The organism is Kitasatospora cystarginea (genome assembly GCF_039533515.1).
Classification (GTDB): domain Bacteria; phylum Actinomycetota; class Actinomycetes; order Streptomycetales; family Streptomycetaceae; genus Kitasatospora; species Kitasatospora cystarginea.
In genome coordinates this window covers 56,695-113,789 of record NZ_BAAATR010000021.1, presented here as the reverse complement: position 1 = coordinate 113,789, position 57,095 = coordinate 56,695, and the positions used below count along the sequence as shown (strand labels likewise).

Here is a 57,095-nt window from a genome sequence, read left to right as displayed (position 1 = left end):
CGTCGGCCCGTACGCCGAAGCCCGTGATGAACCAGTCTGCGTACTCCCCCCTGGACAAGTCGACCGCAGCCGACACCGCGATGGCCGAGGCCCCCGCCGAGCTCGCGACCTTCGCCGAGGGCCCCGACGCGCAGACCTGGACGCCGCCCAGCTGGGAGGAGATCGTCGAGGCGCACAGCGCCCGGGTCTACCGGCTGGCCTACCGGCTGACGGGCAATCAGCACGACGCCGAGGACCTGACCCAGGAGGTCTTCGTCCGCGTCTTCCGCTCGCTCTCCACCTACAGCCCCGGCACCTTCGAGGGCTGGCTGCACCGGATCACCACCAACCTGTTCCTGGACATGGTGCGCCGCCGCCAGCGGATCCGCTTCGACGCGCTGGCCGAGGACGCGGCCGAGCGCCTGGCGAGCCGTGAGCCGAGCCCGGCCCAGCACTTCAGTGACACCCACTTCGACGCTGACGTCCAGCACGCCCTGGACACCCTGGCGCCCGAGTTCCGGGCCGCCGTGGTCCTCTGCGACATCGAGGGCCTCTCGTACGAGGAGATCGCGGCCACCCTCGGGGTGAAGCTGGGCACCGTGCGCAGCCGCATCCACCGGGGCCGCTCGCACCTGCGGACGGCGCTGAAGCACCGCGCCCCCGGTTCCGCCCCCGGGCGCGTCCGCCGTGGCGGCACGGCCGAGCCGGTGGCGGTCGGTGTCGAGTCCGGCTCCCTGGGCGGGAGTGAACGGGGGCGCTTGTGAGTGGCGCCGACCGTTCGGGATCCGGCCGTGCCACGGGTGCGGCAGGGGAGCCCGCGAGCCGGCTGCGACGCGGGGCCGGCTGGGCCCAGCGCGGCCGCGGCAGCGAGCCGGAGGGCCATGAGCTGCGGCCCGTCGCGGTCCGTACCGCCGAGCCGGCGGCCGAGGAGCACCACCTGGGCGACCGGCTGACCGCCTTCCTGGACGGCGAGCTCGGCCATGACGCCCGCGAGCGCGTCCAGGCCCATCTGGCGACCTGCGCCGACTGCCTGGCCGAGGCGGACGAGGGCCGCACGGTCAAGCAGCTGCTGACCCGCTCCGGCACCCCGGCACCCTCCATGATGCTGATGTCCCGTCTGCTGGCGGTCGCCGCACTGCCGGACGACGAGCCCGGCGCCGGTCCCGGCGCCGGCGCGGACGACGTCGGGGCGGGGACGATAGGCGGCAGCCGGCTGACCGGCGGTTCGTTCGGGCGTGGGGCCGGGGCCTCGTTCGGCAGCGGGGCACTGGGTGCCGAGTCGCCGCTGCCCGGAGTGGATCCGCGGGCCGGCCGCTCGGGCTTCCTGCGCCGCTCGCCCGCCGGGGCGCTGCCGGTGCCCGCGCCGCTGGCCGCCCTGGTGGAGCCGGTCGCGGTCCGCCCGGTCGGCCACCACCACCCGCAGCCTCCCGCCGCGCCGTTCCGTCTGATCCGCGGGCGCAGATTCGTTTTCGCCGCCGCGGCCGGGGCGTTCTCGGTGGCGGCGGTCACCCTCGGTGGGGTCGGCGAGGTCGGTGCCAACCAGCAGCACGGCGGCAACAGCGTGATCCCGGCCCGGGGCACCGGCGGCCAGCTGGTCCCGATGACGGTCCAGCAGCCGGTGGACTTCCCGGTCCTCCCGGCCGGGGCCCCGTACGGCGCCGGGTCCGTCCCGCAGGCCCCGTACAGCGTCCAGCCGCAACTCGTCCCGTCACCTCACCAGCACGAGTTCCGTTAGCCATCCGGGCCCCGGCGGCACCGCTGCCGGGAGGGTCCGCCGCGGCTAGGCCATCGGCCGGTCTTTGCCACCGCTTCATCCCGCGGTGGGGCACGGACCTGGTCGGTGGCCATTACGCTGTATAGACCGTTGTCCGCAGGGCTCATCGGGTTCGACCACCAGGAGCTGGGAGCTTACGTGTTCCAAGACATAGGCCTACCTGAGGTCCTGACGCTGATCGTCATGGGCCTGGTGATCTTCGGGCCGGACAAGCTCCCCAAGCTGATCCAGGACCTCAGCGGCTTCATCCGCAAGGTGCGGAGCTTCGCGGACAGTGCCAAGGAGGACATCCGCAGCGAGCTGGGCCCCGAGTTCAAGGATTTCGAGTTCGAGGACCTGCACCCCAAGGCATTCGTCCGCAAGCAGCTGCTCGGCGGGAACGAGGACCCGCTGGGCCTCAAGGAGATCCGGGACGGCCTGGACGTCAAGTCCGTGCTGAACGACGAGCCCGCGCCGGCGATGACCGGTACCAAGGCAGACCTGACCAAGAGCGCCGTGCCGGCCGCTGCCGCCGGTGCCCCGCTGAGGGACGGCGAGCGCCCTCCGTTCGACCTCGACGCGACCTGACGTCGCGCCAGTTCGCCCCGCCCGGCAGTGCACAGCTGGGCGGGGCTTCGCCGTTTCCCCGGTTATGGTGTCGGTTGCCTCCGCTGTGCCGTGGCTCACGGTCGGTCCGGTGCCGATTCGCCGGACGGGGGCACCGCCGTACGCCACCATGGAGCGCGCTACGGCACAGAACGGCGCATTCGAGGAGGCCCGGGGATGGACACGACGAGTCATGCTGCGGTAGGGACGGCCGAGGCCGTGGTCGGTGCCCAGGCGGGCCCGGTGGTCCCGGCCGATCCGCTGGAACCGTACCTGGCGGCGGACTTCCCCTGGTACGGGCTGGACGACGGCTGGAGCGGCCGCCGCTGGCTGATGCAGGCCGGCGGCGGGGGGGTGCGGGCCGCCCAGCGCGGTGCCATCGACTACGGCACGCTCGGCCACGGCGAGGAGCCGGCCAGGACGTACGAGGCCCGGGACCTGCGCCGTTTCGCCGTGGTGGTCACCGTGGCCCGCCGGGACGTCCGCCGCAGTGCCGACAACACCGGCATGCTGGAGGCCACCTCGGCCTCCTCCGCCGCTTGGCTGGCCGGCTCCGGCCTGCTCGCCCACAGCTGGCCGGGCCAGCTCGACCGGGCCCTGCGCCAGGACTGGTTGGACCAGCAGTCCGCCCTCGCCTGGGACCTGGCCGACGACCTGGACGGGCCGGGCTGGAGCTCGCTCACCCTCCCGGTGAACGGCCTTTCCCAGCCGTTCCGCTACCGCGAGTCCGAGTACGGCTGGGTCCTGGCCGGCGAGGCGCCGGGCGTCCTCCTCGGTGCCTACGGCCGCGGCGTGAGCGCCTACGGCGTCGGCTTCGCCACCGTCCCCGACCTGACGGCCTACACCCGGCTCTGAGGGGGACGGCCCGTCAGGGACGAGGGACGGCCTGAGCAGCCCCGCGCCCCTGTTGCCGGTCGGTCCTAGAACTTGTTCTTCGGCGTGAGCCCGAGCGAGAGTCCGGAGAGGCCGCGCTTGCGGCCGCCGAGCTTGCCCGCGACGGCGCGCAGGGCCGCGCCGGCGGGGGAGTCGGGCGCGGCGAGGACGACCGGGCGGCCGTCGTCGCCGCCCTCGCGCAGCCGGACGTCGATCGGGATCGATCCGAGCACCGGGACGGTCGCGCCGACGGTGCGGGTGAGGGCGTCGGCGACGGTCTGGCCGCCGCCGGTGCCGAAGACGTCGATCATCTCGTCGCAGTGCGGGCAGGGCATGCCCGACATGTTCTCGATCACGCCGACGATCTTCTGGTGGGTCTGCACCGCGATGGTGCCGGCCCGCTCGGCCACCTCGGCGGCGGCCATCTGCGGGGTGGTGACGATCAGGATCTCCGCGTTCGGGATCAGCTGGGCCACCGAGATGGCGATGTCGCCGGTGCCGGGCGGCAGGTCGAGCAGCAGGACGTCCAGGTCGCCCCACCACACGTCGGCCAGGAACTGCTGGAGCGCGCGGTGCAGCATCGGGCCGCGCCAGACCACCGGGGCGTTGCCCGGGGTGAACATGCCGATCGAGATGACCTTCACGCCGTTCGCCTGGGGCGGCATGATCATGTCCTGGACCTGGGTCGGGCGTCCCTCGACACCCAGCATCCGGGGCACGCTGTGGCCGTAGATGTCGGCGTCCACCACGGCGACCTTCAGCCCGTCGGCGGCCATCGCGGCGGCCAGGTTGACGGTGACCGAGGACTTGCCGACGCCGCCCTTGCCGGAGGCGACCGCGTACACCCGGGTCAGCGTGCCCGGCTTGGCGAACGGGATCTCCCGCTCGGGCGCGCCGCCGCGCAGCAGCTGGGAGAGCTCCTTGCGCTGCTGGTCGCTCATCACGTCGAGCTCGACCTCGACGCCGGTCACGCCGGGCACCTTGGCGACCGCGTCGGTCACCCGGCCGATGATGGTCTCGCGCATCGGGCAGCCGGAGACGGTCAGGTACACCGCGACGCGGACCGCGCCGCCCTCGGCGATCTCGACCGATTTCACCATGCCGATCTCGGTGATCGGGCGGTTGATCTCCGGGTCGTGAACGGTCGCCAGGGCCTTGCGCACGGACTCCTCCGTGACGCCGGGGGCAACCTCAGTCTCGTTGGCCATGCCTTGATGGTACGGCGAACGTCGAAGTAGTTGACGCCCCAGTAGCGTGCTGCCGGTCACAGCAGCTCGGAGGACTCCCGCTGGCCGTCGAAGCGCTGGCCGTCCAGCTCCTTGAGCAGCGACTGGAGCTCGGAGCGGATGAAGTCCCGGGTGGCGACCTCGCCGAGCCCGTGGCGCAGGGCCGCGACCTCGCGCGTCAGGTACTCGGTGTCGGCGATGTTCCGGTCGCTGCGGGCCCGGTCCTGCTCCATGTTGACCCGGTCGCGGTCGTCCTGCCGGTTCTGCGCGAGCAGGATCAGCGGCGCCGCGTAGGAGGCCTGGAGCGAGAGCACCAGGGTCAGGAAGATGAACGGGTACTGGTCGAAGCGGACGTTCGGCGGCAGCAGGGTGTTCCAGGCGACCCAGATGACGATCACCACCGTCATCCAGACGATGAACCGCCCGGTGCCCAGGAAGCGGGCGATCCGCTCGGAGAGCCGGCCGAAGGCCTCCGGGTCGTAGCTGGGCAGGGTGACCAGGCCGGGGCGCCCGGTGCGCGGCTGGTCGAGCCGGCTGCGGGCGGCGGCGCTGCTGCCGGTGCCCTCCGGCCTGGACGAGTGCCGGCCGCCCTCCCTGGCCCGCAGTTCGCGCAGCTGGCGCAGTTCGCGCAAGTCGCCCTGGAGGCGCTGGTTGCGACCCTCGTCCCGTCTGCCCCTGCGGTCAGCGTCCACCGGCGGCCTCCCTCTCGTGCTCGTTCTCCAGGGCCTCGCCGCCGTGCAGTGCCGCCTCGCGCCAGTCGTCCGGCAGCAGGTGGTCCAGTACGTCGTCGACGGTGACCGCGCCCAGCAGGTGGTCGTCCTCGTCCACCACCGGAGCGGCGACCAGGTTGTACGCGGCGAGGTAGCTGGTGACCAGCGGCAGCGGGGTGTCCGGCGGCAGCGGGTCGAGGTCGTCGTCCACGATCGAGCCGACCAGGACGTAGGGCGGCTCGCGCAGCAGCCGCTGGAAGTGCACCGTCCCCAGGTACGTGCCGGTCGGTGTCTCGTTCGGCGGGCGGCAGACGTACACCTGGGCGGCGAGGGCGGGCTTGTGGTCGGAGATCCGGACCCGGGCCAGCGCCTCGGCCACCGTGGCGTCCGGCTCCAGGACGATCGGCTCGGTGGTCATCAGACCGCCGGCGGTGTCCTCCTCGTAGGAGAGCAGGCGGCGGACCGAGGCCGCCTCCTCGGGCTCCATCAGCCCCAGCAGCCGCTCGGCCGCGTCCTCGGGGAGGTCGGAGAGCAGGTCGGCGGCGTCGTCAGGGTCCATCGCCTCCAGGACGTCGGCCGCGCGCTCCTCCTTGAGCTTGCCGATGATCTCGATCTGGTCGTCCTCGGGCAGCTCCTCCAGGACGTCGGCCAGCCGGTCGTCGTCCAGCGCCGCGGCCACCTCGGCACGGCGCTTGGCCGACAGGTGGTGCATCACGTTGGCCAGGTCGGCCGGGCGCAGCTGCTCGAAGGTGGCCAGCAGGTTGGCCGCGCCCTGGCCCTCCTCGGTCAGCGAGAAGCCGGTCACCGCCGACCAGTCCAGGGTGAGCGTCTCGCCCCTGGCCTTGCGCAGTCGGGTGACCTTACCGGTCTGCACGAAGACCTTGCTGATCTCCCACTCGCGCACCCGGGTCTGCACCATCGCGACGTCCAGCACGGTGACCTGCTCGCCGGTCTTGGCCCAGGTCACCGTGCGGTCCAGCAACTCGGCCAGGACCAGGGTCTCGGACGGCCGCTGCTCGAACCGCCGCATGTTGATCACACCGGTGGTCAGCACCTGCCCGGACTCCAGGCTGGTCACCCTGGTCATCGGGAGGAAGATCCGGCGCCGGCCGATCACCTCGACCACCAGGCCGAGCACCCTCGGCGGCCGCCCGCCTATCCGCAGCGAGACCACCACATCCCGCACCCGGCCGACCTGGTCGCCGTTCGGGTCGAAGACCGCGATCCCGGACAGGTGCGAGATGAACACCCGGCTGCCTGGTCCTGCCATGGAGTCCCTCTCTCTGGCCGCTGCGCTCTGCTCGCCGCAAGGGTACCGGTGCCATCCGAACGGAAACCCGCCGACCGACGGGGGGCTTCCGCAGGCCGTGGGGAGGCCCGCCGGGGGGCGCTCGAGGTGCGCGGGGAACCGCGCGACCAACCATGCACCCACGTGCGGATCCAAGCCACTCCTGCACCGTCCGGGGGCGCCGCATGGCCGATCGGACGGCCGCGCCGGCGGCCGGGTACGGGTCCTCGCGCGGTACCGCGCGGCCCCGGCGGGCTCAGCGCTTCCGGCTCCTGAACAGGAGCTTGGGCAGTCCCGCCGGGATCGGCTGACGGGTGATCACCGGCGAGGGCATCGGGGCCGCGGCGTGCGAACCGTCCGGCATCGACCCCGGCTGCTCGGCGAGCGGCCCGGACGGCTCCAGCCGGAGCACCCGGCACTCGCGGGCCCACCGCTCCCCGATGGCCTCGGTGTCGGGCGCGTTCAGCCGCTTGCCCTTGAGTTCCTCGACCGCGCCCGTCCAGCCCTCGCTCCCCGGCGCCAGCTCGCTGACCTGGGCCGTCCAGCCGACCAGCCGTCCCCACTTGTCCTTGCTGCGCACCGTCACCGCTGCGGTCGAACCCGCGGCGAGTCCGTGCAGCGGCTGCTCGGCGCCGTCGCCGACCACCACCACCGCGCCGTCGTGCCACGCGTGCCAGAGCGCCCGGCTGTGCGGCTGCCCCTCGGCACGCACCCAGAGCAGGCCGGACTTCTTCGCGGCCTCCTCCAACAGCGCGCGGTCGAAGAAGGCGTCGGCGGTCGTCGTAGGCTCCATGCCGCACAGCGTACGGCCTGGGTGTCCGCACGGTGTCCCACCGGTCGGAACGGCGGTCACCGGTACCGGGCACAGGGCTTAGGTTTGGATCCGATCCGTCCGCTGACGCCCTCCGGAGGAGAGCCGTGCCCGCCGCCAGGCCCGACACCGAGGTGTCCACCGCCGCCCGGAGGCCGGCCGGTGCCGCTCTCCCTCCGCTGCCCAAGCCGGACCTGGTGCTGCTCGCGATCTCCATCGGTGGGATCTCGCTCTCCGCCCCGCTGATCAGCGCCACCGCCGCCCCCGCACTGGCGATCGCGCTCTGGCGCAACGTCATGTCGGTCGGAGTGCTCGGCCCGTACGCGCTGCTGCGGCACCGCGCCGAGCTGCGCGGCATCGGCCGGCGGCCACTGCTGCTGGCGATGGCGGCGGGCGCGCTGCTCGCGGCGCACTTCGCGCTCTGGATGCCCAGCCTGAGGATGACCTCGGTGGCCTCGTCGACCGCGCTGGTCACCACCACGCCGCTGTGGACGATCCTGCTGATGCGGCTGGCCGGCCACCGGGCGCCGCGGCTGGTCCGGCTCGGTGCGACGGTGGCCTTCGCCGGGGTGCTGGTGCTGACCGGCGTGGACCTGTCGCTCTCCCCCCGGGCCCTGCTCGGCGATGCGCTGGCACTCGGCGCGGGGCTGGCCGCCGCGGGCTACGTGCTGTTGGGCGCCGAGGTCCGGCGGACGGTCAGCACCACTGCGTACACCCTGGTCTGCTACGCCACCACCTCCGCCGTCCTGCTCGGCGTCTGCCTGATGGCCGGCGCCCGGCTCGCCGGTTGGCAGGCCGGGGTGTGGTGGCAGATCGCGCTGCTGATGGTGACCGCGCAGCTGCTCGGGCACTCGCTGAGCAACCGGGTGGTGCGCACCCTGGGTCCGTCGGTCACCTCCACGGCCGTCCTGCTGGAGACCCCGGGCGCGGCCCTGATCGCGGCCCTCTGGCTGGGCCAGTGGCCGCCGGCCGCCGCCTACCCGGCCGTCGCCCTGATCCTGCTCGGCCTGGTCCTGGTCGCCCGCGGCGGCCGCACCGGCTGACGCCGAAGGCGGCCGGGGAGCATCGGAGCCGCCGCTACAGCCAGCCGTTGCGCCTGAAGCCCCGGTACATCCCGATGCAGATCAGCACGATCCCGCCGAGCACCACCGGATACCCGTACTGGCTCTTCAACTCGGGCATGTTCTCGAAGTTCATGCCGTACACACCGGTGATCATGGTGGGCACGGCGAAGATCGCCGCCCAAGCGGTGATCTTGCGCATGTCCTCGTTCTGCGCCACCGAGACCTGCGCCAGGTTGGCCTGGAGCAGCGAGTTGAGCAGCTCGTCGAAGGCGTGCACCTGCTCGATGACCCGGGCCAGGTGGTCGGCGACGTCCCGGAAGTACTTCTGGATGTTCGGGTCCACCAGCCGCTGCACCGGCTCGGAGAGCTGCTGCATCGGCCGCAGCAGCGGCGCCACCGCGCGCTTGAACTCCAGTACCTCGCGCTTGAGCTGGTACAGCCGGCCGACGTCGGCGCCGCGCCCACCCTTGTTGGCGAAGACGTCGTACTCGATCTCGTCCACGTCGTTCTGCAGCCGGTCCGCGACCAGCAGGTAGTTGTCCACCACCTGGTCGGCGATCGCGTGCAGCACGGCCGACGGACCGCGGCCGAGCAGTCCGGAGCCGTCCGGGTCGGTCTCCAGCCGGTGCCGCAGCTCGTGCAGCGAGTTGTGGCCGCCGTGCCGGACGGTGATCACGAAGTCCGGGCCGACGAAGACCATCAGCTCGCCGGTCTCGACCACCTCGCTGGTCGGGGTCAGCTGGTCGTGCTCCACGTAGCGGATGGTCTTGAACACCGCGAACAGCACGTCGTCGTAACGCTCGACCTTGGGGCGCTGGTGCGCGTGCACCGCGTCCTCGACGGCCAGCGGGTGCAGGCCGAAGCGCTGCGCGATGCCCTCGAACTCGGTCGCGGTCGGCTCGTGCAGCCCGATCCAGCTGAACGATCCTGCACCCGTCTCCTTGCCCTGCCGCACCCGTTGCGCGGCCTCGCGCGGGCTGCAGGTCTCGCCGTACCGCTTGCCGTCCCGGTAGACCGCGCAGTCCACCACGGCCGAGACGGCGCGCCCGTCGAGGGCGTCGAACCCGTCGGCCTCGGTCCGGCGGCGGTGTGGACGGACGGCGGCGCGCAGGCTGTTGATCATCGACATGGCAGGCTCCTCGGACGGGAACCGTCGCACGGCGGGCCGGTGGCGGGCGGAGGGCGCGACGGTGGAAGAAACACCAGGTGATTCCGGGCCCACGGCCGGTCCAGCCGCCTTGCTGGGGCGCGATGAGGACCGCGTGGCTCCGGGGAGGATGCTCGCCGGACCGAGGGTGACGCCGCCTCAGTTGCCGGATCGGGAAACGATCAACGGCGGGTGCGGTGAGGGCTGCGCGGCGGCCGGGCAGAGCTGCCGGTACTGCATGGTCGGCTGGTATCCACCGCAACCACCTCCTTCATGCCGCCGCCCCGGGAAGAGGATCCCCGGTGGCCAGCTGCCCACACTAACAGCTGGCGTGTGGACGGGGACGGGGGGTTCGAGCGCCGCTCCACGGCCGGGCGTTAAGGTCTGGCCATGGCGCACGACTTCCCTCTATTCGGCGACCCCACCGACCCCACGGGGAACGACTCCGACGAGCTGACCCGCGAGGCGGTGCTGGCGGCCGTCGAGGCCCGTCTGCTGGCGACTTTCGGGGAATCCAGCGGCCGGGCGGCCGTCACCTTCCTCGGCACGGACCGGATCGAGGTGCTGCGCTTCGGCCCCGACGCGGACGGACTGGTGAGGTACGCCACTCTCGGCATGTCCGCCGCACCGATGTCCGACCCGACCGCCGTGGTCGCCGATCCGGTCCGCGGACCCAGGGTCGAGTTGGTGCTCACCGTCCGCGGGGGGCGCGACGACGTACTCCGCACGCTGGCCACCTTCGCCGCCACCCCGCAGGTCGAGGGCCTGGTCCTGGCCCCGGGTGGTTCGCTCGACCTCGGCTCCCCGCTCTGGGAGGGCGCCCCCTTCACCTCCGTCCTCGCCGCCGAACCCGGCGGCCTGGTCCCGGACCTGGAACTCCCCGACCCCGCCGACCCGGTGCGCTTCCTGCCGCTGCTGCCGATGACCCCCAACGAGGCCGCCTTCAAGCGGGTCCAGGGCGCCGACGCCCTCCAGGAGCGCTGGCTGCGCCACGGCACCGACCTCCGTGATCCGCACCGCCGCGGTGTGCCGCTCGACTGATCCGCCGTCAGGCGGGGGCCGCTCTCCCGGGGCGTGGAGGACCGGGGAGCCGGCCGGGTGGCCCGCGCGCCCGCGCGGGGCTTCAGCCGGTGATCGGCCGGGCCCCCGTCGCCTGGGCCACCAGCGCCTCGTACACCTCGGGGGCGGTGGTGTACTCGCCGAGGCGCACGTCCTTGCGGCTGCCGTGGTAGTCGCTGGAGCCGGTGGTCAGCAGGCCCAGCTCGGCGGCCAGGCCCCGCAGGCGCTCGCGGGTGTGCTCGTCGTGGTCCAGGTGGTCCACCTCCAGCGCGGCCAGTCCGGCCGCGGCCAGATCGGCGATCACCTGCTCGGACACGGTACGTCCGCGCTTGACCGCCCCGGGGTGCGCGAACACCGGCACCCCGCCCGCCGCCCTGACCAGCCGGACCGCCGTCACCGGGTCGGTCTCGTGCTTGCGGACGTCCGCCCGGCCGCCGTTGGCCAGCCAGTCCGGGGTGAAGGCGTCCGACACGGTCGGCACTATGCCCGCCTCGACCAGCGCGCTGGCGATGTGCGGACGTCCCACCGAACCCGCGCCCGCGATCCGCTGCACCTGCTCCCAGGTGATCGGCGCGCCCAGTTCCCGGCAGCGCTCCACGATCGCCCGTCCGCGCCTGAACCGGTCGGTGCGGACCACCTCGCGCTCGGCGGCGAACTCCGGCTCGGCGGGGTCGAACAGATACGCCAGCAGATGCATGCTGATCCCGTCCACCTGGCAGGACAGCTCGGCGCCCGGCACCAGGGTCAGCCCGGTGCCCCGGACGGCCTCGGCGGCCTCCGCGTGCCCGGACACCGTGTCATGGTCGGTCAGCGCGACCACGTCCAGCCCGGCCGCCACCGCCGCGGTGATCAGCTCGGCGGGGGAGTCGGTGCCGTCGGAGGCGTTGCTGTGGGCGTGCAGGTCGATGCGCACGGTCTTCGACACTCCAGGAACAGGGCGGACGGGTGCGCTCCAGGATAGTCAGCGCCGGTTGACGCCCGACGGGCCTTCGGCTCCTGCAGGCTCCTGGCGGCCGCCGGCTCCCGGCCCGCCCGCCTGCCGCAACGCCCGCCTGCCCGGGACGTTCCTATGGATGTCAGCCGAGCAGCCGGGGCGAGAGCGCCCCGCACGGCAGCAGTTCGAGCTCGGCGCCCGCGTCCCGCAGATCGGTGAGCACCAGTTCGTCGTACATCATCAGCGCCGACTGCTCGGGCCAGGCGATCGCCCAGAGCCAGAGCCCGCGCGCCTCGCCGACGAAGACCGCCCGGTCGGCGGGGGCGTCCGGGACGTGGAACATCGGGGTCGGCCGGCCGGCGGCGAGCAGTTTGGCGTCGGCGGGTTTGTAGAGCGACACCGTGTCGCCCGGATCCGGCCCCGGCAGGCCCGCGTACCGGGCACCCAGGCCGACCCCCAGCTCCTCCGCGATCAGCACCAGTTCGCCGAATCCGCCCAGTGGCGCCGGCCCCGAGCAGGCCACCGCGGTGGCCCGGGCCCCCGAGACGTCGTCCCCGGCATGGGCGATGCCGGTGAACAGCCAGCCGACCGGCAGCGGCCAGGGCAGCCAGACGGGTACCTGCGAGCGGGCCACCGCCACGCTCAGCGCCTCCACGCTCGGGGGCAGCACCGGCTGCATCGGATGCACGGCACCGTGCTGGTCGCACTGCCAGGTATCGGAGAAGAGGCCGGGCGCGCGGACCCGACCACCGCACCTCGGGCAGCTTGGCTCGCCCCTCATAGCGGACAACGCTCCTCCCTCCGGAGCGCCGCGTCAAGGACGATCACCCGTACGGAGTGCGTCGCGTTGCTCCCCAGGGGTGGCCGGCGTCGGCGGCTGCCCCGGGAGTGGATGTCCGGTGACGGGCGGCGGCAAACGTCCTGCCGGGAGCGGGCATTGGGATCGGAGCGGAAGCGGGTGGATCGACCGCGCCTCGAACGCACTGACGCCCCGTCGACGACTCGGGCTCAAGCGGCCGGAGTGTGACCGGGCGTCAGTTCGGTATCGGAACGTCGGACGCGGCCTCGGCGGGGGCCTCGATCGGTCCGGCGTGGGTCAGGCCGCCTTGCACGGTCGGATGTACAGGCGTTCGCCGGTGCGGGCGGCTGCCTCCACGAACTCGCGGACGGTGTCCGCGTCGGCGATCAGACGGTCGGTGACGGTGCCCTGGGTGTCGTCCAGTCGGAGGATCTCAAAACGCATGGGCCTCTCCCTTTCCCCGCCCGCTCGGGGCGATTCGGCTCGGTTGTCGTACGGGTGCCGTTTCCGGCGTGTGGACCACGGTGTCGTGGCACTGCTTCCGGGTGATTGCCCGGTCGTGAAGTCCTGGTTTCGGGCGAACTGGCGCCATCGAGGTCAACGGGGCGGCAGGACGCGACTGTTCCCGGACAGAATCAAATATTACCCGACCTAACGAAATTTGTCGCGTGCGTTGTCCAGACCAGGTGGGCACGGGTGGACGGTGCCGGCCGGAGGTGCGGCGTCCGATCAGGCGTCAGCTTCCCGGCGGCGAGGGATCAGTCGGCCCAGAACTCGGCCAGCGCGGCGGCCGTCGCGGCCGGCTGCTCGGCGTTGGGGGAGTGCCCGGCGCCGGCGATCACCACCTGACGGGCGGCCAGCCGCTCCGCCATCCGGGACTGCTCCTCGACCGGCCAGGCGTAGTCCTGCTCTCCCGAGACCACCAGTCGGGGCAGTCCGGTGGCGGCCAGCTCCGCGACCAGGTCCGGGGCGGCGACCAGGTGGCCGCCCATCGAGACCAGCGCCTGCGGGACGTTCGCCAGCCAGCGGCGGTGCAGGAAGTCCGAGATCTCCGGGCGGGGAGCGGGGACGCCCTTGTCCTGATCCATCCGGCGCATGACCTGCCAGATCGACTCCAGGTCCATCGTCCCCAGGGCGTCGATCAGCAGCCTGGTCCTGGCCGCCTCGTCCGGCGCGATCGCGCCGGGACCGGTGGCGAGCAGCGTCAGCGAACGCCACGGCAGCTCCCGCCGCCCGTCCGCCGCCGCGAGCACGGCCTGGCGGGCCACCTGGCCGCCGAAGGAGTGCCCGAGCAGGTGCAGCGGCCCGTCGCCGGCGAGTTCCGCCGAGAGCGCGAGGACGTCGCCGGCCAGCTCGTCGATCCGGTACGCGGCCGGATCGACCGGGCCGCCGGTCTCGTACTGGCCGCGCTGGTCCACCGCGAGCACCCGGTAGCCGGCCGTGGCCAGCGGCTCCAGCAGCGCGATGAAGTCCTCCTTGCTGCCGGTGAACCCGGGCACCAGTAGCGCCGTCCCGCGTACCGCCCCCGTCCGGGGCAGCGCCTCGAGCGCGGCGAAGGCGCCTCGGGCGGTCTCCAGTCGAAGCGCCCGGACGCAGCCGGGAAGCGTCAGGAACGGCGGCGTGCTCATCGGCCCTACTCCTCGGTAGCCACAACTACCCCGAGCTTAGCCACTCACGGAGACTTCCGGAGCGGGCGGGAATCCGCAAGGCGTCCGGGGAACCATCCGGCGCGCCGGGGAGAAAGCCGACGGGCGGGCCGGGTCGCGAGGACCAGGCCCGCCCGTCCGGGGTGGTTCAGCTCTCCGGGGCGGCCTCGGGGGTCACGGCGGAGCGGCGGGTGCGGGTGCGCGTACGGGCGCGGCGCGGGGCCTGCCCGGCCTCCGCCTCGCCGGCCTCGTCCGTCGCGGCGCCGGCCTCCACGGCCTCCACGGCCGCCGCGGCCTCAGTTCCGGCCTCACCGCTCGCCGCGCTGCGCGTGCGCCGACGGCGCCGGCGCGGAGCCTCGGCCGTGCCCTCGCCGGCGGCGGTGTCCGAGAGGACCGCGGCCGGAGCGTCGGTCGGAGCCGCAGCCTCGGTCTCGGCCGGAGCCGCGGCCCCGGCGGCGTTCGGCGCCACCTCGGCGCTCACGCCGCCACGGGTCCGGCGACGCTGCCTGGGCGTACGCGCCGGGCGCTCGGCCGGGGCCTCCTCGGCGGCCGCAGCCGTGCGCCCGCCCCGCGAGCGGCCGGAGCGCGAACCGCGTCCGCCGGTCTCGCCGAGGTCCTCGACCTCCTCCGCGTTCAGGCCCGCCCGGGTCCGCTCGGAGCGCGGCAGGACACCACTGGTCCCCGGGGTGATCTTCAGCAACTCGTACAGGTGGGCCGAGGTGGAGTAGGTCTCCTCCGGCTCGTTGAACGGCAGGTCCAGCGCCTTGTTGATCAGCTGCCAGCGCGGGATGTCGTCCCAGTCGACCAGCGTGACGGCGGTGCCGGAGGCCCCGGCGCGGCCGGTGCGGCCGATCCGGTGCAGGTAGGTCTTCTCGTCCTCGGGGCACTGGTAGTTGATGACGTGGGTGACGCCTTCGACGTCGATGCCGCGGGCGGCGACGTCAGTGCAGACCAGGACGTCGACCTTGCCGTTGCGGAAGGCCCGCAGGGCCTGCTCGCGGGCGCCCTGGCCGAGGTCGCCGTGGACCGCGCCGGCTGCGAAGCCGCGCCTGGTCAGCTGCTCGGAGACGTCGGCGGCGGTCCGCTTGGTGCGGCAGAAGATCATGCACAGACCGCGGCCCTCGGCCTGCAGGATGCGCGAGACCATCTCGACCTTGTCGAGCGAGTGGGCACGGAAGACGTGCTGCTCGATGTTGGCCACGGTGGTGCCGGTGTCGTCCGGCGCGGCGGCCCGGATGTGGGTGGGCTGGCTCATGTACCGGCGGGCGAGGTTGATCACCTGGCCCGGCATGGTGGCCGAGAAGAGCAGGGTCTGCCGCTTGGCCGGCAGCATGGTGATGATCTTCTCGACGTCCGGAAGGAAGCCCAGGTCGAGCATCTCGTCGGCCTCGTCGAGGACCAGCGCGCGGACCTTCGACAGGTCCAGCTTGCGCTGGCCCGCCAGGTCGAGCAGCCGGCCCGGGGTGCCGACCACGATGTCGACGCCCTTCTTGAGCGCCTCCACCTGGGGCTCGTACGCCCGGCCGCCGTACACCGCGAGCACGCGGACGTTGCGGACCTTGCCGGCCGTCTGGAGGTCGTTGGTGACCTGGGTGCACAGCTCGCGGGTCGGCACCACGATCAGTGCCTGCGGGCTGTCGGAGAGCTGCTCCTCGGTGGCGCGGCCGGCGTCGACGTCGGCGTGGACCACGACCCGCTCGATCAGCGGGAGGCCGAAGCCGAGGGTCTTGCCGGTGCCGGTCTTGGCCTGGCCGATGACGTCGTGCCCGGTCAGCGCGACCGGCAGGGTCATCTCCTGGATGGGGAAGGGGTGGACGATGCCGACGGACTCCAGGGCCTCGGCGGTCTCCGGGAGGATCCCCAGCTCCCGGAAGGTGGTCTTGTGTTCAACGGTGGTGGACAGGGTGCTGCCTCTTCCATGTGGTGGGGCCGAGAGCGAGAGGCGGGGCGGGCAGCCGCACGGCTGCTCGCGGGCCTGTCAGGCCCTGCCGCAGCCGCGGGACGCACAACCGCGCCTGCCCCTGCGGCCTGCCGGCTCGCGCGGCCCGGTGGCGGGCGCGTCATCCGGCGGCGTGGGGGAGGGTTCCCGTGAGGAGCCGGGCGCGGGACCTTCGCCGTACGGCGCGGTCCGCAACGGCCCTCGCTCGGCCACTGATGCGGTGCCAAGGCTTGAAGTCCAAGCCAAGGTCGGAGCCGATCGGCTCTCCGACCGGGCATCCGCGTACGTGAGTGCTCGGTGCCGCACGGAGTACGTCTGCGCGGCCTGCCGTGGGTGGCGGACCGCGCGAATACACCAAGCCTCGCCACCAACCATACAGTCCGGCGACCACTCGAACACGTGACGCGGCTAACGCGGCAGCCGCGCTGGTCTGCGGTGTCGGGCGGCGGCGGCCGGCCGGTCTAGGGTGGCGAGCCGTGACTCTGCCCCTGGTGGGCCGGGTGCCGCCGGATCGCCCGACCGACGCGGGCTCTCGGCGGCCGGGCCCGGGCCGCCGCGCTGTGGCAGAGTCCCGACTGTACAACGGGGCATCGAGAAGCGAGGACTGATGGAGACTCAGGAACCCGGGGCCGAGCGCCCGATCGGTTCGATCGGGGACTGGACGGCCTGCGCGGCGGACCCGGGCTACCGGGCGGCCGTGCTCGACCTGCTCGGCGCGCTCGCGTACGGCGAGCTGAGCGCCTTCGAGCGGCTCGCCGAGGACGCCAAGTTCGCCCCCGGCCTCGCCGACAAGGCCGCGCTGGCCAGGATGGCCTCCGCCGAGTTCCAGCACTACCAGCTGCTGCACGACCGCCTGGTGGAGATCGGTGCGGACCCGACCGAGGTGATGAGCCCCTTCGTCGAGCCGCTGGAGTCCTTCCACCGGATGACGGCCCCCTCGGACTGGCTGGAGGGCCTGGTCAAGGCGTACGTCGGCGACTCGATCGCCAGCGACTTCTACCGCGAGGTGGCGGTCCGGCTGGACGACGACACCCGCGAGCTGGTGCTGCGGGTGATGGCGGACACCGGGTACGCGCAGTTCGCCGTGGACCGGGTGCGGCAGGCGATCGAAGCGGACGGCCGGGTCGGCGGGCGGCTGGCGCTCTGGGGCCGGCGACTGATGGGCGAGGCGCTCAGCCAGGCGCAGCGGGTGGTCGCCGAGCGGGACGCGCTCTCCAACCTGCTGGTCGGCGGCGCGCAGGTGCAGGGCTTCGACCTGGTCGAGGTCGGCAAGATGTTCACCCGGATCACCGAGGCCCACACCAGGCGGATGGCCGCCCTGGGGCTCGCCTCCTGAACCGGGGCGGCGCGGCCCCGGGCGGTACGGAGCGGTCTTCACGGAGGCGGGGCCGCGCGGCCCGCTCAGGCGTGGCGGTGGCGGCCGTGTTCGGCGGCGGGCTCGGGGCGCGCCAGCACCGAGACCAGCAGGGCGGAGCCGATCGCCGAGATCGCCAGTGAGAGGGCGGGCAGCCCGGCGTCGAGCGTGAACCGGGAGATCAGCCCGGACAGCAGGGCCGCCACCACTCCGGTGCCGACCGTCAGGCTCCGTGCCGCCGGGAAGTACTCGGGCAGCAGGGTCAGCGCTCCGGCCCCGACGGCCAGTCCGATGAGCACGAAGGCGAACGACTCGACGAGCACGGGCTGCCTCCCGGGGCCGATCAGGGCGCGCGGCACAAGGTGCGCACGGGGTTCCGGTTCGGCATACCCGGTCGCCGCCGACGGTACGCGCACCGGATGAAAACGGCGTTGCCCCGCCCCTCACGAGGAGGAGCGGGGCAACGCCGCGGAGCCCTGCGGCGGTGACCGCCTCAGACGGTGCCGAAACCGACCTTGCGCGTGCTCGGCTCGCCGATCTCGACGTAGGCCAGGCGGTCGGCCGGGACGATGACGCGGCGGCCGTGCTCGTCGGCCAGCGAGAAGACCTTCGAGGTGCCCTCCAGTGCCTTGGCGACCGCGCTCTCGACCTCGTCGGCGGACTGCGAGCTCTCAAGAACGATCTCGCGGGGCGCGTTCTGCACGCCGATCTTGACCTCCACGGCTTCCTTCCCTCCAGGGTTGCAGCCATCCATGCGCGGGCCATTAGAACGTGTGTTCGTGGTGATCGCGCCGTACGGCTTCACCTTAGAGCACCGGCACCGCCGCAGGTCGAAGGTCCGGGGATCGCCCGGGTGCCCGCTCAGCCGGCGGACGCCTCCCTGGTCTGCTCGCCCGGATGCATCGGGAAGCCCTTCAGGCCGCGCCAGGCCAGGCTGGCCACCAGCCGGACGGCCTCGTCACGGGGGATCTCCAGCCCCTGCGAGAGCCAGTAGCGGGCGGTGATCTGGGCCAGGCCGCAGACTCCGGCGGCGAGCAGCTTGGACTCCGCCTCCGGCAGGTCGGTGTCCTCCGCGATCACCTTGCTGACCAGTGTCGCGCTGGCGTCCGAGGCCCGCTCGACCCGCTCGCGCACGGCCGGCTCGTTGGTCAGGTCGGACTCGAAGACCAGCCGGAACGCCCCGGACTCACTGGAGACGTAGTTGAAGTACGCCTCCATGGTCGCGGCGACCCGCTGCTTGTTGTCGGTGGTCGCGGAGAGTGCCTGGCGGGTGGCCTCCACCAGGGCGTCGCAGTGCTTGTCCAGCAGTGCGAGGTAGAGCTCCAGCTTCCCCGGGAAGTGCTGGTACAGCACCGGCTTGCTGACCCCGGCGCGGTCGGCGATGTCGTCCATGGCCGCGGCGTGGTAGCCGTGGGCGACGAACACCTCCTGCGCGGCACCGAGCAGTTGTTCACGGCGGGCGCTTCGCGGCAGGCGGGCACCGCGCGGGCGCTCCTGCGCCTCCTGGATGGCCGTCACGGGCGCTCCTCACTTGACGGTCTGCGGCAGCGCGCCCATCGGGTGGACGGTGTGCCGGGTATAGCTGGCAAGGTCACTGATTCTACTTTTGAGTAATGGGATCTGCCCCTGGTGCAGGCGAGAAAAGCGCAGGAAAGCCTTGGTGGGCGCCCACAACGGGAGCCCACAATACGGCGCCGGGCCGCGCTGTCCAGAGGGCGAGATGGAACTGTTCGGCGGGGGTGGGGGCCTGGTTCCGGATAATCCGATCCCCCTACCATCGTCCTCCATGAGCGCTGAGCAGCAGGTTGGGTCCGAGGTCGCGCCGGTCCGTACCGTCGCGGTTCCCGGGGCGGTCCTCTCGGTGAGCGGGCCCTCGCCCCACAGCGCGGGCCTGCCGCCCGCGCTCTTCGTCCACGGACTGGGCGGCTCCGCCGACAACTGGACCGACCTCATGGCGGCCCTCGCCGACCAGGTCTCCGGTGAGGCCCTGGACCTGCCGGGCTTCGGCCACTCCGGGCCGCCGCAGGACGGCAACCTCTCCGTCTCCGGTCACGTCCGGGCGGTGATCGGCTACCTGGAGGCGTCCGGGCGCGGGCCGGTGCACCTGTTCGGCAACTCGCTGGGCGGCGCGGTGGCCGTCCGGCTGGCGGCACTCCGTCCCGACCTGGTGCGCAGCCTCACCCTGATCTCGCCCGCCCTGCCCGAGCTGCCGCCGCAGCGCACCGCATGGCCGACCGGCCTGCTCGCGGTGCCCGGCGTGCCCGCGCTGCTCCGGCGCACCCCGGCCGGCCGCCGCACCCCCGAGCAGGCCACCGACGGCTTCCTCGACCTGGTCTACGGCGACCCGGTCGCGGTACCGGCCGGGCGGCGGGAGCGCGCGGTGAACGAGTACCGGCGGCGGCTCGGCGTCCCGTACGCGATGCAGGCGATGGTCGGCTCGGCGCGCGGGATCGTCTCCGCCTACACCGAGCGCGGCGACCAGGCGCTGTGGCGGCAGGCCGAGCAGGTGAAGGCGCCGGTGCTGCTGGTGTACGGGCTGAAGGACAAGCTGGTCTCGTACCGGTCGGCGCGGCGGGCCTGCGCGGCCTTCGCCGACGCGCGGCTGCTGGTGCTGCCGGACTCCGGGCACGTGGCGATGATGGAGCACCCGGAGCCGGTGGCGCGGGCGGTCCGGGAGCTGCTCGCGGAGATCTGACCGCGCCGCGCGGAACCCGCGGGGCGCGGGGAGCGACGCGTCCGGCCGGGGCGGCGCGAGCGGGGCACCGCCCGAGGGCAGGTTGCCGGGCCGAAACGTGCTGCGCCGGTGGAGGTCACGTGGGTTCACTCGTTCAGGTGGCAACCGGGCGGGTGACCGAGGAGGGGCCGGGGTCTGGTTCTACCTTCGTGGTGTCGGACCGAACAGGTGTGGGGGAGTAGCAGCCGCCGGTGCCCCGCGGGGCGGCTGTGCGGGCCAACGGTCGAGCGTGCCGGGCCCGTAGCGGGTGCTGCCCTCCCGGAGTGTCGCGCTTCCGCCGAGCGCCGGGCCGCCGGGTACCGGATCCCGCGGCGGGGCGGGCTCGGCGGGTCCAGGTCCGGCCTGCCGCCGGCAGCCGTCCGGCCCCGATCGCCCTGCTCTGGAGGTTGTCGTGCGCGTCGCTCCGCTCACCGAGGGCACCCGCCCGGACACGCGGCGTACCGAGGAGGGTTGGTGCGATCGGCTGTTGGCTGAGGAAACGTACCGGCAGGCCGCCGAGCTCACCCCCGGCAGCGAGTGCGGCCGGCGATGGCAGCAGCGCTGCGGCGCGCACCTCGACCGGATCCGGGTGGTGACGGGCCCGGCGGAGCCGGGCGCACTGGCGGAGGCGGTCTGATGGGCCGCCATGAGGAGCCGTTACCGCCCCCGGCGGCGGAGGTGCGGCCGGGGGCGGCGGCCGGCCGGGAGCACCCGTCGGTTCAGGCCCGGTCGGGGGGCCCGGTGCGGGAGCTGACCGAGCGCCATCGGTCCGTCTGCGAGCAGACGGTCGCCCCGCTGGCCATCGCGGCCGGCTTGGCGGGGGCCGGGCCGGGACCGGGCCCGACAGGCACGGCGGCCGCCTTCCGCGCCCGGACGCGTCCCGTACTGCTGGTCGCGATCGGTCTGCACCCGGCGCTGCCGGCCGTGCTCTCCTTCGCGGCGCTCGCAGTCCTGGCCGCGCTCGATCCGGGACCCGCTGCCGGGGCGGGCCTGCCGGCCGCCGCAGTGGGCCGGGTGTCCGCGCTGCTGCCGCCTTGCGCCTGGGCGGTGCTCGGCCGTCCCGGGGGGTACCGGCCGGCCGCTCCGCCGCTCTGAACCGGCCCCGTCCGTACTCGACCGACTTAACACCCGTAACCTGCCGTGCCCGCGAGGGGCGGCGTCGTGGAAGGACACCCCCGATGAGGGTGCTGCTGCTGGGGGCCGACGGTTTCATCGGCCGCCGGGTCGCCGACCGTCTGATGGCCGACGACGAACTCCAGGTGACCGTGCTCGGCCGCCGCGACTCGGCCGACATCCGCTTCGACCTGACGGCGGGCAGTCCCGGGGCGCTGGCCAGGTTCCTGGACGCGGTGGTCCCGCAGGTGGTGATCAACTGCGCCGGGGCCACCTACGGCTCCTCGCGGACCCTGATCAGGGCGAACACCCTCGCGGTCGCCACCGTGTGCGAGGCGATCCGGCGCAGCCGGGAGCCCGCCAGGCTGGTGCACGTCGGGTCGGCGGCCGAGTACGGTCCGATGCCCTCGGGCGTGCCGATCCCGGAGGGTGCCGAGCCGCGGCCGGTCGGCCCGTACGGGGTGTCCAAGCTCGCGGGGACGGAACTGGTGGTCTCCTCGGGGCTGGACGCGGCGGTGCTGCGGGTCTTCGACGTGGTCGGCCCGGGGTCGCCGACGGCCTCGCTGTTCGGGCGGCTCGCCGAGGGGCTGCGCCGGGCGCTGGAGCAGGACGAGCGGCAGGTGCGGATGCCGGACCTGTCCGGATACCGGGATTTCGTGGATGTCCGGGACGTCGCCAGGGCGATCCAGGCGGCGGCGGTCTCGGCCGCCACCGGCGTGATCAACGTCGGTACCGGCCATGCGGTCCGAGCCCGGGACGCGGCCCAGCTGCTGGTCAGGGCCGCCGGTTTCGATGGCTCCATCAGCGAGGATGCCCGCCAGGTGCTGGTGCCGAGCCAGAGCGCGGCAGACCCCGGCCACCGGGCCGCCGAGCCGTACCGGCCGGTGGAGGCCCGTCCGGTGCTGGAGCCGGTGCAGTGGCGGCAGGCCGATGTGCGGACCGCCAGGGACCGTCTCGGATGGCGGGCACTGGTGCCGCTGGAGGAGTCCCTGGGTGACATCTGGCTGGAGACGGCCTGCCGGGTCTGACCGTGCACAAGGCGTGTCCGGCAACGGTGGTGGCGCCGGACGGTCCTCGGCGGCCAGTCCACCATCCGGCGGTGCCCGTCTCGCCAGTCGGACATGCTGTCTCGGAATAGTGGCCCGGCGTGACACTGTTGGCTTAAGCGGAATCGAAAGCTGTACAGAACTGACGACCATCGGAGTCCACGTGTCGCTGCCACCCCTGGTTGAGCCGGCCGCCGAGCTCACCGTTGACGAGGTCCGCCGGTACTCCCGTCACCTGATCATTCCGGATGTCGGGATGGCGGGGCAGAAGCGGCTGAAGAACGCCAAGGTGCTGTGCGTCGGCGCCGGCGGCCTCGGCTCGCCCGCCCTGATGTACCTGGCCGCGGCCGGTGTCGGCACGCTCGGCATCGTCGAGTTCGACGTCGTCGACGAGTCGAACCTCCAGCGCCAGATCATCCACGGCCAGTCCGACATCGGCCGCTCCAAGGGCGAGTCGGCGCGGGACTCGGTCAAGGAGATCAACCCGTACGTCAACGTGATCCTCCACGACGAGCGTCTCGACAACGACAACGTCATGGAGATCTTCTCCGGCTACGACCTGATCGTGGACGGCACGGACAACTTCGCCACCCGCTACCTGGTGAACGACGCCGCGGTGCTGCTCGGCAAGCCGTACGTCTGGGGCTCCATCTACCGCTTCGACGGCCAGGCCAGCGTCTTCTGGGCCGAGCACGGCCCCTGCTACCGCTGCCTCTACCCGGAGGCCCCGCCGCCGGGCATGGTCCCCTCCTGCGCCGAGGGCGGCGTGCTGGGCGTGCTCTGCGCGTCCATCGGCTCGATCCAGGTCACCGAGGCGATCAAGCTGCTCGCCGGCGTCGGCGACCCGCTGGTCGGCCGCCTGATGATCTACGACGCCCTGGAGATGACCTACCGCCAGGTCAAGGTCCGCAAGGACCCGAACTGCGCCGTCTGCGGTGAGAACCCGACCGTCACCGAGCTGATCGACTACGAGTCCTTCTGCGGTGCCGTCTCGGAGGAGGCCCAGGAGGCCGCGGCCGGTTCGACGATCACCTCCAAGCAGCTCAAGGAGTGGATCGACAGCGGCGAGAACATCGAGATCATCGATGTCCGCGAGATCAACGAGTACGAGATCGTCAACATCCCGGGCGCCAGGCTGATCCCCAAGGGCGAGTTCCTGATGGGCGCCGCGCTGGAGACGCTGCCCCAGGACAAGAAGATCGTCCTGCACTGCAAGACCGGTGTCCGCTCGGCCGAGGTGCTGGCCGTGCTGAAGTCTGCCGGCTTCGCCGACGCGGTCCACCTGGGCGGCGGCGTGATCGGCTGGGTCAGCCAGATCGAGCCGCACAAGCCGACGTACTGAGTCGCCCTCCGTTCCCCAGCGGGGCACGGTCGGCGTGCGGTCCCGGCGCCGCCGCCGGTGCGCAGGGACGACCGGTTGATCAGAGCGCGTTCTTGCGCTGGAGGACGTTGTACGCGATCCAGCCCGGCAGCACCGGCAGCCAGAAGGTCAGCAGGCGGTAGAGGAAGACCGCCGGGGTGGCGACGGTCGGGGAGACGCCGGCCACCGTGAGGGCACCGATCAGCGCGATCTCGACCGGGCCGATGCCGCCCGGGGTCGGGATCGCGGATCCGGCCGCGTTGGCGGTCAGGAAGACCACGGCCACCACCGAGAAGCTCAGCGTCCCGCCGAAGGCCTGGATCGAGGCGTTCAGGCAGGCGGTGAAGCTCAGGGTGAGCAGCAGGATGCCGCCGAAGCCGGTGATCAGCTTGCGCGGCGTCTGCATCAGGTCGAGCATCCGGGGGACCACGCCGAAGAACAGCGAGCGGACCCGGGTCACCACGAACCGCCGCAGCGGCGCCACCGCCGCGACCACCAGCGCCAGCACGGCGGCCGTCAGCACGCCGATGATCACCGCCCGGGAGGCGCCGAGATCGCCGCTGGTCTGGGTGCCGGTGATCAGGCCGAAGCTGAACAGCAGCAGCAGGTGTCCGCCGAGCCCGGCCAGCTGGGAGGCGCCGACACTCGCCACCGCCTGTCCCGAGCGGATACCCGCCTTCTGCAGGTAGCGGGTGTTCAGCGCGATGCCGCCGATCGCGGCCGGCGCCACCAGCTTGACGAAGGACCCGGCCAGTTGTGCGGCCACCGTCCGCCCGAACGGCAGCCGCTCCGGTACGAAGCCGGTCAGGCTCATCGCCGCGGCGCCGTAGCTGGCCGCGGCGGCGGCCAGCGCGACCGCAGCCCAGACCCAGTTCATGTGGGAGAGCTTGAGCTGCGCGGGCTGGATGGTGGTCAGCGCCAGGTACGCGGCGAAGGTCAGCGCGATGACCATGATCAGGGTCTTCGGCTTGAGCCGCTCCAGCTTCGCCGGGGCCATCGGGGCCTCGGGCGCGATCTGCAGGATCTGGCCGCGGATCCGGCTCAGCAGGTCCTCGCCGGCGGCCGCGATGTCCTCCTCGGCCTGCGCTTGCGTCCGCTCGCCCGCCGCGACCTGTTCCAGCGCCAGCGCCTGGGCGGCGGCCTTGCGCTCCTTGGTGAGTCGCTTCAGGTCGACCCTGGTGGAGCGGCTCATCCCGACCGGCTGGAGCAGCGGCAGCGCGGCGGCGACCTTGTCGGCACCCAGCACCCGGTTGGCGACGGCCACCGTGCGCTCCGGGCCGACCCGCAGCGCGAAGGTGGTGACCAACTGGGCGACGTCGATCCGCAGTGCCAGGTCACCGGCGGCGATGTCCCCGCCGGAGAGGTTCACCAGGCAGCCGGTCTTCCCGTCCACCACCAGCATCGACTCGCCGGTGAGCCTGCGGTGGGCGATCCGCCGCTCGTGCAGCGCGCCGACCGACTCCCAGAGCGAGGCCATCACCTGGTCGGTGATCTCCTCGTCCGCCAGCTCGTCCAGGGTCGGCCCCGAGATCTTCTCGTAGACCAGGATCGCGGCGTCCGGCCCGAGCTCGGAGGTGGCCACCAACTGCGGCGAGACCGCGCCGGAGGCGGCTGCCGCGTAGGCGATCAGAGCCTCCTGCTCCAGCGCCTGGCGCAGCGACTGCGGGCTGCGCCGGACGGCCACCGAGCGCAGCCGCAGCCGCCGCCAGGCCCGGTAGAAGAAGCCGGAGGCCTGCTGCTCGCGGTCGATGATGTGGACGTCCAGCTCCGGGCCGTCCTGCTGTTGGACGTAGTAGCGGCGGGTGCCGCCGGGGGCGTCGGGGGCCCGGACCGCGCCCGCCGGCGCGAAACCGACCTTCCGCAGGCCGATCAGCAGGTGCTGGCCGGTGGGGCGGATGTTCGGCGAGCCGATCGCGTACAGGGTGCCGTACGCCACGGACCAGCCGATCAGCACCGTCAGGATCAGTGAGAGCAGCGTGGTGTAGCCGCTGACCAGCTCGGTCAGGCCGCTGAGGACGACCACCACCCAGAGCGCCACCCGCCAGCGCGGGCGGCTCGACATGCCGACCGCCGTCATGTAGGCGATCACCGGGGCCAGATAGCCGTGCACCGGGTCGGTCAGGGTCTGCCCGCCGCCCGGCGGCAGCTGGGTGAGTGCGTCCCGGATCGCCATCGGAGCGCCGGCCGCGACGTACCAGTCCACGCCGAGCGAGACCCCGTAGGAGAGCACGGAGGCGAGCACGCCGTCGGCGACCCGCAGGCCGTCGCGTTTGATCAGCCGTTCCACCGCGAAGGCCAGCGGCACGGCGAGCACCGCCACGCTGGAGACCAGGGCGGCGATGGTGCTCATCACGCTCGGGATGCGGTGGGCGTTGACGGAGATGTCGTTCTCCAGGCCCGTGGTGGTCGAGATGGCGAAACGAGCCACCAGGAAGAGCGCCACGATGCCCGCGAGCCCGGCGAGGAACCGGATCAGGTCGGACGGCCGGTGCGCGCGGGCAGCGAGCAGCGGCTCGTCGACGGCGAGCATGCTGCGTCCCGGCTCGCCCTCCCGCACGTGCTTCTCCCCCTTGATCAACGACACCCGTCTCTGCGGTGCCGGCCGTCGCGACGGGACCTTCCCCGAAGCTGCGCGGGAGTGGCCGGTGGCGGGCCCCTCGGAGCCCCTGTCCACGTCCACGCCTGCCGTCCCGGTCATCTGGTCTTGTCCTCGTATCACCACTCACCGCCCCGAAGATGGTGGCATGCCCGGCGGGGTACCGCTGGACAGGGGCAGTATCGGGCGCGGCGGGCCACGCGCAAGTGGCATTCCTCCGATCGGTCGGATGGGGAAGAATCACCCCGATGACGGAGAGTACGAACGCGGGTGGTCTGCCGCCCTTCGCCGAGTCGGTCCTCGACCTTACCGAGCGCATCCCGGCGGGCCGGGTGATGACCTACGGCGACGTCGCCGAGTACCTCGGCCAGGGCGGGCCCCGGCAGGTCGGGCGGGTAATGGCACTGTACGGCGGAGCGGTGCCCTGGTGGCGGGTGATCCGGGCGGACGGGCGGCCGCTGCCCGGACACGAGCACCGTGCGCTGGGCCACTACCGCGAGGAGGGCACCCCGTTGCGCACCGTCGGCGGCGAGATGCGGGTCGACCTCCGCCGCGCCCGCTGGGACGGACGGTAGCCGATCACGGGAGTACGAACCCGGCGGTTTCCGGTTGCGCGCGCGGATCCCCGCGCCCCCGGGGCGTTGCGTGGTTGCGGGCCGGGGACCGTAGGCTCGTTGGTCATGGGCCGGAGCGGCCCGCCCGCTGTCCGATCTGCCCAGGATGTTCGTGACCTCCCCTTTCCGTTTGGTGCGCAGCCCCCTCGCGCAGCCCGCCCCGCCCGTGCTGGACGAGTACCAGCGAGCCGTGGCCGAGCACCCGGGCGGCCCGCTGCTGGTGCTGGCCGGCCCGGGGACGGGCAAGACCACGACCCTGGTGGAGTCGGTGGTCCGGCGGATCGAGCGCGGCACCGACCCCGAGAAGATCCTGGTCCTCACCTTCAGCCGCAAGGCCGCGATGGAGCTGCGTGACCGGATGACCGGTCGCCTCGGCAACGGCGGGCTCGCCCCGCAGGCCACCACCTTCCACTCCTTCTGCTACGCGCTGCTCCGCTCCCACCAGGACCCCCAGGCGTACGCCGAGCCGCTGCGGCTGCTCTCCGGCCCGGAGCAGGACGTGATGGTCCGCGAGTTGCTGGCGGGGCATGCCGAGGACGCCAGGTCGGGCGTGGGCGGGATCAGCTGGCCGATGGACCTGCGCGCCTGCCTGACCACCCGCGGCTTCGCCGACGAGGTCCGCGCCGTGCTCGCCCGCAGCCGCGAACTCGGCCTCGGCGAGGCGGAGCTGAGCCGCTTCGCGGACGGGGTGCAGCGTCCGGACTGGGCCGCCGCCGCGCACTTCCTCGCCGACTACCTGGACGTCCTGGACCTGCGCGGCGTGCTCGACTACGCCGAGCTGGTGCACCGCGCGGTCCTGCTCGCCGAGCGGCCCGAGGTGCGCAAGTCGCTGCGCGAGCGGTACGAGGTCGTCTTCGTGGACGAGTACCAGGACACCGACCCCTCCCAGGTCCGGCTGCTGCGGCAGCTGGCGGGCGACGGCCGGGACCTGGTCGCGGTGGGCGACCCGGACCAGTCGATCTACGCCTTCCGCGGTGCCGACATCAACGGCATCCTCGACTTCCCCGAGTCCTTCCCGCGGGCCGACGGCCGTCCCGCCGAGGTCAGGGTGCTGCGGGTGTCCCGCCGCTCGGGCGCGGTGCTGCTCGCCGCCACCCGGGAGCTGACCCGCCGGATGCCGATGGGCCGGCTGCCCGCGGACAAGCTCGCCCAGCACCGGGCGCTGCTGCCCTCCCGCGAGGGCGGCCGGGTCGAGGTGTACACCTACCCGACCCCGGGGGCGGAACTCGACAGCATCGCCGATCTGCTGCGCCGCGCCCATCTGGAGGACGGCATACCGTGGGGCGAGATGGCGGTCCTGGTCCGGGCCGGGGCACGCTCCATACCCGGCGTACGGCGGGCGCTCGGCGCGGCCGGGGTCCCGCTGGAGATCGACGGCGACGACCTGCCGCTGCGCGGCGAACCGGCCGTGGCCCCGCTGCTGCTCGCCCTGCGGGTCTGCGCCCGCCCGGCGGACGAGTGCACCGCCGAGACCGCACACACCCTGCTCACCGGCCCGCTCGGCGGCCTGGACGGCTCCGACCTGCGGCGCTTGGGCCGCGCCCTGCGCGAGGAGGAGCGGCAGGCGCTGCGGGCGGCGGACACCGACGGGGCCGCGGACGGGCGGCCCGGGGCCGTACGCTCCGCCGAGGAGCTGATCCGAGAAGCGCTGGCCGAGCCCGAGCGGCTGGTCGCGATGGACCCGGCGTACGCGCGGCGGGCCCGCGACCTCGGCACGCTGCTGCGCAAGGTGCGGGAACTGCTGGCCGGTGGCGGCGGCGCCGAGGAGGCGCTGTGGGAGCTGTGGGAGGGCAGCCGCCGCTGGCGCGAGCGGCTGGAGCGGGCCGCGCTGCGCGGCGGCGCGGCGGGCCGCAACGCCGACCGCGACCTGGACGCGCTGTGCGCGCTGTTCGAGACCGCCGCCCGCGCCGAGGAACAGGTCGCGGGCCACCGGGGCGCGCTGGACTTCCTGGCCGAACTGGAGGCCCAGGACATCGCCGCCGACACCCTGACCGTCCGGACCGTCCGCCCGGACGCGGTGCGGCTGATGACCGCCCACCGGTCCAAGGGACTGGAGTGGCGGCTGGTCGTGGTCGCCGGGGTCCAGGACGGCCTCTGGCCGGACCTGCGCCGCCGCGGCTCGCTGCTGGAGGCCGACCGGATCGGCCGGGACGGCCTCGCCGAACCGCTCTCCCCGACGGCCCTGCTCGGCGAGGAGCGCCGGCTCTTCTACGTCGCCGCGACCCGGGCGAAGGAGCGGCTGGTCGTGACCGCCGTCAAGGCGCCCGCCGAGGACGGCGACGAACCCTCCCGCTTCCTGCGCGAGCTGTACCGGGAGGAGATCGACCCGAGGACCGGGCGGGTGCGCAACCGCACCCCGCAGGTCGCCGTCGAGGACGTGACCCATCGGCCGCGCCGCCCGCTGTCCGTGTCCGCGCTGGTCGCCGAGCTGCGGGCGGTCACCGTCGACCCGGCGCTGGAGCCCGGGCTGCGCCGGGCCGCCGCCGAGCGGCTGGCCGTGCTGGCCGCCGCCGTGGACGAGGACGGGGTGCCGCTGGTCCCGGCCGCGCACCCGGACCGCTGGTGGGGCCTGCTGGACCGGTCGGAGTCCGCCGAGCCGCTGCGGGAGGCGGCCGAACCGGTCCGGCTCTCCGGCAGCGGGCTGGAGCAGTTGGAGAGCTGCGCGCTCCAGTGGTTCCTGGACAAGGACGTCAAGGCCGCCGGGACCGCCACGGCCGCCCAGGGGTTCGGCAACGTGGTGCACGCCCTGGCCGACGAGGTCGGCTCGGGGCGCACCCCGGCCGACCTGGCGGTGCTGATGGAGCGCCTGGACACGGTCTGGGACGCGCTGGCCTTCGACGCGCCGTGGAAGTCCCAGCAGGAGAAGGAGCAGGCGCGCGCCGCCCTGGAACGCTTCCTGCACTGGCACGTCCTGGAACGCGGCCGCACCACCGTGGCCACCGAGCACGGCTTCGACCTCACCCTGCCGGTCGGCGGGATCAACGTACGGATCCGGGGCTCGATGGACCGGGTCGAGCGGGACGCGGCCGGCCGCGCGTACGTGGTGGACTTCAAGACCGGCAAGCAGATCCCCACCGAGAAGTCGCTGCCCGAACACAAGCAGCTGGCCGTCTACCAGCTCGCCGTCCGGGGCGGAGCGCTCGCAGGCCTGCCCGGGTTCGAGTCCGGCGCCACCTCCGGCGGGGCCGAGCTGGTGCACCTGCGGGAGCCCGCGAAGGGTGCCCCCGAGGCGCCCAAGGTCCAACAGCAGGGGTCGCCGGACGGCGAGCCGTGGATCGAGAACCTGCTCGCGGACGCGGCGGGACGGGTGCTCGCCGAGCGCTTCGTGCCGACGGCGAGTGACGGCTGCACCCGCTGCGCCTTCCGCAGCAGCTGCTCGGCCCAGCGCGACGGGCGCCAGTTGATCGAGTGAGGCCGGCGGAGCCAGGGACTCCTCGGGGGCAGGCGGGGCAATCGACAGGAGCGCGGGAAGCCGCGCGCTCCGGCAGGCACACCGGTTTGTCGGAGGTACCGGTTAGCTTGGAGTGCGTGCGTGCCGTGCTCAGTGACCCAGAACAGCTGAAGGAACTGCTTGGCATCCCGTTCAACCGGGAGCAGATGGCGGCGATCGGCGCGCCGCTGGAGCCCGCCGTGATCGTGGCCGGAGCCGGGTCGGGGAAGACCACGGTGATGGCCGCCCGGGTGGTGTGGCTGGTCGGCTCGGGTGCGGTCCGGCCCGAGGAGGTGCTGGGACTCACCTTCACCAACAAGGCGGCGGGCGAGCTGGCCGAACGCGTCCGGGACGCGCTGCGCCGGGCCCGGGTGCTGGACGCCGACGAGGAGGTGCTGGGCGAGCCGGAGATCTCCACCTACCACGCCTTCGCAGGCAGGCTGCTGAAGGAGCACGGCCTGCGGCTCGGCATCGAGCCGGACGTCCGGCTGCTCGCCGACGCCACCCGCTTCCAGCTGGCCGCCAAGGTGCTGCGCTCCGCGCGCGGCCCCTACCCGGCGCTGACCGGCGCCTTCTCGGGGCTGGTCGCCGACCTGATCGCGCTCGACGGCGAGCTGGCCGAGCACCTGGTCGAGCCCGCCGGGCTGCGCACCTTCGACCAGGACCTGCTGGACGAGCTCGCCACCGCCAGGCTCAGCAACGACGACCTGCGCGCCGTCCCACAGACCGCCCGGGCCCGGCTGGAACTGCTGCAGCTGGTCGAGGAGTACCGCCGCCGCAAGCAGGCCCTCGGGCTGATGGACTTCGGCGACCAGATAGCCGCCTCCGCCCGGCTCGCGCAGCAGCGCCCCGAGGTCGGCGAGCTGCTCCGGGCGCAGTTCAGGGTGGTGCTGCTGGACGAGTACCAGGACACCTCGGTGGCTCAGCGGCTGATGCTCTCCGGCCTGTTCGGCAGGTCGCGCACCGCCTGTGGGCATCCGGTCACCGCGGTCGGCGACCCCTGCCAGGCGATCTACGGCTGGCGCGGTGCGTCCGTCGCCAACCTGGACGACTTCCCCGCCCACTTCCCGCGCCGCGACGGCAGCCCCGCCACCCGGTACGCGCTCAGCGAGAACCGCCGCAGCGGCGGGCGGCTGCTCGCCTTCGCCAACGAGTTGGCCGCGCCGCTGCGCGCGATGCACCAGGGCGTCGAGGCGCTGCGCCCCGCGCCGGGGGAGGAGCAGAGCGGGTTCGTGCGCTGCGCCCTGCTGCCCACCCACGCCGAGGAGATCGACTGGCTGGCCGACTCCATCGCCCACCTGGTCGCCACCGGCACCGCGCCCGGGCGGATCGCCGTGCTCTGCCGGGGCGGCGCGTCCTTCGCGGACATCCACGCGGCACTGGTGGCCCGTGAGGTGCCGGTGGAGGTGGTCGGGCTCGGCGGGCTGCTGCAGCTGCCCGAGGTGGCCGACCTGGTCGCGGTCTGCGAGGTGCTGCAGGACCCGACGGCCAACGCCGCGCTGGTGCGGCTGCTGATCGGCCCGCGCTGGCGGATCGGCCCGCGCGACCTCGCCCTGCTCGGCCGCCGGGCCGCCGAACTGGTCCGCACCGCCCGCCCGGAGGGCGTGGACGCGCTGAGCGTCGCGGTGGCCGAGACCGACCCGACCGAGGTGGTCTCGCTGGCCGACGCGCTGGAGACCTTCCTGGAGGCCGAGCAGCCGGACGAGCTGCCGTTCTCCGCCGAGGCCAGGGTGCGCTTCGCCCGGCTCGCCCAGGAGATCCGCGAGCTGCGCCGGACGCTGGCCGAGCCGCTGATGGACGTGCTGCACCGGGTCCTGGCGGTGACCGGCCTCGAGGTGGAGCTCGCCGCCTCCCCGCACGCCCTGGCCGCGCGCCGCCGGGAGACCCTGCACGGCTTCCTGGACGTGGCCGCCTCCTTCGCGGACCTGGACGGCGACCCGGGCCTGACCGCCTTCCTGGCCTTCCTGCGGGCCTCCCAGGAGTACGAGCGCGGCCTGGACAGCAGCCTGCCCGGCGGTGAGGACACCGTGAAGGTGCTCACCGCGCACAAGTCCAAGGGCCTGGAGTGGGACGTGGTCGCCGTCCCCGGGTTGGTGAAGGACGCGTTCCCGAGCGGCAAGGGGCGCGAACGCTGGACCAGCACCAAGAAGGTGCTGCCGCACGCCCTGCGCGGTGACGCGGCCACCCTGCCCTCGGTCGGGAAGTGGGCGCCCAAGGAGATCGGGATCTTCAAGAAGGCGATGGCCGAGCACTCCGCCGTCGAGGAACTGCGGCTCGGCTACGTCGCGTTCACCCGGCCCCGCGCACTGCTGCTCGCCTCGGGCCACTGGTGGGGGCCCAGTCAGAAGCGGCGGCGCGGGCCGTCGGGCTTCCTGCTGGAGTTGAAGGCGCACTGCGAGAAGCCGGGCTGCGGCGAGGTCGAGCGGTGGGCCGAGCCGCCGCTGCCCGATGCCGAGAACCCGGCGCTGGCCATCTCGGTGGAGACCCCGTGGCCGCTGCCGCTGGATGAGGCCGCACAGGCCGCCCGGCGCCGGGTCGCCGAGCTGGTGCACCGCCGTCTGGCCGGTGAAGTCGCCCCCGAGCCCGAGGAGTTGAGCCCGGAGGTGGAGCGTCAGGTGGCCTCCTGGGACCGTGATCTGACCGCGCTGTTGGGGGAGTTGGAGCGTTCTCGGCGCGCGGTGCGCGAGGTGCCGCTGCCGGCCTCGATGTCGGCCTCCCAATTGATGCGCCTGGCTTCCGATCCGGACGGCTTCGCCCGCGAGTTGGCCCGCCCGATGCCCCGGCCGCCGCAGCCCGCCGCCCGCCGGGGCACCCGGTTCCACGCCTGGGTGCAGTCCCGGATCGAGCCGCTGATGCTGATCGAACCCGGCGCCCTGCCCGGCGTGGACGACGACGGGATCGAGGACGAGCGCGACCTTGAGCAGCTCAAGGAGGCCTTCCTGCGCAGCCCGTACGCGGACCGGACGCCGTACCGGGTCGAGGCGCCGTTCCAACTGGTGCTCGCGGGGCGGGTGGTGCGCGGCCGGATCGACGCGGTGTACCGGGAGCGTGACGGTGGCACAGGGTCACCGGGCGTGTCGCGGTACGAGGTGGTGGACTGGAAGACGCACCGGGACGAGACGGCCGATCCGCTGCAGCTCGCCATCTACCGGCTGGCCTGGGCGGAGCAGACGGGTGTCGAGCCCGAGCAGGTCACGGCTTCGTTCCTCTATGTCCGCAGCGGTCGTGTCGTAAGACCGTCAGGACTTCCCGGCCGAAAAGAGTTGACCGAGCTCCTGATCGGGAATAGTGAAGAATGAGTCACGCAGAGCATTCAAGTCGTCACAGGACCGCGCGAAACCTGTGCGCGGTGCACTTTTCGCGCCTATTGTGAGGTCGGTAACCGGTCAACCCCAGTGCTCCGGCCGCCGACGAGGACGAAGTTCCTGACCCTCTGTCATCACCGCAGGTGTCCCCTGACACCGGCCACCTTTCGCTGGAGAGACCGAAGTTGAGCGCGACCGGATGGATCAGAGAGCGGCTCGCGGGGCCGGTCCCGGGAGCCGTTCCAGGAGCCGTCACCGGCACCTGGCCGAAGACCGCCCTGGCGCTGCCGTTCATCGGCATGCTGCTGGTGGTCTCCCTCGACTACTTCAGCAACTCCTCGGTGACGGTCGAACCGGCCATCACCGCGGTCCCCGCGCTGGCCGCCGTGGTCAGCAGACGCACCTGGTACCCGCTGGTGATCGGCCTGTTCACCGAGCTCGCGGCCTTCGTGATGGCGCTCTACAACGATGTGCTCGGCCAGTCCGTGCACACCGCCACCGTCTTCGCCATCGCACTGGTCGCCGGCATCGGCTGGGTCAGCGCGACCCTGCGGCTGCGGCAGGAGAAGGCCCTCGCCGACGCCCAGGTGGTGGCCGAGATCGCCAGGCGGGTACTGCTGCGCCCGGTCCCCGACCGGGTCGGCAGCGTGCGGGCCGCCGTCCACTACGCGGCCGCGGCGGCCCACGCCCGGATCGGCGGCGACCTCTACGAGGTGGTCAACACCCGGCACGGCGTCCGGGCCGTGGTCGGCGACGTCCGGGGCAAGGGGCTCAACGCGGTGGAGACGGCGGCTGCCGTGCTCGGCGCGTTCCGCGAGGCCGCCCACCAGGAGCCCGAGCTGGCCAAGGTGGCCGGCTGGCTGGCCGTCAGCCTGGACCGGGCCCTGCACGAGAACGACCACCCCGGGGTCGAGGAGGAGTTCGTCACCCTGGTCCTGATCGGGGTCGGCCCGGACGACGTCGCGGAGATCGTCAACTGCGGTCACCCGGCACCGTTGTTGCTGCGGGCCGATGAGCCGGTGAGGGCGCTGGAGTCGGCGGAGAGCGTGCCGCCGCTCGGGGTGCTCGATCCGGCCGACGTCCGGCCGCCGGTGCACCGGGTGCGGGTGCACCCCGGGGACCGGGTGCTGCTCTTCACCGACGGCGTGATCGAGGCCCGCGACCACCGGGGCGTCTTCTACCCGCTCGCGGAACGCCTTCCGCAGGTCGCCTCCGGCGGCCCGGTCGAGATCCTGGACCGGATCCACGACGACGTCGTGCGCCACGTCGGCCGCACCCTGGGGGACGACGCGGCGATGCTCCTGCTGCAGTACGAGCCGACCGCCCATCACCTCCCGCACCAGCCGGACCACCAGGCGGCCGCCCCGGCCTGACGGGTGCGGGTGGACGGCCCCTCAGAGCGTGACCTCGACGACCAGGGGCCGGTGGTCGGAGACCGCCGCCCGGGGGGCCGAGGCCGGCCCGACGGCGGTGCGGGGGACGCCGATCGCCAGGACGTGGTCGAACTGGACGGCCGGGTTGTGCGAGGGGTAGGTCGGGGTCCTCGCCAGGTCGTACCAGCCCTGGAGGCGCGGCCGCGGCTCCCGTGCCCGACGCCGGCGCGCCCCCGGCTGGATCGCCTGCGCCGCCCGCAGGCGCCGGGCCGCCCGCAGATCACGCCGCGGCGGCTGCTCCGACCTCCGCTGCCGCGCGGTCTTCAGGTCCAGCGCGGTGGCCCCGCCGAGCACCGCCTTGGGCATCGCGCCGATCAGGTTGAAGTCGCCGAGCACCAGGTACGGCTTCGGCAGGTCGGCGATCCACCGCCGGATGCCCGCGAGTTGGGCCATGTTCCAGCCGGGCACGAAGGACAGATGGGTGGCGACCACCGTGAACGGCCCCCGCTCGCCCTCCAGCACGGCGGCCACCGCGGCGCGCGGCTCGTCCGGTACGGGCGTCAGCCCGCGCCGCCCGGCGACCCGCAGCGGCAGTCCGAACGGCGCGGGCGCGAACCTGCGCGCCCGCCAGTGCCGCACCGGAAGCCGGGTGAGCAGCGCGGTGCCGTACGAGGGCAGGTCGGTGGCCGTGTCGATCTCGCCGGGCCCGTACACCTGGAGACCGGGGACGGACGGGTCGGGCACCCAGCCGGCCACCGGGGCCGGGCGTCCGTGCAGCGCGGCGGCGAAGCGCCAGTCGGCGGCGCCCATCGCCTTGGCGGCGGTGGCGGCCTGGTCGACCAGGCCGGAGCGCACCTGGTAGCGGTCGACCTCCTGGAGGGCGAGCACATCCGCGTCCAGTCCGGCGATGGCCTCAAGCAGCGGGTCGGCGGCCTCGGGCGGATAGGGCAGCGGGCTGCCGTCGGCGGCCAGGGGCTGACCGTGCAACAGGTTGAAGGTGGCGATGCGCAGCTGGCTCACCGTACGACGGTACCGGCTGAGCTTGAGTGGGTGGGGCATGCCCGGTACACATACCGGGTATGTCCATCCGCCACGCTCTGCTCGCCCTGCTCGACCAGGGGTCGTGCTACGGCTACCAGCTCCGGGTTGAGTTCGAGGCCCGCACGGGCGCCACCTGGCCGCTGAACGTCGGACAGGTCTACACCACCCTGGGCCGCCTGGAGCGGGACGGGCTGGTCGCGCCGCACGGTGCGGACGCGGAGGGGCACCTGTTCCACGCCGTCACCGAGGCCGGCCGCGCGGAGCTGCGCAACTGGTTCGAGACGCCGGTGCCCAGGGAGAACCCGCCGCGCGACGAACTCGCGATCAAGCTGGCGATGGCGGTCACCGTGTCGGGGGTCGACGTCTCGGCCGTCATCCAGGGGCAGCGCCGACACAGCACGAAGGCGCTCCAGGACTACACCCGGCTCAGGGACCAGGCACTGGACGGCGACACGGATCGCCGGGAGGACCTGGGCTGGCTGCTGGTGCTGGAGCAGCTGATCTTCCGGACCGAGGCCGAGATCCGCTGGCTGGATAACTGCGAGAGGCGGCTGGTGCGGCGCCGCCCGGAGGGGGCGAGCTCAGAGCTTCCGCCCGCCGAGGCCCCGACGGGCCGGCGCGGCCGGATCTGATCAACTGCAGCGGACTCACCGGACGGGCCGAAGCGAGGGGACCGTCCGCGCTGCCGGGCGGGTCGGCCCGGGGCGGCCACGGCCGATGCGTGACGGAGGTTACTGGCCCCTGCGCGGACGGTACGGGCGGACACCCACACGGGCGAACTAAAGTCGTCCGTATGACGAAAACCCCGGACAGCGCCGTCCGCTCCTACATTGACCAGCACCAGGCCGCATTCCTGCAGGACCTCTCCGAGTGGCTGAGCATCCCGTCCGTCTCCGCCGACCCGGGCCGCGCCGGTGAGGTCCGCCGCTCCGCCGAGTGGCTGGCCGCGAAGCTGGCCGAGACGGGGTTCCCGGTGGCGGAGGTCTGGGAGACCGACGGGCTGCCGGCCGTGTTCGCTCAGTGGCCGTCCGGGGATCCGTCCGCCCCCACCGTCCTGGTGTACGGCCACCACGACGTGCAGCCCGCGGCCAGGGAGGACGGCTGGGCGACCGAGCCCTTCGAGCCGACGATCGTCGGCCGGCAGCTGTTCGCCCGTGGTGCGGCGGATGACAAGGGACAGGTCTTCTTCCACACCCTGGGTGTCCGGGCGCACCTGGCGGCCACCGGCCGTACCGCCCCCGCAGTCAACCTCAAGCTGCTGATCGAGGGCGAGGAGGAGTCCGGTTCGCCGAACTTCGCGAACCTGGTCCGCCGCGAGGCCGAGCGCCTGGCCGCCGATGTGGTGATCATCTCGGACACCGGCATGTGGGCCGAGGACACCCCGACCCTGTGCACGGGCATGCGCGGCCTGGCCGACGCCCAGATCGACCTCTACGGTCCGGACAGCGACATCCACTCCGGCTCCTTCGGCGGTGCCGTCCCCAACCCGGCCGACGTCGCCGCCTCGCTCGCCGCGGGCCTGCACGACGCCGACCGCCGGGTGGCGATCCCGGGCTTCTACGACGGCGTCGTCGAGCTGACCGAGCGGGAGCGCGAGCTCTTCGCCGAGCTGCCCTTCGACGAGGCGCAGTGGTTGAAGGTCGCCAAGTCGTACGGCACCCAGGGCGAGGCGGGCTACACCACCCTGGAGCGGGTCTGGGCCCGGCCGACCGCCGAGGTCAACGGCATCTGGGGCGGCTACACCGGCCCCGGCGGCAAGACCATCGTGCCGGCCGAGGCGCACCTCAAGCTCTCCTTCCGGCTGGTCGCGGGCCAGGATGTCGAGAAGGTGCACGAGGCCGTCCGCTCCTGGGTGGCCTCGCAGGTGCCCGAGGGCATCCGCTACGAGCTGGTCTTCCCGGGTGCCACCCGGCCCTGCCTGACGCCGCTGGACCACCCGGCGCTGCAGTCCGCCGTCCGGGCGATGGGGCGGGCCTTCGAAAAGAAGATCCTCTTCACCCGCGAGGGCGGCTCCGGCCCGGCCGCCGACCTGCAGGACGTGCTCGGTGCGCCGGTGCTCTTCGTGGGCATCTCGGTGCCCTCGGACGGCTGGCACTCGATCAACGAGAAGGTCGAGCTGGACCTGCTGACCAAGGGCGTCGAGACCGCCGCCTACCTCTGGGACGACCTGGCCGAGAACTTCCGTCAGGCGTGAGTGCCGATCACCACGTGCAGTTGACAACCAGAACGGGGATGGACCGAGTTGAGCACCGTGCCTGATACCAAGCCTCTCGCCCTGGCTCGCGCCGGCGTGGACCGGGCTGCACAGCACCGGTTCGACGAGCCGTGGCTGGCGGCGGCCTGGAGTCACCCGAGCACCAAGGTGCTGCCGATCTCCGGCGGCGAGGTCTTCGTGGTCGACACCGAGGTGGGCACCGAGCTGGTGCTGCTGCCTTCCTTCCAGGTGCCGCAGGAGGGCGACCGGTACTTCCTCGGTACCGACGAGGACGGCGTCTCGTACTTCGCGCTGGCCGGCGAGAGCCTGCCCGGCCGGCTGGACGGCGACGCCCGCCCGGCCGGGCTGCGCGAGGTCGGAGCGCTGCTCTCGGACCGCGACGCCGGGCTGCTGGTGCACGCGGTCGCGCTGGAGCACTGGCACCGGCTGCACAGCTTCTGCTCCCGCTGCGGCCATGCGACCGAGAAGGCGGGTGCCGGGCACGTGCGCCGGTGCACCTCCTGCGCCGCCGAGCACTACCCGCGCACCGACCCGGCGGTGATCATGCTGATCACCGACGAGCAGGACCGCTGCCTGCTCGGCCGACAGGCGATCTGGCCGGAGGGCCGCTGGTCCACGCTGGCCGGTTTCGTCGAGCCGGGTGAGTCGATCGAGCAGGCGGTGGCCCGGGAGGTCCGGGAGGAGTCCGGGGTCAAGGTCGCCGAGGTCCGGTACGTGGCCAGCCAGCCCTGGCCGTTCCCGGCCAGCCTGATGCTGGGCTTCCTGGGCAAGGCCGCTCCGGACGGCACCGCGATCACGGTCGACGGCGAGGAGCTGGCCGAGGCGCGCTGGTTCTCCCGCGAGGAGCTGCGGGCCCAGATGGCCGCGGGCGAGATCTTGCCGCCGTCCGGAATTTCGATCGCGCGTCATCTGGTCGAACTCTGGTACGGCGAGCCGCTGTCCTAGACGACTCACCGGCAGTCGTCGGCCCGCAGGATCGAATAAGGGCGTGCAGATAGTCTCTGCACGCCCCTTCGGGCTTTATTGTCGGATTAATTTGATCGATTCCTTGGCTGGATTCGATGGCTTCCGACCGTGATTGTCGGGGTTGTCCGGGAACGGGTCCGGGCGATGGCCGGGGATCTTCCTGGCCGGCCAGGCGGCCGCCGTGGGCTGTCCGGGGCGGCGCGTTGCCGATCGGCCGGGTGCGCGTTGTACCGGTGCGCGGTACTGGCAGGGGCGCGGATCCACCACCGGTGCGCCGGCCGGAATGCGGTACCGGATTCGGCGGAGGTGTCACCGCCCGTCCGCAACCGTTCCGGTCCGGATCAATGCCTGAATCCCCGATCCCGGCCGGTATTGGCCGGTTCCGCTGAAATGGCGCAAGCCCTCTCGCTACATTCACTGGGGTGACAATCCCAAGGGGCAGTGCCCAATCACCGAAGTACCAGCGCCTGGCCGCCGATCTGCGCCGCCGCATCGCGGCCGGGGAGTGGCCGAGCGACGTCCCGCTCCCGGTCGAGGGAGAGCTGGAGCAGCAGTACGGCGTGGCCCGCAACACCGTCCGCCTCGCGGTCGACGTGCTGGTCAACGAGGGCAGGCTGGTCCGCCTCCAGGGCAAGGGGACCTTCCTCAAGGAGCACCCGGTGCTGGACCACCGGGCGTTCGGCCCGGCGCCGGCCCCCGGTCTGCCGGACTGCCTGACCGCACCCTCCGAGGTCTACCCGAAGGAGGCGCAGGCGGCGGGCCGCCGGTTGACGGTGGACTTCGAGATGCTGATCGTCCGGGCCCGGGTGGACGTCGCCGAGCGGCTCGGGATGCGGCCGGGCGAGGCGGTGGTGGTCCGCCGTCAGCTGCGACTGATGGACCGTGAGCCGTACTCGATCGAGGAGAGCCACTACCGGGCGGGGCTGGCCGCCGGCACGCCGCTGATGGAGCCGGACCCGGTGCCGGGCGGCGACGAGTCGGTGCTGGCCGCGCTGGGCCGTACCGAGATCGGCGCGGTGGACCACCTGGTCTCCCGGATGCCGGGGCCGGAGGAGTCGGCCTGGTTCCAGGGCGGTCCCGGTGTGCCCCTGCTGGTGCAGACCAGGGTCACGTACGACCGGCGCGGCCCGGTCCGGGTGGTCGAGTCACGCTACTCGGCGGACCGCTGCCGGTTGGTGTACGGCCTCGGCGAGCTGGCTGCCAGGCCGGTGCCCCAGGCGGGCGGCGGCCCCGGGCCGGAGCCGGCCGAGGCCACCGCCGAGTTGATTCCGGGTCAGGCCGCCAAGGCCTTCTTGACCTGAAGCAGGCTCGGGTTGGTCATCACGACCTGCTCGCCGCCGCCGACCGGCCGCACGAGCACGGTCGGCACGGTCTGGTTGCCGTTGTTCACCGACTCGACGAAGGACGCCGAGGTCGGGTCCTCCTCGATGTTGATCTCGGTGTAGCCGATGCCCTCGCGGTCCAGCTGGCTCTTGAGGCGGTTGCAGTACCCGCACCAGGTCGTGCTGTACATCGTGACGCTGCCGGACATGGCGATGGGCTCCTTAGGGAAGGGGGCGTGCGTTCTGTGACGAGAACATACGGAGTGCTTCCGGCATTCCTCGTGCGCCCGGCGTGTGACGTAGCACGCGCGCCGGTTTGCGGGGCGATTGTCCGACCATCTCGCGGGGCCTGTGGATAACCCGGAACGGAATGTCGGCCGACCCTGCGAGGATGGACGGCATGCAGCAAGAGCTCCTGGGCACCTCCGGCCCGTACGACACCCTCCGCCCCGCCGGTGGGGCGGCGCTCGGCGCCGACGCCGTGCTGGCCGGGCTCGACCCCGAGCAGCGGGCGGTGGCCACGGCCCTGCACGGGCCCGTGTGCGTCCTGGCGGGCGCCGGCACGGGCAAGACCAGGGCCATCACCCACCGGATCGCCTACGGCGTGCGCAGTGGTGTCTACCAGCCGCAGCAGGTGCTCGCCGTCACCTTCACCGCCCGGGCCGCGGGTGAGATGCGCGGGCGGCTGCGCCAGCTCGGCGCCGAGGGCGTGCAGGCCCGCACCTTCCACGCCGCCGCGCTGCGCCAGCTCCAGTACTTCTGGCCGCGGGCGATCGGCGGTGAGGTGCCCAGACTGCTCGAGCGCAAGGTCCAGCTGGTCGCCGAGGCGGCCGGCCGCAGCGGCCTGCGGGTGCAGCGCACCGAGTTGCGCGACCTCACCGGCGAGATCGAGTGGGCCAAGGTCACCCAGATCGTGCCGGACGACTACCCGGCCGCCGTGGTCAAGACCGGCCGCGAGGCCCCGCGCGACCCGGCCGAGATCGCCCGGGTCTACGCCACCTACGAGCAGGCCAAGCGCGACCGCGGCGTGATCGACTTCGAGGACGTGCTGCTGCTCACCGCCGCGATCCTGGAGGACCGGCCGGAGATCGCCGAGCGGGTCCGCGCCCAGTACCGCCACCTCACCGTGGACGAGTACCAGGACGTCTCCCCGCTCCAGCAGCGCCTGCTCGACCAGTGGACGGCGGGCGGCGCCAGCCTCTGCGTCGTCGGCGACGCCAGCCAGACCATCTACTCCTTCACCGGGGCCACCCCCGACTACCTGCTGAACTTCCGCAATCGGCACCCCGAGGCCACGGTGGTCAAGCTGGTCCGCGACTACCGCTCCACCCCGCAGGTGGTCCACCTGGCCAACGGCCTGCTCGCCCAGGCCGGGGGCCAGGCCGCCCGGCACCGCCTGGAGCTGGTCTCCCAGCGCGAGGCCGGTCCCGAGCCGGTCTACGTCGAGTACCCGGACGAGCCGACCGAGGCCGAGGCCACCGCGCACGCGGTCGAGAAGCTGCTCGCCCAGGGCGTGCGGGCGAGCGAGATCGCCGTCCTGTTCCGCACCAACGGCCAGTCCGAGGTCTACGAGCAGGCACTGGCCGACCTCGGTATCTCCTACCAGCTCAAGGGCGCCGAGCGGTTCTTCGAGCGCCCCGAGGTGAGGGACGCGGTGATGTTGCTGCGCGGCGCCGCCCGCGCCGGGGCCGACCCGCTGACCGCAGATGCGCCCGACCTCGCCGGGCAGGTCCGCGCGGTGCTGGCCAGCCGGGGCTTCACCCCGGTGCCCCCGGCCGGCTCGGGCACCGTCCGCGAGCGCTGGGAGTCGCTGGCCGCCCTGGTCCGGCTCGCCGAGGAGTTCGAGGCCGCCCGCCGCGGCGCGGGCGAGCCCTGCGACCTCGCCGCCTACGTCACCGAGCTGGACGCCCGCGCCGCGGCCCAGCACGCCCCCGCCGTCGAGGGCGTCACCCTGGCCTCGCTGCACGCCGCCAAGGGTCTGGAGTGGGACGCGGTCTTCCTGGCAGGCCTCTCCGAGGGCACCCTGCCGATCATCTACGCCAAGACCGACGAGCAGATCGAGGAGGAGCGCCGACTGCTCTACGTCGGGGTCACCCGGGCCAGGGTGCACCTGACGCTGTCCTGGGCGCTCGCCCGCTCCCCGGGTGGCCGGGCGAGCCGCAAGCCCACCCGCTTCCTGGACGGCCTGCGACCGGGCTCGGGCGCCCCCGGCGGGCGCTCGCGGGGCGGCCGCGGCGGGGTGGAGTACGGCGCCGAGCGTCCGGCCGCCCGCCGCTCGCGCGGCCCGGTCAAGTGCCGGGTCTGCGACCGCACCCTGACCGACGCGGTGGAGCGCAAGCTGCGCCGCTGCGAGGACTGCCCCTCCTCGATGGACGAGGCCCTGTACGAGCGGCTGCGCGACTGGCGGGCCCGGCAGGCGAAGAAGCAGGGCGCCCCGGCCTATGTGGTGTTCACCGACGCCACTCTGATGGCGATCGCCGAGGATGTCCCCACCAGTACCGGCGAGCTGGCCCGGATCGCGGGCGTCGGCGCCATGAAACTGGACAAGTACGGGGCTGCCGTGCTGTCGTTGTGTGCTGGGGAGGTACCCGAGGACGAGTCCGAGGGAGACCAGCAGGGGGAGATCACGGGGGGAGACTCGGGGGAGTCGGACGAGCCGGCCTAGCCGCTCGGAAGACCGCTCCGGAACCCGCCTCGGAACTCGCCGAAAAAATAGTTTGCGCGTCGTGCTGGGAGCGCAATAGCCTGCCGGAGCGGTCAAGGGGACAAGACCGCGAGCTGTACGGGGTCACTCCTGAAACAGCTTTCCCCTGCGCACCATCAGCCATGCCTGAGCTTTGCTGTAGCTGAACTTGCAGTACCTGAGCTAGACCTGACAGACATTCGAACATCGGAGCCCGGGGGACTGGGCACCGCGAGACGCCGAGAGGAGGCGATGACAGTGGGAACCAAGATGATCACCAAACTGACTGGCCAGACCGTCGTCGCCATGCCTTGGCGTGCCCTCTCGCAGTTCGCCTTCTGCACCCCGGCCTCCGCCGCGCAGCTGCGTGACGTGGCCGTCCTTGCCGAACGCGGTCTGGGTCTCGACGCCACCGGTCTCTCTGTCGCCGATACCGCCGTTCTCGGCGGCGCCACTGTCAGTGGCGTTGGCAACACTGAAGCCACGTCCGTCGAGGCGGGTCTGTCCCGTGTCGAGCGACCGCTCCAGGCATCGAAGGCCGTCGTAGCCGCCGTCAAGCATGGCGTCTATGCCCAGGTCATCGGTGCCGGAGCAACCCAGAAGCAGGAGCAGCAGCAGATTAACCAGGCCACGGCCGCCTTTGCCGGCGCCATGGCCACCCGGATGCGGGCCTTCCGCGGGCCTGGACCCTGGAGAGAGCGAACCTGAGTCACCCTCAGGTCGGCACTCCAGGGCCGCGGAAACCCGTACACCGGGATCCGCGGCCCTTCTGTTTGTTCGGTACGTCAGACCCACCCTGGCCCCTCGGGGCCTCCGATCCAACCCCACCAGTAGGTCCGGATCGGAACCACAGAGAGAAGACGAGGAACACCCACAGTGTCCACGGTCATCACACCGCCACTCCCGTCCGTACCGACAGACAACACCAAGGCCGACCAGGCCGACCCTCCGGAGGTTTCCCTCATGCAGCTCACCGCGCTCGACGACGCCGAGGCGCTCGGACAGCCCATCCCGTGTCGCGCCTTCGACCCCGAGGTCTTCTTCGCGGAGACGCCGGCGGACGTCGAGTACGCCAAGTCGCTCTGCGGCACCTGCCCCGTGAAGGAGGCCTGCCTGGCCGGTGCGCTGGAGCGGCGTGAGCCCTGGGGCGTCTGGGGTGGCGAGCTCTTCGTGCAGGGCGTGGTCGTCGCCCGCAAGCGGCCCCGGGGCCGTCCGCGCAAGAACGAGGTCGTGGCATGACCCCCGCGAAGTCCGCGGCAGCCGTCCGCCGGGGAGAGCAGCCCCCGCTGGACAGCGCGCTTCGGCACTCCATCCGCGTCGCCGCCGCCAAGGCGGACGCAGAAGCCTCCCGTCCCTTCCCGAGCAAGTACCACGAGCAGGACCACCACATGACCCCCGCCGCCATCGACTCCGCCGTCCGCGCCGAGCAGAGCACTGAACTTCAGATCCAGAACAGGACACGCGAAATGCATCTTCTCCAGGAATCCCTGGCACGGGCCCATATGCAAGAGCGCTTGCAAGAGGCCGAGCACCAACGTCTGGCCGTCCGCGTCGCGCGGGCCGCGAAGCTGAAGCGCCGGGCCGAGCGCGCTTCGCTGCGCGCCCGCAAGGCGCTTGCGGTCGCCGTGATGTAACCGGCCTCCGCGCCTTGCGGTTTGACACCCGCACCCCCGTACGGCGATGGCCGCTCCCCTGCTCGCAGGGGAGCGGCCATCGCCGTACGGGACGCTGTCCGGGCGTCAGCTCTCCTCCAGGACCTCCGCCAACTCCTCCTCCGCGGCGCTCTCCCCGGCGAAGCCGGGGAGCCACTCCAGCATCTCGGCCCGGAACGGAGCCTTGGCGCTCAGCTGGCAGAGCACCCCGATGGTGCTGAGGGTGACCCGGTGGATGAGTAGGTACGCGGGCGGCAGATTGAGCTGCTTGCCGAGGTTGTAGGCGGGCGAGCGGGGATCGGCGATCCGGGTCGCCTGAGCGCGCATCCAGCTGCGGGTGAAGTGGAAGGTGTCCACGGTGGCCGGCTCGATGATCGGCAGCAGGTACTCCAGGACCGCGTCCGGATCCAGCTCGATCGACGGCTTGACGAAGCCCTCCTCGCGGAGCATCTCCAGAACCCCGGCGGCGTCCCCGGCCAGGGCCATCCGTAGTGAGTCCCCGATCGGGGCGGGCAGGCCCTCGGGCAGCCGGTCCACGGTACCGAAGTCGAGCACGCCCAGGCGCCAGTCGGAGGCCGCCCGGCCGTCCTTGATGAGGCGGAAGTTGCCCGGGTGCGGGTCGGCGTGCAGCAGGCCGGTCCGGGAAGGGCCGGCGAACAGGAAACGGGCGAGCAACTGGCCGGCCCGATCGCGCTCGCGCTGGGTGCCGCCCGCGATCACCTCGGCGAGCGGGATGCCGTCCAGCCACTCGGTGACCAGTACCTGGTCGGTCTGGGCCACCACTTTGGGCACCGTGATGTCAGGGTCGTCGGCGAACTCCTCGGCGTGGCGGCGCTGGGCCTCGGCCTCCAGCTCGTAGTCGAGTTCCTCGGAAACCCGCTCGCGCAGCTCGGAGATCAGCGGCTTGATGTCGAGCCCGGGGATCAGCGGGCCCAGCAGCCAGGCGACCCGGCCGAGTTGGGCGAGGTCGGAGAGGAGTGCCTCACCGGCGCCCGGGTACTGCACCTTGACCGCGACCTCGCGTCCGTCGTGCCAGACGGCCCGGTGCACCTGGCCGATCGAGGCGGCGGCGGCCGGCTTGTCGTCGAAGCTCAGGAAGTTCTCCCGCCAGTCCTTTCCGAGTCGTTCGGCCAGCGCGGCGTGCACGGAGGCGGCGGGCATCGGCGGTGCGGCGTCCTGAAGCTTCGTCAGGGCCGCCCGGTACGGTCCGGCGACCTCCTCGGGCAGCGCGGCCTCGAAGACCGAGAGCACCTGCCCGAACTTCATTGCGCCGCCCTTCAACTCCCCCAGGACCTTGAAGAGTTGGTCGGCGGTGGCCTGCTGGAGCTCGGCGGTGACCACCTCCGCCGAACGTCCGCCGATCCGCTTGCCGAGGCCCAGGGTGGCGCGTCCGGCTATCCCGAGGGGGAGGGCGGCGAGCCGAGCCGTACGGGTCACTGCCTTGCGGGGAAGATCGCTCACCCGGGGGCCTCCCAGTCAGTTGTCCCCGTCGGTCACAACCGACCGGAGGATGGTGGTCACTACGCCATTGTGCCCGCTCGCCGGAGCTGTTCGGTCGAACGGTCCCATGCGATCGAGTCCCTTGAACGAAACCGCTGTTCGCGCTGATGATCACGTGAACGGCCGGTGACACGGCGGGGTCGGGGCGCGCAGAGGGCGCGCCCCGGTCGTCGGGGGCGCGTGTCAGGCCGGATGCATCGACTCCCCGGTGGCCGGCCGGGGTCGGGGCACCGACTGCCAGAGGCAGCCGCAGTCCGGGTGGCTGGGCAGCCGCAGCCGCCGGGCCATGCCGTCGGCGGCCGAGATCTCGTACCAGCCGTCGATGCTCGGCGGGCTCCCGCCGTCCAGGTACAGCTGGACGTGCAGGGCGGCGAGCCCGGCCACCGCGGTGGCGAGCGCGCTGTCGCAGGCGGGCGTTCGAGGCCGCCCCGGGCCCTCGTCGCCGAGCTGGGCGAGGAGCCTGGGCCAGGACTCGTCCTCGTCCCGTCGGGCCAGCGTGGCGCAGCTGCCGCAGGCCGAGGCGCCCGGCAGGACCAGCGGCCCGACGACGCCCAGGTGCTCCAGTACGCCGACGTACAGATGCGGGACGCCCGCGCGCATCAGCCGGTGGGCCTCGGCCGCCGTGCCGGTGAAGGCGCCGCTGCCGTCCCGAGGAGCCAGTACGACCAGCATCGGCGGCGCGTCCGCGTCCGGCGTCCGGGAGCCGCGGCGGTGCCGCTCCCCGTCCGGGGATCCAGCGGCCCGGTGCACCACGTCCCGGGCGGCGGTGGTGCGCAGCCGGCCGATCTCGGTCGGCGGGTAGCCGGCGGGGGAGCAGTCCTGGGCCGTGACGCGTCCCCGGTCCAGCACGGTGACCGAACCGACCCCACCCGCGGCGAGAGCGGTGGCGACCGCCGCCCCCACCCGCCCGGCGCCGCGCACCTCCACCCGGGCCCGGCTGCGCCCCCGGAGCACGGCCGGGGCCTCGCCGGGCGCCGGATGGACCAGGGAGAGCGAGGCCAGGTCGGGGCCGAGCAGGTCCTGCTGCGGGCGCGGATAGCCGGCCAGGGTCCCGGCGGTGGCCTCCGCGTCGTCCAGCAGGCCGTTCTGCGCCAGGGAGGCGAGCAGCTGCTCGGCCACCGCGCTGCCGAGACCGAGCCGCTCACCGGAGGCCAGCAGGGCGCCGTGCTCCCGGGTGCCGTCGATCAGGTCCAGGAAGGCGGCGACGGGCTGGTCGACCTGTTCGACCAGGTGGGCGTGCCGATGGACGGTGCCGAACTGGAGGGTGTCTCTGTCCCGCCAGGCGCGGGAGAGTGCGGGCTTGAGCATGGGCCTGGAGACGGGGTGCATGGTGGTCCTCCGGCGCGGTGCGGGGCGGCGGTGCGGGTCGGGATGAGGACGGCGGTGCGGGGTCGGTGCAGGGCGGTCGGTACGAGGTTGGCGCGGGTGCTGTCCGGGTGTTCCCGACGGCAGGATGCCCGATCGAGCCGGCGGCCCGGCGCCGGTTGTCCACAGGTGCTGGACGATGATCCGACGATCGTTCCGCACAGCCTGTGGACAACTTCCGGGCCCGGCCGATCCGGAGTTCCGTCCCGCTCGACCAAGTGAACACTTCGGCCACGGCAGCGGACTTCTGTCGGTGACACCGGGTAACGTCGGGTGTTATGGCAGCCGAAAGGGACTCCCAGCCTTCGGTGTCGACCAGGCGTGCCCGTGCAGCCCCCGGGCCGGGAGTGGCGACGCCGAGCGGCCGTGCGTGCCCCGCACCCGGCGCATCCCCGCTCTCCGGCGCCGCCGTGCATCCCGACTCCGCCTCGGTCCGCGAGGTCCCGTCCGCCCGCGAGAGCGCCCCGGGACGGGACGCCCCGGTTCCCGACCGGTCCAAGGTCGAGGTGCGGCGCAGCGCCCGCCGCAGCCGTACGGTCTCCGCCTACCGCGAGGGCGACCGGACGGTGGTGCTGATCCCCGCCCGGATGTCGAACGCGGAGGAGCAGCGCTGGGTGGCGCAGATGCTCGACAAACTGGCCGCCCAGGAGCGCCGCCGCACGCCCGGGGACGATGCCCTTCAGACACGGGCCCGGGAGCTCTCGGCGGCCTATCTGGACGGCAGGGCCGAGCCCGAGCAGGTCCGCTGGGTGACCAACCAGAACTCCCGCTGGGGCTCCTGCACCCCCAGCGAGCGCACCATCAGGCTGTCCCACCGGCTCCAGGGCATGCCCGGCTACGTGGTGGACTACGTACTGCTGCACGAGCTGGCGCACCTGCTGGTGCCCGACCACGGCCCGGCGTTCTGGGCACTGCTGGAGGCGTACCCGCGCACCGAGCGGGCCCGCGGCTACCTGGAGGGGGTCGCCTCCGCCGCCCGGCTGCCGCACATCCCCGGCGCGCGCGGTGGCCATGCTCCGGCCGCGGACGAGGCGCCCGAATCCTGCGACTGACGCCTGGAGGTCTGCCCCGGGCGTCAGCCGGTCGGCTGGCGGGGCCACCCGGCCCCGGGTCCGCTCAGCCGGTCAGCTCGCGGGCCAGGGCGACCAGTTCGCGGACGGAGACGTCGGTCAGCTCGGGCAGGCGGTCGTAGTCGAACCAGCGCAGGTCCAGCGACTCCTCGCTGATCAGCGCCTGGGCGCCGGCCGGGGCCAGCGCCACGTACTGCACGTCCAGGTGGGTGTTCTCCGGCTGGTCCTTGCCGGTGCAGCGGACCAGGTGCCGGTCGAGCTTGACCGGTGTCGGCATCCCGTCGACGGAGAGCAGTTCGAGCCCCTCGATGCCCGACTCCTCGGTGGCCTCCCGCAGCGCGGCGGCGGCGAGGGTGGCGTCGCCCGGCTCGCAGTGGCCGCCCATCTGCAGCCAGATGCCGACCTTGGGGTGCAGGGTGAGCAGCACCCGCCCGGCGTCCGGGTCCACCACCACGGCGCTGGCGGTGATGTGCGCGGGCAGGCAGCTCCGGTAGAGGCCCTCCGGCTGCTCGGCCAGGTGGCCCAGGTAGTCCCGGCGGAGCTGCTCCTGGTCGGCGTCGGCCACCGACCAGGCGGACAGGGCGCGGACGGCGTCGGCGTGCAGGCCGGTGCCGTTCGGGTCGATCACGGTCATGCCTTGGCCCCGCCCTCGCCCGTGCCGTTCTCGTCCGCCTTCTCGCCCGGCGCCTTCGTACCCGGCGTGCCGTGCCCGCCGGCCGCGGCCTCGCCGAGCAGCTTGTCGAGCGCGGCGAAGTCGATGCCGCCCTCGAGGGCGTCACCGGTGCCCTGGTGCACGAAGCCGTCCGGGTCGTCCAGGTCGGCGGCGGTGGGCAGCATGTCGGGGTGCTCCCACAGGGCGTCCCGGCCCTCGATGCCACGGGCGTCGGCCAGCGAGGCCCACAGTCGGGAGGCGTCGCGCAGGCGGCGCGGGCGGAGCTCCAGACCGACCAGGGTGGCGAAGGTCTGTTCGGCCGGGCCACCGGCGGCCCGGCGGCGGCGCACCGTCTCGCGCAGCGCGCCGGCCTGCGGCAGGTGCGGTTCGGCGGCGGCGTGCACCACCGCGTCCACCCAGCCCTCGACCAGGGCGAGGGCGGTCTCGAGCCGAGCCAGCGCGGCCTTCTGCTCGGGGGTGTCCTCGGGCTGGAGCAGACCGCCGGCCAGTGCCTCCTGGAGCGCCTCGGGGTTGCCCGGGTCGAGCTGGCCGACCAGCTCCTCCATCCGGGAGGTGTCCACCTTGATGCCGCGCGCGTACGCCTCGACGGCGCCGAACAGGTGCGCCCGCAGCCACGGGACGTGGGCGAAGAGCCGCTGGTGGGCGGCCTCGCGCAGGGCCAGGTAGAGCCGGACCTCCTCGGCGGGGACGCTCAGGCCCTCGCCGAACTCGGCGACGTTCTGCGGCAGCAGCGCTGCCTTGCCGGCCGGGGCGAGCGGCAGACCGACATCGGTGGAGCCGACCACCTCGGCGGCCAGCGCACCGAGCGCCTGCCCGATCTGGGTGCCGAACATCGCGCCGCCCATCGAGCGCATCATGCCCATCAGCGGCCCGGCCATGGCCTGCATCTCCTCGGGCAGCACGCCGCCCATGGCGCCCGCGACCCGCTCGGCGACCGGGTCGACCAGGTCCTTCCAGACCGGCAGGGTGGCCTCGATCCACTCGGCCCGGCTCCAGGCGACGGCGGTACCGGCACCGGAGGGGAACTCGGTGACCGAGTCCAGCCAGAGATCGGCGAGGCGGACGGCCTCGTCGACGGCCGAGCGCTCGGCGGCGCCGACCGAACGGTCCTTGCTCTTGCCCTCGGCGGGCTCGGCGACCACGGTCTGCCGGGCGATGTCCTTGGCCAGCTCCCAGTTCACCGGGCCGCCGTCGAACGAGAGCATCTGGCCGAGCTGCTGGAAGGCGGCGCCCAGGTCACCCGGGTTGAGACCGCCGAACATCGCGCCGAAGGGGTTGTCGGCCCCGCCCGGACCACCGGGAGTGCCCGGGCCGCCCGTGCCGCTCATGCCGAAGAGCGCGCTCAGCGGGTTGGCGCCGGCGAACCCGAAGGGGTGCTGCGGCGTCGGGCCGGATCCGGCGCCCTTGGCCGCGTCGTCCGACGTGCCCTGCTCGGGCTTGTCCTGCCCGCGCTCGTCCTTGTCGGGCTTGCCCTTGCCGTCCTCGGGCTCCTCGGGCGGAACGGCGAATCCGAAGGGGAGGTCGCTCACGGGGTCCTCGATCTGGTCGGCCGTCACGCGGGTGGTGTGGCGGGGAGATGCGGGCCCGAGGCGGGATGCAGAGCTGCGGCTCGGCGACCCGGACCGTGCCGGGTGCACTGCCTGGCCCGCGCCTCGGGCAGGATGGACGGTACGTGACACTCGTACGTACGCACATAAGCTAACCGTGGAGGATGGCCGGTGAGTTCCCCGCCTTCGGACGTTCGCTCTGGGCTGACCGGAGGAGAGGACGGCCCAGCTGCCGCCGGTTCGCCGTCTCCAGCCTACGGCGGGCGGCCACTCACCGTGGCCGTCACCGGTGCCGCCGGCGTGCTCGGCGAGCGGGTCGCGGCGCGGCTGGTGGCCTCGCCGCACGTCCGCAGGGTGCTGGCGCTGGACGACCGGCGCGGTGAGGTGCCCGGCGTGCACTGGCGGGTACTGGACGTCCGGGACCCGGCGGTGGCCGAGCGGCTGGCCGGCGTGGACGTGGTGGTCCACCTGGCGATGGACCTCGGTATGGAGTCCGACCCGCGGGCGCGCAGCGCGTACAACGTGCGCGGCGCCCAGACCGTGGTCACCGCGGCCGCGGCGGCCGGGGTCGGCCGGGTGGTGCTCTGCACCTCGGCGATGGTCTACGGCGCGCTGCCGGACAACGAGGTGCCGCTGGCCGAGGACTCCGAGCTGCGGGCCACCGAGGAGGCCTCGCTGGTCGGCGACCTGCTGGAGATCGAGCGCCTCGCCCGCCGGGCGCCCCGTGCCCACCCGGGCCTGCAGGTGACGGTGCTGCGCCCGGCCGTGGTCGTCGGGCCCGGGGTGGACACGGTGCTGACCAGGCATTTCGAGGCGCCCAGGCTGCTGGTGGTGGCCGGTTCGCGGCCGTGCTGGCAGTTCTGCCACCTGGACGACCTGGCCTCGGCACTGGAGTACGCGGCGCTGGGCCTGGTCGAGGGCGAGGTTACGGTCGGCTGCGACGGCTGGCTGGAGCAGGAGGACGTCGAGGAGCTGTCGGGCATCCGGCGGATGGAGCTGCCGGCCTCGCTGGCGCTCGGCACGGCGGCCCGACTGCACCGGCTCGGGCTGACCCCGGCTCCGGCGGGCGATCTCGCGTACACCATGTACCCCTGGGTGGTCTCCGGCAGCCGGCTGCACGAGGCGGGCTGGCGGCCGGCGTTCAGCAACGAGCAGGTGCTGGCCGAGTTGCTGGAACAGGTCTCGGGCAAGCACGCGGTCGCGGGCCGGCGGCTGGGCGGCAAGGAGGCGGCGACCAGCCTGGGCGCGGCCGGTGCGACGGTTGCCCTGGTCGGTACGGCCGCGCTGGTCCGGCGGGCGCGCAAGCGCCGGCGGATCTGAGTCGCGGCTTCCGGGCCGGTGTGGTCGGGGACGCCGGGGCGCGGGAGACCGCGGCCCGGTGGGGCGTGGCACACGGGTGCGCTCCGCCGCGTGTGCTTGCGGCTGTCGCGTGGACCGCGCACCGGTCAGGTGGGCGGTCCCACCGGAACCTCATAGGGATTACCGCAATGCGAAATTCTCCAATCGTGATACGGAAGCCTCTTGCTGGAGCCCACCCCGGATGAGGAATCATGTGGCCATGACCGAGAACCACCGCGACCCCATCCGCCTGCTGGCCGTCCGCGAGACCCCGCTCTCGCTGGACGAGGTCTACGAGGCCGTCGGCGACGACGCGGCCGGCGGCATCACGGTCTTCGTGGGGACGGTGCGGGACCACGACGGGGGCAAGTCGGTCGCCGCGCTGGAGTACAGCGCCCACCCCACCGCCGAGCGGGAGATGCGCCGGATCGCCGAGAAGATCGTCGCCGAGTTCCCGGTGCGTGCGCTGGCGGCGGTGCACCGGGTCGGCCGGCTGGGGATCACCGACAAGGCTGTGATCGTCGCGGTCTCCTGCCCGCACCGCGGTGAGGCCTTCGCGGCGGCCCGGCGGCTGATCGACGATCTCAAGCACGAGGTGCCGATCTGGAAGCACCAGGTCTTCACGGACGGCGAGGAGGAGTGGGTGGGCGCGGGCTCCTGCTAGCCGCGGCCGCCCGGGCGGCCGCGGCTGCCGTCCGCACCGGTTCGCGTCGGCCCGTGCCGCCTGGTCGTACGTGCGCGTGCGAGGCCCGAGCGGAGCCGTCGGAGGCCGTGCCCGCCGGGTGGTTCACCCGATCGGCCACCCGGGGCTCCCGATCGGCCACCCGGGGGTCGGCGGGGTCCCTCCGGGTGATGACGGGGAATGTCCGCCCGTAACCCGGATGGCGCCGCCGCCGTTGTCCGCCAGGTTGGTTAATCTGCTCATAGACACGACGAGCTGGGAGTACGGACATGGCTGCGCTCGCCTGGTTGATGATCCCCGTTGTTGCGGCGGTTGCCGCCATGATCTGGGCCGGCTGGGCCGCCCGTACGCCTCGGGCGACCGGTGACCCGGCCTCGCTGGCGGAGCACCAGCGCTTCCGGGCCGCGATGGAGCGCAGCACGGTGGCGGCCTCGAAGGGCCACGGGCAGTAGCCCGGGGCGCGCTCCGTCATCCCCGTCCCGTACTGTCGAGCCATGCCACGCCGCTCTGCGACGATGCTCGCCGCGACCCTCATGCTCATAGCACTGCTCTGTGTCTCGGTGCTCATGAAGGTGCCGTACACCGAGATGAGCCCGGGGCCGACCTACAACACGCTCGGGACGCAGGACGGTACCGACCAGCCGGTGATCAGCATCACCGGGCACCAGACCTACCCGGTCAGCGGGCACCTCAACATGACCACGGTCCAGGTGACCGGGGCGAGGTACCAGCCCAGCCTGGTCTCGATGGTGGTCGGCTGGCTGCGTGACGACGTGCTGGTGGTGCCGCGCGAGAACGTCTACCCGGAGGGGCAGAGCGACCAGCAGGCCCAGCAGCAGAACGCGGAGGAGTTCGCCTCCTCCGAGGACAGCGCCAAGACCGCCGCGCTCACCCAGCTGGGGATCCCGGTGGGCACCGAGGTGGTGGTCAACTCGGTGGTGGCCGGCAGCCCGTCCGAGGGCAAGCTGCACGCGGGTGACCAGATCGTCGCGGTGGACGGCACGCCGATCACGGCGGTGACCGAGGTCGCCAAGCAGGTGACCAAGCACAAGCCCGGCGAGGCGGTGGAGTTCACCGTGGCCCCGCACGGCAAGGACAGTGCCGAGCCGAACCCGGCGGACGAGCAGAAGGTCACCGTCACCACCGCCAGGGCGACGGACGGCTCCGGCCGGGCGATCGTCGGGATCGGCCCCGGGGTGGTCCACACCTACCCATTCAAGATCGACATCGGGCTGCAGGACGTCGGCGGTCCGAGCGCCGGACTGATGTTCTCGCTCGGCATCATCGACAAGCTCACCCCCACCGACCTGACCGGTGGCAAGTTCGTCGCCGGCACCGGCACCATCAGCGACGACGGCAAGGTCGGACCGATCGGCGGCATCTCGATGAAGGTGATCGCCGCCCGGAACAAGGGCGCCGAGTACTTCTTCACCCCGGCCGACAACTGCGCCGAGGCCGCCAGGAACACGCCCGGCGGCCTGCGGCTGATCAAGGTGAACACGCTGGCCGACGCCCTGAAGGCGCTCGACGAGATCAGGTCCGGCCAGACCTCGGCGCTGCCGTCCTGCGGCAAGTAGCCGTCAGGCGAAGGTCGCCAGCAGCGCTTCGGTCAGGCCCGGGACCAGGTCGGGGCCGGTCAGTACCTCGCGGGCGACGTCCTTGGAGCGCAGCCGCAGGGCGATCTCCTTCTTGCCGTCGCGCAGCACGGCGGCGGTGATCCGCACCTCCTGGCGCTCCGGGTGGGTGGCCACCCACTCGGCCAGCTGGGCCTCGGTGGCGTTCTTGGGCCTGGACTGCTCGGCGCCGGGCGGCAGCATCAGCCGCTCGACCACCAGCGCGCAGCCGGCCACCGTCTCGGGCCAGGCGATGGTGGCGAGGAACTTGTCCAACTCCATCCCGGCGGGCAGCTCGTCCTGCTCGACCGGGGTGAGGCCGGGGTCCTCCTGGTCGGCGAGGCCCAGCTGCTTGGCCAGCGCCGGGTTGGCCTTCTTCAGCCGCTCACCGTCGACCAGGGCGAACAGCCTGGCCGGGAGGTCCCAGCCGAGCGATGCGGCGTACTCGTCGATCTCCAGGGCGGCACGGGTGAGCGGGGTGGCGGCCGGCGGGCGGCCGTCGCCGGACAGGGTGTGGCTTGCATCGGACATGCCCCAATCCTCACATGCGCCGGTCCCGGCCCCGAGCGGAACCGGCGTACGGGCCGTGGGAACTCAGGTAATCACCGACTAAGTTGCATAAGGGACCGCGCCGCTCCCCGACCCCCGAGTCAGCTCACTCCCGACACAGCAGAGGTGCCACCTTGGTGTTCCAGATGCCGGACCGGCCAGGACCGGGCTTCCGACCCGGAGCCGGCCCACCCTCACGCCGGGCCCGAGTGCTGCTGCTCACCGCCGCCGTGCTCACGGCCCTGATCGCGGCGTTCGTGGTGTTCGCCGGGGTGTGGACGGACTGGCTCTGGTTCAGGTCCCTCGGCTACTCCTCGGTCTTCGGCACCCGGCTGTGGACCAAGGCCGCGCTGTTCGCGGTCTTCGGCCTGGTCATGGCCGTGGTCGTCGGCTTCAACCTCTGGCTGGCGTACCGGCTGCGGCCGCCGCTCTCGGCGATGTCGGTGGAGCAGCAGAGCCTGGACCGCTACCGGATGGGCGTGGCCCCGCACAAGCGCTGGCTGCTGCCGGCGATCTCGCTGGTGGTCGGCCTGATCGCGGGTGCGTCGGCGGCCGGCCAGTGGCGCACCTGGCTGCAGTGGACCAACCAGACACCGTTCGGGGAGAAGGACCCCCAGTTCCACCTGGACGTCGCCTTCTACGCCTTCTCGCTGCCCTGGTACGAGTTCCTGCTCGGCTTCGCGTTCAGCACGGTGATCGTCTCGCTGCTGGCCGCGGTCCTGGTGCACTACCTGTACGGCGGGCTGCGCCTGCAGGGCCCGGGACGGCGGGCGAGTGCGGGCGCGAAGGGCCACCTGGCGGTGCTGCTGGGGGTGTTCGTGCTGCTCAAGGCGGTCGCGTACTGGCTGGACCGGTACGCGCTGGCGGTGAAGTCCGGCGCGTACAAGGGCGTGGACGGTTGGACCGGCCTGCGCTACGTGGACGCCAACGCCTATCTGCCGGCCAAGACCATCCTGTTCTTCGTCGCGATCATCTGCGCGCTGCTGTTCTTCCTGACGCCGATCCGCCGCACCTGGGCACCGGCCCTGATCGGCTTCGGGCTGATGGCGCTCTCGGCGGTGCTGATCGGCGGGCTCTACCCGGCGATCGTGCAGCAGTTCCAGGTCAAGCCGAACGAGCAGGCCAAGGAGACGCCGTACATCCAGAAGAACATCGACGCCACCCGGCAGGCGTACGGCATCGCGGACAACCAGACCAAGCAGTACGAGCCCAAGGGCTCGACCGGCGCCGACGCGCTGGGGCCGGACGCCCAGACCATCGCGGACGTCCGCCTGCTGGACCCCAACGTGGTCGCGCCGACCTTCCAGCAGAACCAAGCGCTGCGGAAGTACTACGCCTTCCCCAAGACCTTGGACGTCGACCGGTACGGCCAGCAGGACACCGTGCTGGGCGTGCGCGAGCTCGACCTGAACGGCGTGCAGCAGCGCAACTGGATCAACGACCACTTCAAGTACACCCACGGCTACGGCGTGGTGGCCGCTAAGGGCAACCAGGTCGACAAGGACGGCAACCCGGTCTACACCGAGTCCGCACTGCCGACCACCGGTTCGTTCGGCGACTACCAGCAGCGGGTCTACTACGGCGAGAAGAGCCCGGAGTACTCGATCGTCGGCGGCAGCAACGACGAGATCGACTACACCTCGGACTCCGGGCCCGACCCGACCTACCGGTACACCGGCGGCAGCGGCGTCTCGCTGGACAACCCGCTGGCCCGGGCCGCGTACGCGGTGAAGTTCGCCGAGCCGCAGATCCTCTACTCCGGCGCGATCACCGACGGCGCCCGGGTGATCTACGACCGCACCCCCAAGGAGCGGGTCGAGAAGGTCGCCCCCTGGCTCTCGATCGACGCCGACCCGTACCCGGTGGTCGTGGGCAAGAAGCTGCTCTGGGTGCTGGACGGCTACACCACCTCGGACGGTTACCCGTTCTCCTCCAGGACCACCCTGGGCGACGTCACCAAGGACTCGCTGACCGACCAGCGCGGTCGGACCCTCACCGCCGTCAACAAGGTCAACTACATCCGCAACTCGGTGAAGGCGACGGTGGACGCCTACACCGGCGAGGTGACGCTCTACCAGTGGGACGACGCCGACCCGGTGCTGAAGACCTGGATGAAGGCGTTCCCGGGCACCGTCAAGGCC

The 57,095-nt window shown here is 72.9% G+C and carries 51 protein-coding genes (1 of these 51 running past the window's edge); 30 read left to right on the top strand and 21 right to left on the bottom strand.

The genetic code is table 11. From position 1 onward, the window contains the following. Positions 1-80: 80 nt before the first annotated feature. From sigE to ABD369_RS22875, 4 genes are all read left to right on the top strand, one after another. The gene (gene sigE, locus ABD369_RS22890; protein ID WP_425557735.1) at positions 81-743 is read left to right on the top strand and encodes an RNA polymerase sigma factor SigE; all 663 of its coding nucleotides are present in this window, start codon (positions 81-83) and stop codon (positions 741-743) included. Beyond that, a complete protein-coding gene (locus ABD369_RS22885; RefSeq protein WP_344638371.1) occupies positions 740-1,714 on the top strand; it encodes a zf-HC2 domain-containing protein in 975 nt (324 codons plus the stop codon). The genes sigE and ABD369_RS22885 overlap by 4 nt, the downstream gene beginning before the upstream one ends. 177 nt (positions 1,715-1,891) lie before the next feature. Next, positions 1,892-2,320 (top strand): sec-independent translocase, encoded by a 429-nt coding sequence (locus ABD369_RS22880; protein ID WP_344638370.1) that lies wholly within the window; start codon positions 1,892-1,894, stop codon positions 2,318-2,320. Between the two features lie 195 nt (positions 2,321-2,515). After that, on the top strand, positions 2,516-3,193 hold the full coding sequence (locus tag ABD369_RS22875) for a hypothetical protein (protein WP_344638369.1): 678 nt from the start codon (positions 2,516-2,518) through the stop codon (positions 3,191-3,193). 65 nt (positions 3,194-3,258) lie between these two features. Here ABD369_RS22875 and ABD369_RS22870 read toward each other — a convergent pair whose 3' ends face one another. The 4 genes from ABD369_RS22870 to ABD369_RS22855 form a co-directional block, all read right to left on the bottom strand. Next, positions 3,259-4,419, bottom strand: coding sequence for an Mrp/NBP35 family ATP-binding protein (locus tag ABD369_RS22870; protein ID WP_344638368.1), 1,161 nt, complete (start codon positions 4,417-4,419; stop codon positions 3,259-3,261). A gap of 56 nt (positions 4,420-4,475) precedes the next feature. After that, positions 4,476-5,129 carry a DUF1003 domain-containing protein gene (locus ABD369_RS22865; protein WP_344638367.1) on the bottom strand — a complete coding sequence of 218 codons (654 nt, stop codon included), beginning with the start codon at positions 5,127-5,129 and terminating at the stop codon, positions 4,476-4,478. Then, positions 5,119-6,417, bottom strand: coding sequence for a magnesium transporter MgtE N-terminal domain-containing protein (locus ABD369_RS22860; protein ID WP_344638366.1), 1,299 nt, complete (start codon positions 6,415-6,417; stop codon positions 5,119-5,121). Before ABD369_RS22860 ends, ABD369_RS22865 begins: the two co-directional genes overlap by 11 nt. Before the next feature lie 274 nt (positions 6,418-6,691). Further along, a complete protein-coding gene (locus tag ABD369_RS22855) occupies positions 6,692-7,228 on the bottom strand; it encodes a pyridoxamine 5'-phosphate oxidase family protein (RefSeq protein ID WP_344638365.1) in 537 nt (178 codons plus the stop codon). Positions 7,229-7,353: 125 nt separating this feature from the next. On the opposite strand from ABD369_RS22855, the gene ABD369_RS22850 reads away from it, so the two are divergent. After that, complete coding sequence (locus ABD369_RS22850) at positions 7,354-8,289, top strand: DMT family transporter (RefSeq protein WP_425557733.1); 936 nt, start codon at positions 7,354-7,356, stop codon at positions 8,287-8,289. A gap of 34 nt (positions 8,290-8,323) precedes the next feature. Here ABD369_RS22850 and corA read toward each other — a convergent pair whose 3' ends face one another. Continuing rightward, positions 8,324-9,439: a magnesium/cobalt transporter CorA gene (corA, locus tag ABD369_RS22845; RefSeq protein WP_344638364.1), complete on the bottom strand. Its 1,116-nt coding sequence runs from the start codon at positions 9,437-9,439 to the stop codon at positions 8,324-8,326. 408 nt (positions 9,440-9,847) lie between these two features. On the opposite strand from corA, the gene ABD369_RS22840 reads away from it, so the two are divergent. Beyond that, a complete protein-coding gene (locus ABD369_RS22840) occupies positions 9,848-10,498 on the top strand; it encodes a suppressor of fused domain protein (protein ID WP_344638363.1) in 651 nt (216 codons plus the stop codon). A gap of 82 nt (positions 10,499-10,580) precedes the next feature. Here ABD369_RS22840 and ABD369_RS22835 read toward each other — a convergent pair whose 3' ends face one another. The 5 genes from ABD369_RS22835 to ABD369_RS22815 form a co-directional block, all read right to left on the bottom strand. After that, positions 10,581-11,429 carry a PHP domain-containing protein gene (locus ABD369_RS22835; RefSeq protein ID WP_344638404.1) on the bottom strand — a complete coding sequence of 283 codons (849 nt, stop codon included), beginning with the start codon at positions 11,427-11,429 and terminating at the stop codon, positions 10,581-10,583. A 163-nt stretch (positions 11,430-11,592) separates the two neighbouring features. Continuing rightward, positions 11,593-12,231 (bottom strand): DUF6758 family protein, encoded by a 639-nt coding sequence (locus ABD369_RS22830; protein WP_344638362.1) that lies wholly within the window; start codon positions 12,229-12,231, stop codon positions 11,593-11,595. A gap of 315 nt (positions 12,232-12,546) precedes the next feature. After that, positions 12,547-12,693 (bottom strand): hypothetical protein, encoded by a 147-nt coding sequence (locus ABD369_RS22825; RefSeq protein ID WP_344638361.1) that lies wholly within the window; start codon positions 12,691-12,693, stop codon positions 12,547-12,549. Between the two features lie 314 nt (positions 12,694-13,007). Next, positions 13,008-13,877: an alpha/beta fold hydrolase gene (locus ABD369_RS22820; protein WP_344638360.1), complete on the bottom strand. Its 870-nt coding sequence runs from the start codon at positions 13,875-13,877 to the stop codon at positions 13,008-13,010. A gap of 166 nt (positions 13,878-14,043) precedes the next feature. Next, positions 14,044-15,687 (bottom strand): DEAD/DEAH box helicase, encoded by a 1,644-nt coding sequence (locus ABD369_RS22815; protein ID WP_344638359.1) that lies wholly within the window; start codon positions 15,685-15,687, stop codon positions 14,044-14,046. Positions 15,688-16,441: 754 nt separating this feature from the next. On the opposite strand from ABD369_RS22815, the gene ABD369_RS22810 reads away from it, so the two are divergent. Continuing rightward, complete coding sequence (locus tag ABD369_RS22810) at positions 16,442-17,170, top strand: ferritin-like fold-containing protein (RefSeq protein WP_344638358.1); 729 nt, start codon at positions 16,442-16,444, stop codon at positions 17,168-17,170. Between the two features lie 65 nt (positions 17,171-17,235). On the opposite strand, the gene ABD369_RS22805 is transcribed toward ABD369_RS22810, so the two are convergent. From ABD369_RS22805 to ABD369_RS22795, 3 genes are all read right to left on the bottom strand, one after another. Further along, complete coding sequence (locus ABD369_RS22805) at positions 17,236-17,511, bottom strand: hypothetical protein (RefSeq protein ID WP_344638357.1); 276 nt, start codon at positions 17,509-17,511, stop codon at positions 17,236-17,238. A 170-nt stretch (positions 17,512-17,681) separates the two neighbouring features. Then, positions 17,682-17,909: a DUF3107 domain-containing protein gene (locus ABD369_RS22800; RefSeq protein ID WP_344638356.1), complete on the bottom strand. Its 228-nt coding sequence runs from the start codon at positions 17,907-17,909 to the stop codon at positions 17,682-17,684. 140 nt (positions 17,910-18,049) lie between these two features. Continuing rightward, positions 18,050-18,706 carry a TetR/AcrR family transcriptional regulator gene (locus ABD369_RS22795; protein ID WP_344638355.1) on the bottom strand — a complete coding sequence of 219 codons (657 nt, stop codon included), beginning with the start codon at positions 18,704-18,706 and terminating at the stop codon, positions 18,050-18,052. 268 nt (positions 18,707-18,974) lie between these two features. On the opposite strand from ABD369_RS22795, the gene ABD369_RS22790 reads away from it, so the two are divergent. From ABD369_RS22790 to moeZ, 5 genes are all read left to right on the top strand, one after another. Continuing rightward, positions 18,975-19,883, top strand: a complete 909-nt coding sequence (locus ABD369_RS22790; RefSeq protein WP_344638354.1) for an alpha/beta fold hydrolase — start codon at positions 18,975-18,977, stop codon at positions 19,881-19,883. Positions 19,884-20,388: 505 nt separating this feature from the next. Continuing rightward, the gene (locus ABD369_RS22785; RefSeq protein WP_344638353.1) at positions 20,389-20,538 is read left to right on the top strand and encodes a hypothetical protein; all 150 of its coding nucleotides are present in this window, start codon (positions 20,389-20,391) and stop codon (positions 20,536-20,538) included. A 104-nt stretch (positions 20,539-20,642) separates the two neighbouring features. After that, the gene (locus ABD369_RS22780) at positions 20,643-20,996 is read left to right on the top strand and encodes a hypothetical protein (protein WP_344638352.1); all 354 of its coding nucleotides are present in this window, start codon (positions 20,643-20,645) and stop codon (positions 20,994-20,996) included. An 83-nt stretch (positions 20,997-21,079) separates the two neighbouring features. Continuing rightward, the gene (locus tag ABD369_RS22775) at positions 21,080-22,042 is read left to right on the top strand and encodes an NAD-dependent epimerase/dehydratase family protein (RefSeq protein ID WP_344638351.1); all 963 of its coding nucleotides are present in this window, start codon (positions 21,080-21,082) and stop codon (positions 22,040-22,042) included. Positions 22,043-22,223: 181 nt separating this feature from the next. Then, complete coding sequence (gene moeZ / locus ABD369_RS22770) at positions 22,224-23,402, top strand: adenylyltransferase/sulfurtransferase MoeZ (RefSeq protein ID WP_344638350.1); 1,179 nt, start codon at positions 22,224-22,226, stop codon at positions 23,400-23,402. Between the two features lie 79 nt (positions 23,403-23,481). On the opposite strand, the gene ABD369_RS22765 is transcribed toward moeZ, so the two are convergent. Next, a complete protein-coding gene (locus ABD369_RS22765) occupies positions 23,482-26,118 on the bottom strand; it encodes a flippase-like domain-containing protein (RefSeq protein ID WP_425557732.1) in 2,637 nt (878 codons plus the stop codon). 146 nt (positions 26,119-26,264) lie between these two features. Between ABD369_RS22765 and ABD369_RS22760 the strand changes: the two genes are divergently transcribed. The 4 genes from ABD369_RS22760 to ABD369_RS22745 all read left to right on the top strand — a co-directional run bounded on the left by ABD369_RS22760 (position 26,265) and on the right by ABD369_RS22745 (position 34,738). Next, entirely contained in the window at positions 26,265-26,591 is a 327-nt protein-coding gene (locus ABD369_RS22760; protein ID WP_344638349.1) for an MGMT family protein, read from the top strand. 145 nt (positions 26,592-26,736) lie between these two features. Beyond that, the gene (locus tag ABD369_RS22755) at positions 26,737-30,042 is read left to right on the top strand and encodes an ATP-dependent helicase (protein ID WP_344638348.1); all 3,306 of its coding nucleotides are present in this window, start codon (positions 26,737-26,739) and stop codon (positions 30,040-30,042) included. A gap of 116 nt (positions 30,043-30,158) precedes the next feature. Then, positions 30,159-33,359: an ATP-dependent helicase gene (locus ABD369_RS22750; protein ID WP_344638347.1), complete on the top strand. Its 3,201-nt coding sequence runs from the start codon at positions 30,159-30,161 to the stop codon at positions 33,357-33,359. Between the two features lie 191 nt (positions 33,360-33,550). Further along, positions 33,551-34,738, top strand: a complete 1,188-nt coding sequence (locus ABD369_RS22745; RefSeq protein ID WP_344638346.1) for a PP2C family protein-serine/threonine phosphatase — start codon at positions 33,551-33,553, stop codon at positions 34,736-34,738. 21 nt (positions 34,739-34,759) lie between these two features. Here ABD369_RS22745 and ABD369_RS22740 read toward each other — a convergent pair whose 3' ends face one another. Beyond that, positions 34,760-35,758, bottom strand: coding sequence for an endonuclease/exonuclease/phosphatase family protein (locus ABD369_RS22740; protein ID WP_344638345.1), 999 nt, complete (start codon positions 35,756-35,758; stop codon positions 34,760-34,762). A 59-nt stretch (positions 35,759-35,817) separates the two neighbouring features. On the opposite strand from ABD369_RS22740, the gene ABD369_RS22735 reads away from it, so the two are divergent. From ABD369_RS22735 to ABD369_RS22720, 4 genes are all read left to right on the top strand, one after another. After that, positions 35,818-36,411, top strand: coding sequence for a PadR family transcriptional regulator (locus ABD369_RS22735; RefSeq protein WP_344638344.1), 594 nt, complete (start codon positions 35,818-35,820; stop codon positions 36,409-36,411). Positions 36,412-36,572: 161 nt separating this feature from the next. After that, positions 36,573-37,973 (top strand): dipeptidase, encoded by a 1,401-nt coding sequence (locus tag ABD369_RS22730; RefSeq protein WP_344638343.1) that lies wholly within the window; start codon positions 36,573-36,575, stop codon positions 37,971-37,973. Between the two features lie 48 nt (positions 37,974-38,021). After that, on the top strand, positions 38,022-38,939 hold the full coding sequence (gene nudC / locus ABD369_RS22725) for an NAD(+) diphosphatase (RefSeq protein ID WP_344638342.1): 918 nt from the start codon (positions 38,022-38,024) through the stop codon (positions 38,937-38,939). A 443-nt stretch (positions 38,940-39,382) separates the two neighbouring features. Beyond that, positions 39,383-40,261 (top strand): GntR family transcriptional regulator, encoded by an 879-nt coding sequence (locus ABD369_RS22720; protein WP_344638341.1) that lies wholly within the window; start codon positions 39,383-39,385, stop codon positions 40,259-40,261. Here ABD369_RS22720 and ABD369_RS22715 read toward each other — a convergent pair. Beyond that, positions 40,234-40,491, bottom strand: a complete 258-nt coding sequence (locus tag ABD369_RS22715; protein WP_344638340.1) for a mycoredoxin — start codon at positions 40,489-40,491, stop codon at positions 40,234-40,236. The two genes, ABD369_RS22720 and ABD369_RS22715, sit on opposite strands and share 28 nt — an antisense overlap. Positions 40,492-40,673: 182 nt before the next feature. On the opposite strand from ABD369_RS22715, the gene ABD369_RS22710 reads away from it, so the two are divergent. From ABD369_RS22710 to ABD369_RS22695, 4 genes are all read left to right on the top strand, one after another. Next, positions 40,674-42,947 (top strand): ATP-dependent DNA helicase UvrD2, encoded by a 2,274-nt coding sequence (locus tag ABD369_RS22710; RefSeq protein ID WP_344638339.1) that lies wholly within the window; start codon positions 40,674-40,676, stop codon positions 42,945-42,947. A gap of 288 nt (positions 42,948-43,235) precedes the next feature. After that, positions 43,236-43,673, top strand: coding sequence for a hypothetical protein (locus ABD369_RS22705; RefSeq protein ID WP_344638338.1), 438 nt, complete (start codon positions 43,236-43,238; stop codon positions 43,671-43,673). Between the two features lie 168 nt (positions 43,674-43,841). Next, positions 43,842-44,204, top strand: coding sequence for a WhiB family transcriptional regulator (locus ABD369_RS22700; RefSeq protein ID WP_344638337.1), 363 nt, complete (start codon positions 43,842-43,844; stop codon positions 44,202-44,204). Positions 44,205-44,353: 149 nt separating this feature from the next. Next, positions 44,354-44,599 (top strand): hypothetical protein, encoded by a 246-nt coding sequence (locus ABD369_RS22695; protein ID WP_344638402.1) that lies wholly within the window; start codon positions 44,354-44,356, stop codon positions 44,597-44,599. Positions 44,600-44,704: 105 nt separating this feature from the next. Here the strand turns inward: ABD369_RS22695 and ABD369_RS22690 are convergent, their stop codons facing one another. Further along, positions 44,705-46,078, bottom strand: coding sequence for an ABC1 kinase family protein (locus ABD369_RS22690; protein WP_344638336.1), 1,374 nt, complete (start codon positions 46,076-46,078; stop codon positions 44,705-44,707). Positions 46,079-46,300: 222 nt separating this feature from the next. After that, positions 46,301-47,446: a ThiF family adenylyltransferase gene (locus tag ABD369_RS22685; RefSeq protein WP_344638335.1), complete on the bottom strand. Its 1,146-nt coding sequence runs from the start codon at positions 47,444-47,446 to the stop codon at positions 46,301-46,303. 446 nt (positions 47,447-47,892) lie between these two features. Between ABD369_RS22685 and ABD369_RS22680 the strand changes: the two genes are divergently transcribed. Continuing rightward, positions 47,893-48,534 carry a M48 metallopeptidase family protein gene (locus tag ABD369_RS22680; protein WP_344638334.1) on the top strand — a complete coding sequence of 214 codons (642 nt, stop codon included), beginning with the start codon at positions 47,893-47,895 and terminating at the stop codon, positions 48,532-48,534. Between the two features lie 64 nt (positions 48,535-48,598). On the opposite strand, the gene ABD369_RS22675 is transcribed toward ABD369_RS22680, so the two are convergent. Continuing rightward, on the bottom strand, positions 48,599-49,186 hold the full coding sequence (locus ABD369_RS22675; protein ID WP_344638333.1) for an NUDIX hydrolase: 588 nt from the start codon (positions 49,184-49,186) through the stop codon (positions 48,599-48,601). Next, entirely contained in the window at positions 49,183-50,754 is a 1,572-nt protein-coding gene (locus ABD369_RS22670; RefSeq protein WP_344638401.1) for a zinc-dependent metalloprotease, read from the bottom strand. Before ABD369_RS22670 ends, ABD369_RS22675 begins: the two co-directional genes overlap by 4 nt. A gap of 189 nt (positions 50,755-50,943) precedes the next feature. Between ABD369_RS22670 and ABD369_RS22665 the strand changes: the two genes are divergently transcribed. The 4 genes from ABD369_RS22665 to ABD369_RS22650 all read left to right on the top strand — a co-directional run bounded on the left by ABD369_RS22665 (position 50,944) and on the right by ABD369_RS22650 (position 54,369). Continuing rightward, positions 50,944-52,092, top strand: a complete 1,149-nt coding sequence (locus ABD369_RS22665; RefSeq protein ID WP_425557730.1) for an NAD-dependent epimerase/dehydratase family protein — start codon at positions 50,944-50,946, stop codon at positions 52,090-52,092. Between the two features lie 238 nt (positions 52,093-52,330). Continuing rightward, positions 52,331-52,774: a molybdenum cofactor biosynthesis protein MoaE gene (locus ABD369_RS22660; RefSeq protein ID WP_344638331.1), complete on the top strand. Its 444-nt coding sequence runs from the start codon at positions 52,331-52,333 to the stop codon at positions 52,772-52,774. Between the two features lie 287 nt (positions 52,775-53,061). Continuing rightward, positions 53,062-53,244: a hypothetical protein gene (locus ABD369_RS22655; protein WP_344638330.1), complete on the top strand. Its 183-nt coding sequence runs from the start codon at positions 53,062-53,064 to the stop codon at positions 53,242-53,244. A 42-nt stretch (positions 53,245-53,286) separates the two neighbouring features. Beyond that, positions 53,287-54,369 (top strand): YlbL family protein, encoded by a 1,083-nt coding sequence (locus tag ABD369_RS22650; RefSeq protein WP_344638329.1) that lies wholly within the window; start codon positions 53,287-53,289, stop codon positions 54,367-54,369. Between the two features lie 3 nt (positions 54,370-54,372). Here the strand turns inward: ABD369_RS22650 and ABD369_RS22645 are convergent, their stop codons facing one another. Then, a complete protein-coding gene (locus ABD369_RS22645) occupies positions 54,373-54,936 on the bottom strand; it encodes a PPA1309 family protein (protein ID WP_344638328.1) in 564 nt (187 codons plus the stop codon). A gap of 164 nt (positions 54,937-55,100) precedes the next feature. Between ABD369_RS22645 and ABD369_RS22640 the strand changes: the two genes are divergently transcribed. Then, on the top strand, positions 55,101-57,095 hold the 5' portion of the coding sequence (locus ABD369_RS22640; RefSeq protein ID WP_344638400.1) for a UPF0182 family membrane protein. It continues 969 nt past the right edge of the window; only the first 1,995 of its 2,964 coding nucleotides appear in the window; it begins with the start codon at positions 55,101-55,103; its stop codon lies off the right edge, out of view.

Coding starts and splice junctions, on each gene's coding strand:
- sigE (WP_425557735.1), top strand. CDS start 81: ATGGCCGAGGCCCCCGCCGAGCTCGCGACCTTCGCCGAGGGCCCCGAC.
- ABD369_RS22875 (WP_344638369.1), top strand. CDS start 2,516: ATGGACACGACGAGTCATGCTGCGGTAGGGACGGCCGAGGCCGTGGTC.
- ABD369_RS22870 (WP_344638368.1), bottom strand. CDS start 4,419: ATGGCCAACGAGACTGAGGTTGCCCCCGGCGTCACGGAGGAGTCCGTG.
- ABD369_RS22860 (WP_344638366.1), bottom strand. CDS start 6,417: ATGGCAGGACCAGGCAGCCGGGTGTTCATCTCGCACCTGTCCGGGATC.
- ABD369_RS22855 (WP_344638365.1), bottom strand. CDS start 7,228: ATGGAGCCTACGACGACCGCCGACGCCTTCTTCGACCGCGCGCTGTTG.
- corA (WP_344638364.1), bottom strand. CDS start 9,439: ATGTCGATGATCAACAGCCTGCGCGCCGCCGTCCGTCCACACCGCCGC.
- ABD369_RS22840 (WP_344638363.1), top strand. CDS start 9,848: ATGGCGCACGACTTCCCTCTATTCGGCGACCCCACCGACCCCACGGGG.
- ABD369_RS22830 (WP_344638362.1), bottom strand. CDS start 12,231: ATGAGGGGCGAGCCAAGCTGCCCGAGGTGCGGTGGTCGGGTCCGCGCG.
- ABD369_RS22825 (WP_344638361.1), bottom strand. CDS start 12,693: ATGCGTTTTGAGATCCTCCGACTGGACGACACCCAGGGCACCGTCACC.
- ABD369_RS22820 (WP_344638360.1), bottom strand. CDS start 13,877: ATGAGCACGCCGCCGTTCCTGACGCTTCCCGGCTGCGTCCGGGCGCTT.
- ABD369_RS22815 (WP_344638359.1), bottom strand. CDS start 15,687: ATGACCCTGCCGGTCGCGCTGACCGGGCACGACGTCATCGGCCAGGCC.
- ABD369_RS22810 (WP_344638358.1), top strand. CDS start 16,442: ATGGAGACTCAGGAACCCGGGGCCGAGCGCCCGATCGGTTCGATCGGG.
- ABD369_RS22790 (WP_344638354.1), top strand. CDS start 18,975: ATGAGCGCTGAGCAGCAGGTTGGGTCCGAGGTCGCGCCGGTCCGTACC.
- ABD369_RS22775 (WP_344638351.1), top strand. CDS start 21,080: ATGAGGGTGCTGCTGCTGGGGGCCGACGGTTTCATCGGCCGCCGGGTC.
- ABD369_RS22765 (WP_425557732.1), bottom strand. CDS start 26,118: ATGACCGGGACGGCAGGCGTGGACGTGGACAGGGGCTCCGAGGGGCCC.
- ABD369_RS22760 (WP_344638349.1), top strand. CDS start 26,265: ATGACGGAGAGTACGAACGCGGGTGGTCTGCCGCCCTTCGCCGAGTCG.
- ABD369_RS22755 (WP_344638348.1), top strand. CDS start 26,737: ATGTTCGTGACCTCCCCTTTCCGTTTGGTGCGCAGCCCCCTCGCGCAG.
- ABD369_RS22735 (WP_344638344.1), top strand. CDS start 35,818: ATGTCCATCCGCCACGCTCTGCTCGCCCTGCTCGACCAGGGGTCGTGC.
- ABD369_RS22730 (WP_344638343.1), top strand. CDS start 36,573: ATGACGAAAACCCCGGACAGCGCCGTCCGCTCCTACATTGACCAGCAC.
- ABD369_RS22715 (WP_344638340.1), bottom strand. CDS start 40,491: ATGTCCGGCAGCGTCACGATGTACAGCACGACCTGGTGCGGGTACTGC.
- ABD369_RS22710 (WP_344638339.1), top strand. CDS start 40,674: ATGGACGGCATGCAGCAAGAGCTCCTGGGCACCTCCGGCCCGTACGAC.
- ABD369_RS22705 (WP_344638338.1), top strand. CDS start 43,236: ATGATCACCAAACTGACTGGCCAGACCGTCGTCGCCATGCCTTGGCGT.
- ABD369_RS22695 (WP_344638402.1), top strand. CDS start 44,354: ATGACCCCCGCCGCCATCGACTCCGCCGTCCGCGCCGAGCAGAGCACT.
- ABD369_RS22685 (WP_344638335.1), bottom strand. CDS start 47,446: ATGCACCCCGTCTCCAGGCCCATGCTCAAGCCCGCACTCTCCCGCGCC.
- ABD369_RS22675 (WP_344638333.1), bottom strand. CDS start 49,186: ATGACCGTGATCGACCCGAACGGCACCGGCCTGCACGCCGACGCCGTC.
- ABD369_RS22660 (WP_344638331.1), top strand. CDS start 52,331: ATGACCGAGAACCACCGCGACCCCATCCGCCTGCTGGCCGTCCGCGAG.
- ABD369_RS22655 (WP_344638330.1), top strand. CDS start 53,062: ATGGCTGCGCTCGCCTGGTTGATGATCCCCGTTGTTGCGGCGGTTGCC.
- ABD369_RS22650 (WP_344638329.1), top strand. CDS start 53,287: ATGCCACGCCGCTCTGCGACGATGCTCGCCGCGACCCTCATGCTCATA.
- ABD369_RS22645 (WP_344638328.1), bottom strand. CDS start 54,936: ATGTCCGATGCAAGCCACACCCTGTCCGGCGACGGCCGCCCGCCGGCC.